This is a genomic window from Marinobacter sp. (assembly GCF_041690455.1).
Classification (GTDB): domain Bacteria; phylum Pseudomonadota; class Gammaproteobacteria; order Pseudomonadales; family Oleiphilaceae; genus Marinobacter.
The window spans coordinates 1-54,928 of sequence record NZ_JAWLHI010000021.1; the positions used below are offsets into that span (position 1 = coordinate 1).

At 61.4% G+C, this 54,928-nt stretch carries 52 protein-coding genes; 27 read left to right on the plus strand and 25 right to left on the minus strand.

All coding sequences use genetic code 11. The features are described from left to right. Nucleotides 1–560: sulfite exporter TauE/SafE family protein (locus ACESMW_RS06820; protein ID WP_372986306.1), on the minus strand; the 560-nt coding region annotated here is incomplete at its 3' end. Between the two features lie 70 nt (nt 561–630). On the opposite strand from ACESMW_RS06820, the gene ACESMW_RS06825 reads away from it, so the two are divergent. From ACESMW_RS06825 to ACESMW_RS06835, 3 genes are all read left to right on the plus strand, one after another. Then, nucleotides 631–1,086 (plus strand): YchJ family protein, encoded by a 456-nt coding sequence (locus ACESMW_RS06825; protein ID WP_372986307.1) that lies wholly within the window; start codon nt 631–633, stop codon nt 1,084–1,086. A gap of 67 nt (nt 1,087–1,153) precedes the next feature. Then, nucleotides 1,154–2,044 (plus strand): EamA family transporter RarD, encoded by an 891-nt coding sequence (gene rarD, locus ACESMW_RS06830; protein WP_372986308.1) that lies wholly within the window; start codon nt 1,154–1,156, stop codon nt 2,042–2,044. Beyond that, the gene (locus ACESMW_RS06835) at nt 2,041–2,250 is read left to right on the plus strand and encodes a DUF3565 domain-containing protein (RefSeq protein WP_372986309.1); all 210 of its coding nucleotides are present in this window, start codon (nt 2,041–2,043) and stop codon (nt 2,248–2,250) included. The genes rarD and ACESMW_RS06835 overlap by 4 nt, the downstream gene beginning before the upstream one ends. A 39-nt stretch (nt 2,251–2,289) precedes the next feature. Here ACESMW_RS06835 and ACESMW_RS06840 read toward each other — a convergent pair whose 3' ends face one another. Continuing rightward, the gene (locus tag ACESMW_RS06840; RefSeq protein WP_372986310.1) at nt 2,290–3,645 is read right to left on the minus strand and encodes a CHAD domain-containing protein; all 1,356 of its coding nucleotides are present in this window, start codon (nt 3,643–3,645) and stop codon (nt 2,290–2,292) included. A 170-nt stretch (nt 3,646–3,815) separates the two neighbouring features. Between ACESMW_RS06840 and ACESMW_RS06845 the strand changes: the two genes are divergently transcribed. The 9 genes from ACESMW_RS06845 (at nt 3,816) to ACESMW_RS06885 (ending at nt 12,840) form a co-directional block, all read left to right on the plus strand. Beyond that, nucleotides 3,816–4,886 (plus strand): TRAP transporter substrate-binding protein, encoded by a 1,071-nt coding sequence (locus tag ACESMW_RS06845; protein ID WP_372986311.1) that lies wholly within the window; start codon nt 3,816–3,818, stop codon nt 4,884–4,886. A 121-nt stretch (nt 4,887–5,007) separates the two neighbouring features. After that, on the plus strand, nt 5,008–6,129 hold the full coding sequence (potA, locus tag ACESMW_RS06850; protein ID WP_372986312.1) for a spermidine/putrescine ABC transporter ATP-binding protein PotA: 1,122 nt from the start codon (nt 5,008–5,010) through the stop codon (nt 6,127–6,129). Then, the gene (gene potB, locus ACESMW_RS06855; RefSeq protein ID WP_372986313.1) at nt 6,122–6,979 is read left to right on the plus strand and encodes a spermidine/putrescine ABC transporter permease PotB; all 858 of its coding nucleotides are present in this window, start codon (nt 6,122–6,124) and stop codon (nt 6,977–6,979) included. The genes potA and potB overlap by 8 nt, the downstream gene beginning before the upstream one ends. Continuing rightward, on the plus strand, nt 6,979–7,749 hold the full coding sequence (gene potC, locus ACESMW_RS06860; protein WP_372986314.1) for a spermidine/putrescine ABC transporter permease PotC: 771 nt from the start codon (nt 6,979–6,981) through the stop codon (nt 7,747–7,749). The genes potB and potC overlap by 1 nt, the downstream gene beginning before the upstream one ends. Then, on the plus strand, nt 7,746–8,786 hold the full coding sequence (locus ACESMW_RS06865; protein WP_372986315.1) for an extracellular solute-binding protein: 1,041 nt from the start codon (nt 7,746–7,748) through the stop codon (nt 8,784–8,786). Before potC ends, ACESMW_RS06865 begins: the two co-directional genes overlap by 4 nt. A gap of 155 nt (nt 8,787–8,941) precedes the next feature. Beyond that, the gene (locus ACESMW_RS06870; protein ID WP_372986316.1) at nt 8,942–10,021 is read left to right on the plus strand and encodes an extracellular solute-binding protein; all 1,080 of its coding nucleotides are present in this window, start codon (nt 8,942–8,944) and stop codon (nt 10,019–10,021) included. Nucleotides 10,022–10,026: 5 nt separating this feature from the next. After that, entirely contained in the window at nt 10,027–11,121 is a 1,095-nt protein-coding gene (locus tag ACESMW_RS06875; protein ID WP_372986317.1) for an ABC transporter ATP-binding protein, read from the plus strand. After that, on the plus strand, nt 11,118–11,978 hold the full coding sequence (locus tag ACESMW_RS06880; protein ID WP_372986318.1) for an ABC transporter permease: 861 nt from the start codon (nt 11,118–11,120) through the stop codon (nt 11,976–11,978). Before ACESMW_RS06875 ends, ACESMW_RS06880 begins: the two co-directional genes overlap by 4 nt. Nucleotides 11,979–11,982: 4 nt before the next feature. After that, entirely contained in the window at nt 11,983–12,840 is an 858-nt protein-coding gene (locus ACESMW_RS06885; RefSeq protein ID WP_372986319.1) for an ABC transporter permease, read from the plus strand. A 27-nt stretch (nt 12,841–12,867) separates the two neighbouring features. Here the strand turns inward: ACESMW_RS06885 and ACESMW_RS06890 are convergent, their stop codons facing one another. The 7 genes from ACESMW_RS06890 to ACESMW_RS06920 all read right to left on the minus strand — a co-directional run bounded on the left by ACESMW_RS06890 (nt 12,868) and on the right by ACESMW_RS06920 (nt 18,766). Then, complete coding sequence (locus ACESMW_RS06890) at nt 12,868–13,311, minus strand: universal stress protein (RefSeq protein WP_372986320.1); 444 nt, start codon at nt 13,309–13,311, stop codon at nt 12,868–12,870. A 33-nt stretch (nt 13,312–13,344) separates the two neighbouring features. Further along, on the minus strand, nt 13,345–14,631 hold the full coding sequence (locus ACESMW_RS06895) for a TRAP transporter large permease (RefSeq protein ID WP_372986321.1): 1,287 nt from the start codon (nt 14,629–14,631) through the stop codon (nt 13,345–13,347). Nucleotides 14,632–14,666: 35 nt separating this feature from the next. After that, nucleotides 14,667–15,260, minus strand: a complete 594-nt coding sequence (locus ACESMW_RS06900; RefSeq protein ID WP_372986322.1) for a TRAP transporter small permease — start codon at nt 15,258–15,260, stop codon at nt 14,667–14,669. A gap of 108 nt (nt 15,261–15,368) precedes the next feature. Beyond that, entirely contained in the window at nt 15,369–16,397 is a 1,029-nt protein-coding gene (dctP, locus tag ACESMW_RS06905; protein WP_372986323.1) for a TRAP transporter substrate-binding protein DctP, read from the minus strand. 141 nt (nt 16,398–16,538) lie between these two features. After that, nucleotides 16,539–17,078: a YqiA/YcfP family alpha/beta fold hydrolase gene (locus ACESMW_RS06910; protein ID WP_372986324.1), complete on the minus strand. Its 540-nt coding sequence runs from the start codon at nt 17,076–17,078 to the stop codon at nt 16,539–16,541. Between the two features lie 30 nt (nt 17,079–17,108). Then, entirely contained in the window at nt 17,109–18,128 is a 1,020-nt protein-coding gene (locus ACESMW_RS06915; protein WP_372986325.1) for an LLM class flavin-dependent oxidoreductase, read from the minus strand. Nucleotides 18,129–18,136: 8 nt separating this feature from the next. Beyond that, nucleotides 18,137–18,766: a metallophosphatase domain-containing protein gene (locus tag ACESMW_RS06920; protein WP_372986326.1), complete on the minus strand. Its 630-nt coding sequence runs from the start codon at nt 18,764–18,766 to the stop codon at nt 18,137–18,139. Nucleotides 18,767–18,860: 94 nt separating this feature from the next. Between ACESMW_RS06920 and ACESMW_RS06925 the strand changes: the two genes are divergently transcribed. From ACESMW_RS06925 to ACESMW_RS06935, 3 genes are read left to right on the plus strand one after another with little or no spacing between them, the layout of a single operon-like run. Next, the gene (locus ACESMW_RS06925; RefSeq protein ID WP_372986327.1) at nt 18,861–19,745 is read left to right on the plus strand and encodes a hypothetical protein; all 885 of its coding nucleotides are present in this window, start codon (nt 18,861–18,863) and stop codon (nt 19,743–19,745) included. Further along, nucleotides 19,738–20,883: a mechanosensitive ion channel family protein gene (locus ACESMW_RS06930; protein ID WP_372986328.1), complete on the plus strand. Its 1,146-nt coding sequence runs from the start codon at nt 19,738–19,740 to the stop codon at nt 20,881–20,883. Before ACESMW_RS06925 ends, ACESMW_RS06930 begins: the two co-directional genes overlap by 8 nt. Before the next feature lie 46 nt (nt 20,884–20,929). After that, nucleotides 20,930–21,682: a putative 4-mercaptohistidine N1-methyltransferase gene (locus ACESMW_RS06935; RefSeq protein ID WP_372986329.1), complete on the plus strand. Its 753-nt coding sequence runs from the start codon at nt 20,930–20,932 to the stop codon at nt 21,680–21,682. Between the two features lie 3 nt (nt 21,683–21,685). Here ACESMW_RS06935 and ACESMW_RS06940 read toward each other — a convergent pair whose 3' ends face one another. Continuing rightward, nucleotides 21,686–22,462, minus strand: coding sequence for a GntR family transcriptional regulator (locus tag ACESMW_RS06940; protein WP_372986330.1), 777 nt, complete (start codon nt 22,460–22,462; stop codon nt 21,686–21,688). Nucleotides 22,463–22,691: 229 nt separating this feature from the next. On the opposite strand from ACESMW_RS06940, the gene ACESMW_RS06945 reads away from it, so the two are divergent. From ACESMW_RS06945 to ACESMW_RS06960, 4 genes are read left to right on the plus strand one after another with little or no spacing between them, the layout of a single operon-like run. After that, entirely contained in the window at nt 22,692–24,380 is a 1,689-nt protein-coding gene (locus ACESMW_RS06945; RefSeq protein ID WP_372986331.1) for an L-lactate permease, read from the plus strand. 40 nt (nt 24,381–24,420) lie between these two features. Next, a complete protein-coding gene (locus tag ACESMW_RS06950; RefSeq protein ID WP_372986332.1) occupies nt 24,421–25,248 on the plus strand; it encodes a (Fe-S)-binding protein in 828 nt (275 codons plus the stop codon). Then, on the plus strand, nt 25,245–26,690 hold the full coding sequence (locus tag ACESMW_RS06955; protein ID WP_372986333.1) for a LutB/LldF family L-lactate oxidation iron-sulfur protein: 1,446 nt from the start codon (nt 25,245–25,247) through the stop codon (nt 26,688–26,690). The genes ACESMW_RS06950 and ACESMW_RS06955 overlap by 4 nt, the downstream gene beginning before the upstream one ends. 1 nt (nt 26,691) lies before the next feature. Then, a complete protein-coding gene (locus tag ACESMW_RS06960; RefSeq protein ID WP_372986334.1) occupies nt 26,692–27,363 on the plus strand; it encodes a lactate utilization protein C in 672 nt (223 codons plus the stop codon). Between the two features lie 11 nt (nt 27,364–27,374). Here the strand turns inward: ACESMW_RS06960 and nfsA are convergent, their stop codons facing one another. Beyond that, the gene (gene nfsA / locus ACESMW_RS06965) at nt 27,375–28,112 is read right to left on the minus strand and encodes an oxygen-insensitive NADPH nitroreductase (protein ID WP_372986335.1); all 738 of its coding nucleotides are present in this window, start codon (nt 28,110–28,112) and stop codon (nt 27,375–27,377) included. Nucleotides 28,113–28,223: 111 nt separating this feature from the next. Here nfsA and ACESMW_RS06970 point away from each other — a divergent pair, with 111 nt between their 5' ends. Continuing rightward, nucleotides 28,224–29,408 carry an MFS transporter gene (locus tag ACESMW_RS06970; RefSeq protein WP_372986336.1) on the plus strand — a complete coding sequence of 395 codons (1,185 nt, stop codon included), beginning with the start codon at nt 28,224–28,226 and terminating at the stop codon, nt 29,406–29,408. Nucleotides 29,409–29,456: 48 nt separating this feature from the next. Beyond that, nucleotides 29,457–30,422 carry a ketopantoate reductase family protein gene (locus tag ACESMW_RS06975; RefSeq protein WP_372986337.1) on the plus strand — a complete coding sequence of 322 codons (966 nt, stop codon included), beginning with the start codon at nt 29,457–29,459 and terminating at the stop codon, nt 30,420–30,422. Here the strand turns inward: ACESMW_RS06975 and ACESMW_RS06980 are convergent. The 14 genes from ACESMW_RS06980 to ACESMW_RS07045 form a co-directional block, all read right to left on the minus strand. Further along, nucleotides 30,407–30,739 (minus strand): hypothetical protein, encoded by a 333-nt coding sequence (locus ACESMW_RS06980; RefSeq protein ID WP_343814057.1) that lies wholly within the window; start codon nt 30,737–30,739, stop codon nt 30,407–30,409. The two genes, ACESMW_RS06975 and ACESMW_RS06980, sit on opposite strands and share 16 nt — an antisense overlap. Before the next feature lie 142 nt (nt 30,740–30,881). Beyond that, complete coding sequence (locus ACESMW_RS06985; RefSeq protein ID WP_372986338.1) at nt 30,882–32,270, minus strand: phosphomannomutase; 1,389 nt, start codon at nt 32,268–32,270, stop codon at nt 30,882–30,884. Between the two features lie 60 nt (nt 32,271–32,330). Beyond that, nucleotides 32,331–33,809, minus strand: coding sequence for a mannose-1-phosphate guanylyltransferase/mannose-6-phosphate isomerase (locus ACESMW_RS06990; protein ID WP_372986339.1), 1,479 nt, complete (start codon nt 33,807–33,809; stop codon nt 32,331–32,333). A gap of 77 nt (nt 33,810–33,886) precedes the next feature. After that, nucleotides 33,887–35,083 (minus strand): alginate lyase family protein, encoded by a 1,197-nt coding sequence (locus tag ACESMW_RS06995; protein ID WP_372986340.1) that lies wholly within the window; start codon nt 35,081–35,083, stop codon nt 33,887–33,889. A 33-nt stretch (nt 35,084–35,116) separates the two neighbouring features. After that, complete coding sequence (locus ACESMW_RS07000) at nt 35,117–36,586, minus strand: alginate O-acetyltransferase AlgX-related protein (RefSeq protein WP_372986341.1); 1,470 nt, start codon at nt 36,584–36,586, stop codon at nt 35,117–35,119. A gap of 26 nt (nt 36,587–36,612) precedes the next feature. Then, nucleotides 36,613–37,260 carry an alginate O-acetyltransferase AlgF gene (locus tag ACESMW_RS07005; protein ID WP_372986342.1) on the minus strand — a complete coding sequence of 216 codons (648 nt, stop codon included), beginning with the start codon at nt 37,258–37,260 and terminating at the stop codon, nt 36,613–36,615. Nucleotide 37,261: 1 nt separating this feature from the next. Beyond that, nucleotides 37,262–38,419 (minus strand): alginate O-acetyltransferase, encoded by a 1,158-nt coding sequence (locus tag ACESMW_RS07010; RefSeq protein WP_372986343.1) that lies wholly within the window; start codon nt 38,417–38,419, stop codon nt 37,262–37,264. A 9-nt stretch (nt 38,420–38,428) separates the two neighbouring features. Further along, nucleotides 38,429–39,847, minus strand: coding sequence for an MBOAT family O-acyltransferase (locus tag ACESMW_RS07015; RefSeq protein ID WP_372986344.1), 1,419 nt, complete (start codon nt 39,845–39,847; stop codon nt 38,429–38,431). Nucleotides 39,848–39,849: 2 nt separating this feature from the next. Beyond that, a complete protein-coding gene (locus tag ACESMW_RS07020) occupies nt 39,850–41,427 on the minus strand; it encodes a right-handed parallel beta-helix repeat-containing protein (protein ID WP_372986345.1) in 1,578 nt (525 codons plus the stop codon). 10 nt (nt 41,428–41,437) lie between these two features. Beyond that, nucleotides 41,438–42,862, minus strand: a complete 1,425-nt coding sequence (locus tag ACESMW_RS07025) for an alginate export family protein (protein ID WP_372986346.1) — start codon at nt 42,860–42,862, stop codon at nt 41,438–41,440. 5 nt (nt 42,863–42,867) lie between these two features. Beyond that, nucleotides 42,868–44,238 (minus strand): tetratricopeptide repeat protein, encoded by a 1,371-nt coding sequence (locus tag ACESMW_RS07030; RefSeq protein WP_372986347.1) that lies wholly within the window; start codon nt 44,236–44,238, stop codon nt 42,868–42,870. Between the two features lie 14 nt (nt 44,239–44,252). Continuing rightward, nucleotides 44,253–45,422, minus strand: coding sequence for a PilZ domain-containing protein (locus ACESMW_RS07035; RefSeq protein WP_372986348.1), 1,170 nt, complete (start codon nt 45,420–45,422; stop codon nt 44,253–44,255). A 62-nt stretch (nt 45,423–45,484) separates the two neighbouring features. After that, on the minus strand, nt 45,485–46,963 hold the full coding sequence (locus tag ACESMW_RS07040; protein ID WP_372986356.1) for a glycosyltransferase family 2 protein: 1,479 nt from the start codon (nt 46,961–46,963) through the stop codon (nt 45,485–45,487). An 84-nt stretch (nt 46,964–47,047) separates the two neighbouring features. Continuing rightward, nucleotides 47,048–48,358 carry a nucleotide sugar dehydrogenase gene (locus ACESMW_RS07045; protein ID WP_372986349.1) on the minus strand — a complete coding sequence of 437 codons (1,311 nt, stop codon included), beginning with the start codon at nt 48,356–48,358 and terminating at the stop codon, nt 47,048–47,050. Nucleotides 48,359–49,035: 677 nt separating this feature from the next. Here ACESMW_RS07045 and ACESMW_RS07050 point away from each other — a divergent pair. The 6 genes from ACESMW_RS07050 to ACESMW_RS07075 form a co-directional block, all read left to right on the plus strand. Continuing rightward, nucleotides 49,036–49,836: an SDR family NAD(P)-dependent oxidoreductase gene (locus ACESMW_RS07050; protein WP_372986350.1), complete on the plus strand. Its 801-nt coding sequence runs from the start codon at nt 49,036–49,038 to the stop codon at nt 49,834–49,836. A gap of 10 nt (nt 49,837–49,846) precedes the next feature. Continuing rightward, a complete protein-coding gene (locus ACESMW_RS07055; RefSeq protein ID WP_372986351.1) occupies nt 49,847–51,052 on the plus strand; it encodes an acyl-CoA dehydrogenase family protein in 1,206 nt (401 codons plus the stop codon). Next, on the plus strand, nt 51,052–52,077 hold the full coding sequence (locus ACESMW_RS07060) for a phosphotransferase family protein (RefSeq protein WP_372986352.1): 1,026 nt from the start codon (nt 51,052–51,054) through the stop codon (nt 52,075–52,077). The genes ACESMW_RS07055 and ACESMW_RS07060 overlap by 1 nt, the downstream gene beginning before the upstream one ends. Beyond that, nucleotides 52,074–52,436, plus strand: coding sequence for a DUF6285 domain-containing protein (locus tag ACESMW_RS07065; RefSeq protein ID WP_372986353.1), 363 nt, complete (start codon nt 52,074–52,076; stop codon nt 52,434–52,436). Before ACESMW_RS07060 ends, ACESMW_RS07065 begins: the two co-directional genes overlap by 4 nt. A gap of 25 nt (nt 52,437–52,461) precedes the next feature. Then, complete coding sequence (locus tag ACESMW_RS07070; RefSeq protein ID WP_372986354.1) at nt 52,462–54,075, plus strand: long-chain-fatty-acid--CoA ligase; 1,614 nt, start codon at nt 52,462–52,464, stop codon at nt 54,073–54,075. A 130-nt stretch (nt 54,076–54,205) separates the two neighbouring features. Next, nucleotides 54,206–54,928: ABC transporter substrate-binding protein (locus tag ACESMW_RS07075; protein WP_372986355.1), on the plus strand; the 723-nt coding region annotated here is incomplete at its 3' end.

The following is a 54,928-nucleotide window of genomic DNA, read 5'->3' on the forward strand; positions in this document are numbered from 1 at the left end:
CCCAGATAACCGGACAGTGCCAGGGCGGTCAGACTGAAGAAACTGGCGACAAGAAAGAACGCGGACATATTCGCGCGCACCAGTGGGCCTTTTTCATTCTGGTAGATCAGGGCAATCGGTGGCCCGCCGACGGCAGTGATGGTGCCCATATAGGTAGAAGCGGCACCGGCGATGGCGCTGTTGCGGGCGTTGAGACCGGGTTTGAGACCGCCCACGCTCAGGGCAACGCCGGCCAGGATCAGGATGCCGAACATCAGTTCAAACCCTTTCGGGGAGATCAGTGCCAGGGTAACGCCGGCGAGAATCATGCCGATAAACCCGCCACCGATGGCAAAGCGCACCTGCCGGATTTCCAGGGCGCCGCGATTGCGGATCAGCATTAGAATGGTAAGCAGAGTGGCGTTCAACACCAGGGGAGCCGGCAACAGTGTCGGGCTGATCAGGAACAGCAGGGGCGCGGACAGGGTGCCGATACCATAGCCGGCAACCCCCTGAAGGCAGGCACCGGCGATAATGGCCAGGTTGGCCAGGAGGAGCTGTGCCACGGAAAGGTCAAACAAGCCTTTTCATCCTTCTGAACTTGATACACTTTGGTGCTCCACAACCAAACCGGAGCAAACCCACGAAATGATGCCCGACCAGTCAAACAGCCTCTGCCCATGCGGCTCGGGCAAGACCTATGAACAATGCTGCGGCCCGTGGCACCGGGGTGAACCGGCGCCGTCGCCGGAGGCGCTGATGCGGTCACGGTATACGGCATTTGTCCAGGGGCGGGCGGATTATCTGCTTGCGACCTGGCATCCCGATACCCGTCCTCCGGAACTGGGCCTGGAAGGGTCGCCGGACTGGGTGAATCTTCAGATCCTCGATAGCACGGAACAGGGTAGCAGGGGCAGGGTCCATTTTCGCGCTGTTTATCGTGCCGGTGACGGCTGGGGCTATCTGGAGGAAAACTCTGACTTTGTCCGGGAGGATGGCCGCTGGTATTACCTTTCCGGTCAGACCGAGGAAGGTAAGCTCAAACCCGGTCGAAACGAACCATGCCCCTGCGGCAGCGGGAAAAAATTCAAGGCCTGTTGCCGGTAAGCCGTTAGTTCAAGGGCGCTCATCATCCGCCTTGTGGTAGATTGACCGGCTGGATAATGAGGAACCTATGAAAGCAGCCACACCCGAGACGACCAAGGGCGTTCTCTACGGCCTCGCGGCCTATACCATCTGGGGGAGTTTTCCCCTGTATTTCGCCCTGTTCGAGGGGGTGCCGGCCTGGGAGGTCCTGATCCACCGGGTGATCTGGTCCTGCCTGTTCCTCGCCATCGTGATCACGCTCATGCAGCGCTGGCAACCGGTCAGATCGGCCCTGGCCAGGCCCCGCAAGCTGGGCTTCGTGCTCGGCTGCGCCGTGTTCATTGCCCTGAACTGGGGCGTGTATATCTACGCGGTGGAAACCCGCCATGTCCTCCAGGCCAGCCTTGGCTACTTCCTGACGCCCCTGGTAAACGTTGCCATGGGCATGCTGATTCTCCGGGAGACCATTACCCGCCTGCAGGCCATCGCGGTGGTGCTGGCCACCGTGGCCATCCTGTACCAGTTGTTCCTGTTGGGCATCGTGCCCTGGATCACCCTGATTCTGGCCTTCAGTTTCGGCACCTATGGCCTGTTGCGGAAGAAAGTGGAACTGGATGGGCTCTCCGGCCTCTTTGTGGAAACGCTCCTGCTGCTGCCTGTTAGCCTGCTGACCTGGGCCTGGCTTGGTAGTGAGGGTGTATCCCACTTCTCCGACAGCACCGGCATGATGCTGTTGTTGCTGTCTTCCGGTATCGTCACTGCCATCCCGCTGCTGGCGTTCGCCGGTGCTGCCCGCCGCTTGCGGCTGGCGACGGTGGGATTCCTCATGTACATCAACCCGACCATCCAGTTCCTCATTGCCCTGTTTGTGTTCGAGGAGCCCCTCAGTGGTGAGAAGCTGGCCAGTTTTGTCATGATCTGGTTGGCGCTGGCCATCTATTCCTGGTCGGCCTGGAATGGAAGGAAAGCACCGCAATGAAACAGCCCATCACCGGTTATCACCGGGACGAAGAGAACCACTGGGTCGCCCAGCTTGCCTGCGGCCATAACCAGCATGTGCGCCATGATCCGCCCTGGGTGAACCGTCCCTGGGTCACCACCGAAGAGGGCCGTCGGTCCATGCTGGGCTTTGAGCTGGAGTGCAAGAAATGCGATCAGGGCGCGCCGCCGGACGAGCAACCCTGATGCCGGACGCTTGGCAGCCAGCGTTCATCGCAGACAGTGTCATACTGGGGCTCCATCGAGTCCTCCTAGTGCGAGTATCTGGCGTCTGGCGTCCGCTTTCTGCTGTTCCAGTCTCTCCTTCAGACCATCGACGGCCCCCGGCAGCGTTTCCGGTGCGCGCGTTCTGAAGGCCTTGACCAGCTCGACCTGCACGTGCAGGTCCTGGAACCGGCCATAGAGCTCCTGCCGGTATTTCAGGGTCTTGAGTGATTGTTTCCAGCCCTTGGCATCCAGCTCCATCAGGTAGCGGATACGCTTGAGCAGCTTCCTGAGCCGGTGAATGTCGTCGTCCGGTGAGTTGTGGAGCAACTCGGCGGTACGCCTGTTGAACTCCCCTATACGGTTCTCTACCGCTTTCCGGATGTCTTTTGGCGTCAGCCGGCTGGCCAGTTTCCGGAACTGGCGGGAATGAATCTGATTATCCCAGCGGTGCATGGCGTCCCGGTAGCGCTTGCTCCCGAGCCGTTTGACGAGGGCGTGGTGCTCCTGGTCTGCCTCGGTTTCTGCCCAGGTGCCGAGGGCGGTTTGCAGCTCGCTGTTGTGTTCACAGAGTGCCGGCAGATCCTGCAGGAACACGTGCAGGTCCCGGAGCCTGCTGGTGGCGCGTGCGTTGCGCTTGAGTTGCCTGATCGATTGGTCCAGGGATTTGTCTCCGGTGACTTCCTCCACCGATTCGACAATGGCCCGGCTGCGCCGGATGGCAATCCGGAACTGGTGCAGGAACTCATCATCCAGCCCTACCTTGACCCCCGGTTCCAGTTCCCGCATGCGCTGAAGCTGATGTGACAGGGCCTCGGGAATGTCGCGGCCGGGCTCGTCGCCGGTGGTCCGGGCCCGTTTTTTCCGTTTGCGGTCGAACTGCTGGTAGCTGAATTCCCTGGGCGTGAGGAAGGCTTCGAGCCGACCTTTGCCGGCCGCCATCTTGCGCCAGGGCTTGTCCGGTAACCGTATATGAACAAAGCCGGCGGTGGGCAGGTTTGCGGGGGGATGCTTGAGCAGGTGCTCGGCCAGTTCCAGCAGGGCGGGGTTATGGCCGATGATGGTGACGGTCTCTTCCCCGTCGTCCAGGGCTTTGAGCCAGTGCAGGAGCCGTCGGTAGTCGAAGGTGTAAAGCTCGGGGGTGATGTGAATTCGGTTGTCGGGAAATCCCTCCGGAACAACGCCCGCGAGGGTCTGCTGTGCCCTGACTGCATCGCTGGCATGGATGGTGCCACCGAAGGCACCGCTGCGGACCAGTGCCCGGCCAAGCGGAGCGAGCTGGCTTTCGCCACGGCTGTTGAGCGGGCGCTGGTGATCGCTGAGGGCTTCATCCGCCCAACTGGACTTGGCATGACGGACGAGAAACAGGTGCTTCATGGAAAAGTCCGAATCAAGAGGGTTCGATAATAGCCTAGTGCCTGTGTGGCATGATGTCGCAGGGCCTGCCGTTGATTTATGACAAAGATTGGCTCAAGGCCGTTAGCAGGCTATGATGGAGATGGACCCGAAATACCTTTTCATACTTATAAAAAACGGAAGCCAACACCATGAATTTACGCAAGTCTTTCTTTGCCGCTGTGGCTGTTGCGGCGTCGGCGTTCAGCGCGTCCGCGCTGGCCCAGGAAACCTATACCCTGAGCCTGGCTCAGACCTGGGGACCGAATTCGCCAATCCTGGGGGAAACCACCGAGCACTTCGCTGACATGGTCGAAGCCATGTCCGATGGCCGGCTGAAAGTCCGGGTGGATGCCGCCAACAAGCACAAGGCGCCTTTCGGCATTTTCGACCTGGTGCGCACCGGCCAGTACGACATGGGCCACACCGCCTCGTACTACTACAAGGGCACCATCCCCAATGCCATGTACTTCACCACCATTCCGTTCGGCCTGATTGCCCCGGAAATGTACGCCTGGTTCTACCACGGTGGTGGCATGGAACTCATGCAGAAGGTCTATGAGCCCCACGGTCTGCTGTCCTTCCCGGGCGGTAATACCGGCAACCAGATGGGTGGCTGGTTCCGCAAGGAAATCAACTCCGTGGAGGATCTCCAGGGCCTGAAGATGCGTACCCCGGGCTTTGCCGGCGAAGTTATGTCCGAGCTGGGTGTGGCGGTCACCAACCTGCCGCCGGGCGAGCTGTATACCGCTCTTGAACGTGGCACCATTGACGCCCTTGAGTGGGTGGGCCCGGCCCTCGATTTCCCCATGGGCTTCCACCAGATCGCCAAGTATTACTACTCTGGCTGGCAGGAGCCGGGTGCCGAGGTGCAGTTCCTGATCAACAACAAGACCTGGGAAAAACTTCCTGCCGACCTGCAGAACATTCTGACGGTCGCCATGCGTACCGCAGCGTATGACATGTACATTCAGAGTGTGCATGAGAGCGGTATTGCCTGGGACAAGATGAAAGAGGATTATCCGGATGTGACCCACAAGGTGTTCCCGCCGGAGGTTATCGAGGCACTGCGCGAAACCACTGACCGTCTGCTCGCAGAAGCGGCGGAAAAGGACCCGCTGGCCAAGGAAATCATCACCTCCCAGCGTGACTACCTGAAGCAGGTACGTCCCTGGATCAACATTTCGGACAAGGCCTACCTGAACAGTGTTGCCGGCGAGTGATCGCCCAAAACGCTTAAGGTCCTGAAAACAAGGGGCGTCGGGGTTTCGGATTACCCCGACGCCCCTTTTTGTTTGCTACGCTTTCTGGAAAAATAGCGGGCTCACTTTCCGGGCAGGGCCGATGAAAAAGACACTGCTTTCTCTGAGTAACCTCACCAAACAGTTCGACGGCAAAACCGTTCTGGATTCCCTGAACCTGGACATCTACGACGGGGAATTCATTACCCTGCTTGGGCCGTCAGGCTGTGGTAAAACCACCTTGCTGCGCCTGATGGCGGGCTTCGAACGTCCCGATGCCGGCACCATTACCCTGTCCGGGGATGACCTGACCGGTACCCCGCCGGAACACCGGCCCCTGAACACCGTATTCCAGCACTACGCGCTGTTTCCGCACATGTCGGTGTTCGACAACGTCGCTTACGGCCTGAAAATGGAGAAGCGGCCCAAGGAAGAGATTCGTGAGCGCGTCGAGGAAGCGCTGGCGATGGTGCAGCTGCAGGATTACATGCGCCGCAAGCCCCATCAGCTGTCCGGTGGCCAGCAGCAGCGCGTGGCCATTGCCCGGGCGGTGGTCAAGCGCCCGCGATTGTTGCTGCTGGATGAACCGCTTTCGGCCCTGGATTACAAGCTGCGGCGGACCATGCAGGTGGAGCTGAAGCGGTTGCAGCGGGAGCTGGGCATCACCTTCGTGTTTGTCACCCATGACCAGGAAGAAGCCCTGTCCATGTCCGACCGGGTGGTGGTGCTCAAGGATGGGCTGGTCCAGCAACTGGGCACGCCCAGGGAAGTATACGAGCGCCCGGCCAACCTGTTTACCGCGCGCTTCGTCGGTGAAACCAATTTCTTTCCGGGCGAAGTGGAGTCGATCCATGACGGCTCCATCACGGTGGATGTGTTCGGCCTGAAACGGACCCTGCGCCGCCCGGATTTCCCGGTACGGGAAGGGCAGCCATTGCACGTGCTTTTGCGCCCCGAGGACATCCGGGTGCTCGATCCGGCCGATGAGCAGGGCGTGGCCGGCAAGATCGTCGAGCGCAACTACAAGGGCAGTACCCTGGACTCGGTGATCCACCTGGAAGACGGCACCGAAGTACTGGCCAGCGAGTTTTTTGATGAGGATGATCCCGCCTTCGATTACCGGTTGGGTGAACCGGTGAAGGTGAGCTGGGTCGATGGCTGGGAGTGGTTGCTCCCGGAGGAGGCGGATGAATCTGTCCATGAGGATGCACTGACCGATGCCTAGCATTACCCGGCAACCGTTCAGGACGGCGGTGCTGGTGCTGGTGTGGGGCTGGTTGCTGTTCCTGGTGCTGGCGCCGAACCTGCTGGTGGTGGGTGCCAGCGTGATGACGCGGGATCCGGGTACGTTCATCTCATTGCCCCTGAACCTGGATGCCTATCGGCAGCTGTTCGACCCGCTGTACCTCGAGGTCTTCCTGCATTCCCTTTACATGGCGGCGATGACGACCCTGGTCTGTCTGCTGATCGGCTATCCCTTTGCCTGGGCTCTGTCGAAACTGGGCAAACAGCATCAGCTGCTGCTGATCTTCCTGCTGATCGTGCCGTTCTGGACCAACTCGCTGGTGCGTACCTACGCCCTCAAGATGCTGCTGGCCACCAATGGCCTGATCAACAGTTCCCTGATGGGCCTGGGCTGGATCGATGAGCCGATCCAGATGCTCTACACCGAGGGCGCGGTGATCATCGGCCTGGTCTATCTGCTGCTCCCGTTCATGATCCTGCCGCTGTATTCGGTGTTTGACGACCTGCGCCAGGAACTGCTGCTGGCCTCCCATGACCTGGGTGCCGGCCGCTTCGCCACCTTTATCCACGTGATCGTGCCGCTGACCCTGCCGGGGGTTCTGGCGGGCGTTATGCTCGTGCTGTTGCCCGCCATGGGTCTGTTCTTCGTGCCTGACATCCTTGGCGGTTCCCGCAATCTGCTGGTGGGTAACGTCATCAAGAACCAGTTCCTGGATGCCCGGAACTGGCCGTTCGGTGCGGCTGCCAGCATTGTCCTGACCATCACCATGGCCATCCTGATGCTGGCCCACCGCCTGAGCAAGCAACGCATCGGTGAGGAGGGCGCGTGATGACCCGGTGGTTGCCAAGAGCCTATCTGGTTCTGGTCTATCTGCTGCTGTACATCCCGATCGGTGTGCTGGTGGTGTTCTCTTTCAATGATTCCCGTAGCGGCTATACCTGGGGCGGCCTCAGTCTGCGCTGGTACCAGTCCCTGTTCAACAACAACGCCATGGTGGAGGCGATGTGGAACTCGCTTTGGCTGGCGCTATCAGCCGCCACTGTGTCCACCATTATCGGGGCACTGACGGCGCTGGCCCTGCACCGGTACCGGTTCCGGGGCAAGAAAGTGCTCAACGGGATGCTGTTCGTGGTGATGATGTCGCCGGAGATTGTGCTGGCGATTTCGCTGCTGGCGCTGTTCCTGCTGGTGGGCATCCAGCTCGGTTATGTCTCCCTGCTGCTGGCTCATGTCACCTTCTGTCTGCCGTTCGTAGTGATTACCGTCATGGCCCGGCTGAGCGGCTTTGACGAGAGTCTGCCCGAGGCGGCCCGGGATCTCGGTGCCTCCGATTTCACCATGACCCGGACGGTACTGATCCCGGTCATCATGCCGGCATTACTGGCAGGCTGGCTGCTGGGGTTTACACTGTCACTGGACGATGTGGTGGTCAGCACCTTTGTCAGTGGCCCCAGTTATGAAATTCTGCCCCTGCGCATCTACTCCATGGTGCGGGTGGGGCTCAAGCCCGAGGTGAACGCCCTGGGTACGCTGTTGCTGGTGTTTTCACTGGTTATGCTGATGTTGTCGCAATGGATTCTTACAAGGAGCAAACGATGAAGAAACTCGCACTGGCCGGCCTGCTGGCTGTAGGCCTGACTGGCTGCAGTTCCGAGGAGCCGAAGGTTCTCAACCTGTATAACTGGTCCGAATACATGCCGCAGGAAGTGCTGACGCGCTTCGAGGAAGAGACCGGCATCCAGGTGGTCTACACCACCTACGACAGCAACGAAGCCATGTATGCCAAGCTCAAGCTGCTGGATGAAAGCGCTGCCTATGACCTGGCCGTGCCCTCCACCTACTACGTGAGCAAGATGCGCCAGGAAGGCCTGCTAATGCCCATCGACCGCAGCAAGATCGAAGGCTTCGACAAGCTCGATCCGGAGCTGGTCAACCTCGACATCGACCCGGACAACAAATTCAGTATTCCCTACCTGTGGGGCACCACTGGTCTGGCCGTGGACACCGACGATGTTGAAGGCGAGCCAGTGACCGCCTGGGCCGACCTGTGGGATGAGCGTTTTGAAGGCCGGGTGATGCTCACCAACGACATGCGGGAAGTCTTCCACGTTGGCCTGCGGGTGCTGGGCTACTCCGGTAACAGCACCGATCCGCAGCAGATCGAGGAAGCCTACGAGAAGCTCACTGAGCTGATGCCGTCCGTGCGTACCTTCAATTCCGATGCTCCCCGGGTGCCCTACCTGGAAGGCGAGACCGATGTCGGCATGATCTGGAACGGCGAAGCGGTGATGGCCGAGGAAACCATGCCGTCACTGGAATACGTCTATCCGGAAGAGGGCATTATTGCCTGGCTGGACAGCTTCGTGATTCCCAAGAACGCCAAGAACCCGGAAGCCGCCCACCAGTTCATCAGCTTCGTGCTGCAGCCGGAAATCTCAGCACTGATCAGCGAGGAGATCGGCTACGCCACCCCGAACCTGGCCGCCCGTGAAATGCTGCCGGATGACGTGGCCAACAACCGCGCCAGCTACCCGACGCCTGAGGACATGACCAATGCCGAGTTCCAGGTGGATATCGGAGACGAGGCGCTGCAGGTCTACGCCAAGTACTGGGAGATGCTCAAGTCCGGGCGGTGATGTCAGCCCGGTGCACAAGTGAATCCGGAACGGAGGCCTCGGCCTCCGTTTTTTGTGAATGGGGTTTCACAAAACTGACATACATGGTCTATACCTTCCTGATAACAACTGGTTAGCAAACTTGTTACCTACCGTTATCAGGAGATACAAAGATCATGGGATCGCGCACCGCAAGGACATCCGCACTGCTTGGCTCCACCTTCCTCGCCGCTGTCACCTTTTCCGGCAGCCTGTATGCTGAAGAGCTGCGACTGATTACCTGGGGCGGCTATGCCCCGGATGATGTGGTGGCCCAGTTTGAAGAAGAGACCGGTATCGATGTGAAGGTCACTCTCTCCAACAATGAGGACATGATCTCCAAACTCCGGGCCACTGGCGGTGCCGGCTTCGATCTGGCCCAGCCCAGCCAGGACCGGATTATCGGCGTTCAGCGCCAGTTCAATATCTACAAGCCCATCGATTTCAGCCGGGTCGACACCGATCAGCTGCAGCCGTCCATGGTCAAGGCAACCCAGGATTCCACCGAGCTTGATGGCGAGTTCTACGGCGTGCCTTCGGTCTGGGGCACCAGCGGCCTGATCGTCCACCGCTCGGTGGCGGATACGGTTAGCGACTACACCGACCTGTGCGACCCGGCGGTGGCCGGCAAGGTCAGTTACCGTCTCAAGCGCCCGACCCTGATCGGATTTGCCTTTGCCATGGGTATGGATCCCTTTGCGGCCTATAACGACCGTGACGAGTACGAGTCGATCCTGGCGAAAGTGGAAGACAAGCTGATCGACTGCAAGAGTAATGTGAAGACCTACTGGACCGGTGGAGACCAGCTGCTGGCATTGCTGCGCACCGGTGAAGTAACCGCGGCCATGGCCTGGGATGCCGGCGGCTGGAAACTGAACGCCGAGAACCCGAAGATCCGTTTCGTTGCTCCGGACTCCGGTGCCCTGGGCTGGATCGATACCTTTGCGATTCCGCGCCGCAGCGAAAACGAGGAAGCCGCCTACAAGTGGATCAATTTCGTGATGCAGCCGGAGATTGCCGCCCGGATCACCAATGCCTCGGGTAACTTCACTGCTTCCAAAGGCGCGGACGAGTTTGTCCGGGCGGAGCTGCGGGATGCCTACCGGGCCAGCTTCAATGACCAGGCGATCAACAACATCAAGTGGTATCCGCCGGTACCTCCCGGACTGGAGACCCTGGAAGGGCAGGTGCTGGACCGCGTCCAGGCAGCGAACTGATCTCCATGGGGATCGAGTCCGACCTGTTCTGCTCGAACCTGGTCCGCCGCTTCGGTAGCAATGCCGCGGTGGACCATGTCTCCCTCGACGTGCCTGCGGGCACGTTTTTCTCGATTCTGGGCCCCTCGGGCTGCGGCAAGACCACCCTGCTGCGGTTGCTGGCGGGTTTTGACCGGCCTGATGAAGGGGATATCCACATTCGCGGCGCCCGCATGAACGATGTGCCGCCGAACCGGCGCCCGGTCAACATGGTATTCCAGCACCTGGCCCTGTTCCCGACTATGTCGGTGGGAGACAACATTGGTTATGGCCTGAAGCGTCAGAAAGTACCGGCCGCCGAGCGCCGTACCCGGATCGCGCGGGTGCTGGAGCAGGTGGGGCTGCCTGGCATGGAAAACAGGAATCCCGGCGAGCTCTCCGGGGGCCAGCGCCAGCGTGTGGCCCTGGCCCGCTGCCTGGTGCTGGAGCCGACCCTGTTGTTGCTGGATGAACCCCTGGGGGCCCTGGATCTGAAACTGCGGGAGCAGATGAAGATCGAACTGAAACATCTTCAGAAGGCATTCGGCACCACCTTCGTGTACATCACCCACGACCAGTCCGAGGCCATGGTGATGTCAGATCAGGTTGCGGTGATGAAGGATGGTCGGTTTGAGCAGGTGGCTCCGCCGGAAGAACTGTACCGGGAGCCGGCCACCCCGTTTGTAGCTGGATTTGTCGGCGATAACAATCGCCTCGCTGGCGAGCTGATGGCCGTGCAGGACGGGCTGGCGGAACTCCGGCTGGATGATGGCAGCCAGGTTCGCGGCCGACTCGGCCAGACCGCGCCGCCAATCGGTGAGCGGGCAGACCTGTTCATTCGCCCGGAATCCCTGGTATTGGGGGGAGAGGCCCTCAGGCCTGAATACTCGGCTCTCAGAGCATCGGTGACCGCTACCCTGTTTGATGGCGCCAATAGTCGTCTTGAGGCCGAAAGCTCCGGCCAGACCCTGTATGCCCGTCTGCCCCAGGACGGCTCGGCACCCCGGTTGCGCGAGGGTGCCAGTGTCCAGCTGGCCTGGGACCCGATGCTGGCACGGGTGTTTGCCGCGGGGGCCGCATGAACGCCGGTGCCGGTCGACTTTCCCTTTGGCTTCTACTCACCCCCTTCCTGCTGTGGATTGTGTTGCTGGTGCTGTTGCCCCATCTGCAGATGCTGAGGGTCTCGTTTCAGGTCCGGGAGAGTTGGGACACCCTGGCGTGGGGGCTTGAGCAGTATCAGAACTTCTTTACCGAGTCCTATTACTGGCGCACTTTTGTCCGAACCGGGGTGATGTCGCTGTTCACCACGTTTCTCACCCTGCTGATTGCTTTTCCCATTGCCTGGTACATCGCGAGGCTGGCGCGCGGCCGTGCCAGGGGGTTGTTGTTTCTGGCGTGTCTGGTGCCCTTCTGGGCCAGTGAGCTGGTACGCACCTATGGCTGGATGATCCTGCTGCGGGAGAGTGGCCTGTTCAGTTCCTGGCTGCAGGCCCTGGGCTGGGCTGATGGCCCGGTGGAAATGCTCTACAACGATGTGGCCGTGATCATCGGCCTGGTCTACAACGGCCTGCTGTTCATGGTGGTGCCCCTGGTCACCACCCTGGACGGGATGGACGAGAATCTGGTGGAAGCCGGTTACGACCTCGGGGGCAACCACCTGACCGTGCTGCGTGAGGTAGTGGTGCCCTGGGCAATGCCGGGCATTGTCTCCGGCTGCATCGTGGTGTTCATGCTGACCCTCGGCAGCTACCTCACCCCCATTCTCATGGGTGGCAAGGACAGCGCCTGGTTCACCGAGCAGATCTTTACCCAGTTCATCACCCGGTTTAACTGGGAGCAGGGCGCGGCTCTCGGTGTTTTGCTGCTGGTATTGTCGTCGATCATCGTCTGGCTGGGTCTGAAACTCTCCGGCCAGTCCCTGCGCAAGGTCATGGGGTGACGGCATGATCCGGTCCGTTCCCCGCTCCCGCTGGTTTGATGGCCTCTACCTGGCCTACCTGGTGGCGTTTTTCGTCTACCTGGCCTTGCCGCTGACGGTGACGGCGGTGTTTGCATTTAATGATGCTCCGTTTCCGTCTCTTCCATGGAAAGGCTTTACTCTCGATTGGTACCTGGCGGATGGTTCGGCGGGTCGTACCGGGCTGTTTCATGATGACAGTCTGCTCTCGGCGCTTTGGGTCAGTACCAGGATCGCCTTCTGGGTCACTGTGGCCAGTGTTGCCCTGGGGTGCGTCAATGCGGTGCTGTTCGAGCGCCTGGAATTCCGCGGGAAGGAGTTCCTGTACCTGCTGATGCTGCTGCCGCTGGTGATTCCGGGGGTGATTCTGGGGGTGTCGATCCTGGTGTTCTATAGCGGCATGGCCAATGATGCCTCCCGGCTGTGGGGTGTCGAGCTGGATGTTTTCCGGCCGGGGATGACGCTGGTGGTAATGGGGCAGGTGACCTTCATCGCCACGCTTGCCACCCTGGTGATCGCCGCCCGCCTGCGCAAGTTTGATCCGCAACTGGAAGAGGCGGCGCTGAACCTGGGTGCCACACCCGTGGTGGCCTGGTTTACGGTAACGCTGCCCTGGCTGATGCCGTCGATCCTCGGGGCAGCGGCGATGGCGTTCCTGATGTCCTTCGAGAACTTTAACACCACGGTGATGCTCACCGGCAGCGATACGCCGCTGACGGTGGCGTTGTTCAATCGTTTGCGGGAAGGGTCCACACCGGTACTGAATGCGGTGGCGCTGTTGCTGATGGTGGGTTCTGCGTTGCTGGCGGTCGTGGCCATGGGACGATCCCGGGATAACGCCTGACGGCGCTATCCCGGACGGGATGGAGTGTCAGACCACCAGAACCGGACACTTGGCGTGGGACGCCACCCGGTGGGACACGCTGCCCAGGAACATGCCGTCCTTGTCGCTGTTGGTGCCCTTGGTACCGACCACGATCAGGTCCGCTTCCTTGTCCTGGGCGAACTTGATGATCACCCGTGAAGGCCGTCCGGCCTTCACAAAGCCCCGCACCTTGGTGGCACCATGCTCCTTCGCCAGTTCCTTGGCATGGTTTACCACTCCCTTTGCATACTCCGAAAGTACTTTGTCCGGGATGTCCATGTCGGCCGGGCGGCCGATCGACAATGAGGCCTCGAACAGGCTGTGGTGTTTGTACACGCAGAGGATGTAAATCTCGGCCTCGGGAATCAGTCTCTGGAGATCGATGGCCTTGTCCAGCGCCTTCAGTGAGGTCTTGGAACCATCCACCGCGACCAGGATTCTTTTGAACATGAGTTTCTCCTTAAGGACCCTAGAGTCTCTCCATTAATCCCTGAACGCCACGTCCCGCAGGAACAGGGCAATATCCGGGAACGCGATAATCAGGCCCGCGGCCGTGACCAACATGACGATGAATGGCGGTGTTCCGCGAATCACCTCAAGGTAGGGCCGTTTGAAGATCGCGATGGCGGTGAATATGTCGCAGCCAAAGGGCGGTGTGGCGGAACCGATGGCTACCTGCAACGTGATCAGTACACCCACCAGAACCGGATCCAGACCGGTGGACTGGATCGCCGGGGCAAAGATCGGAGTCAGCACCAGGATCACCACAATGGGGTCCACGAACATACAGGCAATGAAGAACGCCACGCAGATGGCAATCAGCACGCCCACCGGACCGGCTTCATTGACGCCGACGGCTTCCAGAATGGTTTGTGGAATCTGGGCAAAGGAGATGATCCAGGAGAAGCCGTTACCGACCGCAACCAGAATGAACACCACGGCGGTGATCAGACCGGTCGACTTGGCGATCTTGTAGATGTCATTCAGCTTCAGTGACCGGAAGACCATGAACTCCAGCAGGAAGGCATAGAGTACGCATACCGCGGCTGCTTCGGTCGGGCTGAAAATCCCGCCATAGATACCGCCGACAATGATCACGGGGAACATCAGGGGCCAGGAAGCGTCTCGTACAGACAATGCCCGCTGTTTCCAGGTTGCTCTTTCTTCCGTCGGCACATTGTTCTTGTAGGCGTAGATCAGGCAATAGATCGAGAACATGAACAGGATCAGAATGCCCGGTCCGATACCCGCTATGAACAGCTCGGCGATAGAGGTTTCGGAGATAACCCCGTAAATGATCATCCCGATGCTCGGGGGAATCAGGAACGCGATGTCACTGGCGTTGATGATCAGGGCGAGGGTAAACGGGTCGGAGTAACCGGCCTTGAGCATCTTCGGTCGCAGGGGTGAACCCACGGCCACCACGGTCGCCTGGGTTGAGCCGGAGACCGCGCCGAACAGTGTGCAGGAAGTTGCGGTACTGATCGCAAGGCCGCCCTTCACATGGCCGATAAATGCCATGACCATGTTAATCAGCCGGTCGGCCGACTGGCCCCGGGTCATGATATCGGCGGCCAGGATGAACATCGGTACCGCAATCAACGACGCCGGCCGGATGCCGCCCATCATCTGCTGTATGAAGGTCTGCATCTGGCCGAAGCCGTCAAACATCATTACAAAGCCGACCACCGCGCCGGTAATCAGCGGAACCATCATCGGGAAGCCAAGCAGCAGCAACCCGATCATGATCACCATCATTATAGTTGCCATGATTTTTTGTCCTTACCTGAGTTCAGCTGCGGGGTTCATACTTCCGATTCGGTGTCGGCGTAACCATCAACAACGCCAGTGGATAGATAGACATCCTTGCTGGTGAAGTTCTTGATGGCGGTGAGGAAATACTGGATGCCGGTGATGGCAAAACCTATCGGAGCCCAGATGTAGATCCACCAGATCTCAAATCCCAGAGCCGGCAGGATCCGGCCACGGCTATAAAGCGTCTCGATGTAACCGTAGGAGTGGTAGCAGAGGAAAAACATCACCACCGAGGTGAACAGGGCAATGAAGATCATCAGCACCTTGCGCCCCTTGGTGGGAATCGCGTCGTAGACAGCCGACATGCGGATATGGCGACCGTGCCTTGCGGCGTAACCTATCCCTGCAAAGGTGATCAGGATGATGAGGATCCGGTTGATCTCACCGCTGAAGAAAAGGCCTTCACCGAAGACAAACCGTGCAATGACGTTCACGCAGGTATTGACGGCCATCAGGATGACGCCCAGGGCCAGCATTACGGCCTCGATCTTGGAAATCCAGACATCGATGGTGCCAAGAAAGCCGGGCAATCCGGATTCATAGGTGCCGGTATCGTCTTCGATCTCCGGGGAATTCTCGGACATGGATTCTGCTCCAGAGCATGTCGCTCCCGGCGGGAAGGATCCCCGGCGGGGCGGGGGTTAAGCCGGGCCACTGCCGGGGAAAGCCCGGCAGTGGCCGTTCCTTCAGGTTCAGTCGTTCTGAACTTCTTTCAGGTCTTCCTTGAACTGGTTCAGCAGCTCTTTGCCGCGCTCGCCAGTCATCTCGATGAACTTCTCTTCAACCTGCGGCGCGCGCGCCTTGAAGGCTTCGATCTGTTCGTCGGTCAGGCGGGTAACGGTGACTTCGTCGCTCTTGGACGTGATCTTCTCCAGAGCTTCGTCGGCCAGACCATCGATGTGCACGATGATCTCTTCGAAAGCATAGTCAGCCGCATCCTGGACCAGTTTCTTGTCTTCGTCAGACAGGCCGTTATAGAAGTTCTGGTTCGCCATCATGGCCGTAGTGAACCAGCCATGGCCGGTGAAGACCAGGTTGGGGGAGACTTCATACAGACCGCCGGACTCGATCCAGAAGATCGGGTTCTCCTGACCCTGGATCATGTTGGTCTGCAGGGCACCGTAAACCTCACCCCAGGGCAGCGGGGTCGGAGTCGCACCGAAGGCGGAATAGGTTTCGGACAGAAGCGGGTTGGTCATGACCCGGATCTTCTTGTTGTTGAAGTCCGCAGGCTTGGTAACGGGCTCGTCGACAGTGACGACCATCTCGCCTTCCGGGTACATCTTCAGCAGTTCCAGGCCTTTCTCGGAGTAAAGCTCCGGGAAGTCCTCGTTGATCGCTTCACTCTCACGGAAGAACTCGATCACGGTATCCATGTCGGTGGGCATGAGATACGGGATGAAGAAGATCTGGGCTTCCGGGATAAGAGAGCCGGTGAAACCGGGGGACTGGTTTACGAAGTTCAGGATACCGGCCTGGGTCTGCTCCATGATGTCGTCAGACTCGCCCAGCTCGCCGAAGCGATAAACCTGCAGGGTATGGTCCGAGTTTTCTTCGATGTATTCCTTGAACTTGTAAGCGAATACGTCCTGAACGTCGCCTTCGTATTCTTCATGGGCATAGCGCCAGTTGGCGGCGTTTACGGCATTTGCCGCGGTCAGGCCGGCGAACGCCAGCGCTGAAATACCAGCCAGTTTCCTGAATTTACTCTTGCTGCTCATCGGGTTGTCTCCGCTCGTTATTTTAGGTTAATCCATTGTTACGTTTATAAAGACTGGCAAAACAAAGCCGTTTTCGCAAGAAAATGGCGGAAATAAGCCAACACCGGATACAGGTTTTAGCCGGATCGCAAGTACATGAATTCAGGATGGATTCAGTTCTGAAAGGCAGGTTTCAACGAAGAAGGTGAATTCCCGCACCACGGTCTCGACACTGTTCTCGAGCCGGTGACCGTCCGGCAGGACCAGGGTTGGGAGCCGTTGCTCACGGGCCAGTTCCAGAACCGGCATTACCGGTACCACAACGTCATCCCAGCCGTGGATGATCCGGGTGTGTCTGGCCTGAATAACGGGGCTGGACTGGGGGTAGCGGGGCAGTGCCAATGCCGGTGCCAGCAGAAAGCAGCCCAGCACCGGGATGAGGGCACTAGTCCGGGCGCAGACCCAGCCGCCCATGCTGGAGCCGGCCAGGATCGTGCGCGCCGGATCTGCACCAGCGCGGTCCATGGCCGCCTTCATCTGTTGCAGGCGTACATCCGGATCCTTGCTGCTACGATGGTCAATGGCCTCGGCACGAATACCAGGGAAAGCTTCCGCCGCCTGTTTCATGGCCTGGATCTTGGTGCTGCCGGGCCCGCTTTCCAGGCCGTGAGACAGGAACAGGTGGATGGTCTCTCGGGGCATTCGGTTGTCCTCCATGGGGTGTCGGGATCCTCAGTTGACTGAGGTGGCGGATTCAGTGCGCTCGTCTCGGGTAGCCGCCAGGATGTCCAGGGCGTGGCGGCGCTTTGCAGGGTTGTAGATGTCCACCGTAAACATCAGCTCGTCCACCTCGACCGTCGCCAGCAGCTCGTCCAGCTGCTGGCGAATGGCGGTGGTATCCCCCAGTAATTGCAGCCCGAGGAAATCCCGGACACTGGCTTCTTCACCGGCATTCCACAGGCCTTCCATGGTTTCCACCGGAGGTTTCATCCACAGCGGCTGGCCCCGGAACAGCGCCAGGATTCTCTGGTAGCTGGTGGTCGCCAGGAAGCGCGCTTCTTCCATGGAATCCGCGGGTACCGCGGGTACCGCGAGCATGGCATAGGGCTCGGCCAGCTGATCCGAAGGCTGGAAATTGTCCCGGTAGACCCTGAGTGCTTCCCGGAACAGGCGCGGTGCGAAGTGGCCGGCAAAGGCATAGGGCAGCCCGCGCATGGCCGCGAGTTGGGCGCTGTACAGGCTGGAGCCCAGCAGCCAGATCGGCACATTGGTGCCTGCGCCGGGAATCGCCTTCACCGGTTGGCCCGCCTCCAACGGTCCCAGCAGGGATTGCAGCCGGGCGACGTCTTCCGGGAACTGTTCGGCGCCCAGGCCGTCCCGGCGCAGAGCCCGGGCCGTTACCGGATCGGTGCCGGGAGCCCGGCCCAGGCCCAGATCGATCCGGCCCGGATAAAGCGATTCCAGGGTTCCGAACTGCTCGGCAATCACCAGAGGTGGGTGGTTGGGCAGCATCACACCGCCGGAGCCCACGCGGATGGTGGAGGTCTTGCCGGCAATATGGCCGATCAGTACCGAGGTCGCCGAGCTGGAGATGCCTTCCATGTTGTGGTGCTCCGCCAGCCAGAACCGTCTGAATCCGAGTTTTTCGGCGTGTTGGGCATAGGCGACGCTGTTCGCCAGCGTAGTACCCACGGAGTCGCCTTCGCGGACCGAGGCGAGCTCCAGCAGGGAATAGTCAGGTTGGTTGGACATGGTGCTCCTCAAAGGTCGAGAACGACAGGCAGGTTTAACGGCTTGTAGCTACCGGTGCAGGTGCTGGCGTTCACGTGCAGGCAATTACCGACCTGTTTCTGGCCATAGCTTTCATGGATGTGCCCGAAAATGTGGAGCCGGGGCGGCCGGGATTCAAGCACCCGGGCCAGTTCTTCGCAACCGACAGAGATGTCGCCGGTGCCACTGGGCACGGTGTCCAGGATGCCGGCGGCTGGCCCATGGGTGATCAGTACATCCAGGTTGTCGGGAATTCGCTCCCAGCATTCGGCCAGTTCCGGTCCCCGTTCCAGGTTGAATGCCCAGTTGAAGAATACCGGAGTCCAGGGGCTGCCCCAGAACTTCAGTCCTTCCAGCTCCAGGCCGCTGTCCTGCAGGTAATGGGCATGGGTCAGCAGAACGCGGGACTCTTCCGGTTCGTCCTGGAAACACCAGTCATGATTGCCGGCAATCAGGATCTTGTGCCGGTGGGGCAGGCTGCCGAACCAGTCGTTCAGGTCCTCAAGATCATCCAGCGTGCCCTGGCCCAGACAGTCGCCGGCGTGGATCAACAGGTCGCCGTCGGGCACTTTTACCTGGCGATGCATGCCGTGGGTGTCGGAAATACAGACAATTTTCATGGTGGTCTCCCATTAGCGGCCTGTCGGGGCGCATTGGACAACAATCTACGATAGCATTTTCCTCTGCCCAAACCCCATTGATCCAGGAGTGCGCGTGCGACTGATCCTGAGCCGGAAAGGCTTTGATTCCTCTGCCGGGGGCTGTCCCAGCCCGGTGTTGCCCGATGGTTCCCTCTGTGTCCTGCCGATTCCCGATCCGCTGTCGCAAATCCGTTATGACGACGTGTCTTTCGGGCCGCGCCGTCTGGGAAAGATTGCCCGGGACCTTTCCGGTGGACGGGTGCGGGGTGGTTCCGGGGCGCACCTGGATCCGGATCTGGTGGCCGGAGCCCTTCCGCGACAGCCAGGCTGGCGGCCCCTGCTTGGCCAGACGGGTTCGGCCCAGGGGCATCTGGGCAATCAGGGTGTGGGTGAGGGCGATCTGTTTCTGTTCTTTGGCGTATTCCGGAGGGCTGAGATGGTGCGCCGGCGGTGGCGCTTTGTACCCGGAACCCGGCCCTTCCATGCCATCTGGGGCTGGTTGCACGTGGGCCAGACGCTGACTGTGGACGACCTGGCGCCGGAGGCCTTGCCCTGGGCCAGGTACCACCCGCACTTTTACCGCGGACCGGATCCGGGCAATACCCTGTACCTGGCGTCGGACGGCTGGCGATTGCCGGAACATGGCTCCCTGGTGCAGGGAAGTGGCGTGTTCCCGCGGCTTGAGGAGCAGTTGTTGCTGACTGACCCACAGGCCCGGCTGGCCACGCGATGGCGCCTGCCCGGGGAATTTTTTCCTGTCGGGGGCAAACCGGCGCTAAGCTATCATTCAAACCCGGATCGCTGGCGCCGGGATCCACCCTGGTGTTATTTGACCAGTGCAGCGCGGGGGCAGGAGTTCGTGCTGGACCTGGATGCCTACCCCGAAGTGGTGCCGTGGCTGGCCCGGTTGATCGGAACAGGCGCCGGAACTGATAACAAGGAAGCGGGCAATGGCTGAGACTTTTATCGGGGCTGTGGTCGAGCAGCTCAAGAAAAACCTCGGGGATACCGTCAATGCGCTTGGTGGCGGGGAGCTGGACTGGGGAGCATTTGCGATCCATGCCTTCAGCCAGTTGCTGATATCGGTGTTCTATGTCGCCCTGTTCGTTGGCGCGTACCTGATTGTGATCGGCCTGGTCCGGCTGGTGGTTGGCAAGCGCCGGGCTGCCCATCCGTTGTTCGGTCATGTGCGTATCGGCGTGCGGTACCTCATGGGCCTAGGCGCGTTACTGGTGATTCTGGCCCAGTTCGGAGCGGGGGCCGCGTTCCTGGCGGCGATGGCAAAGGCCGGGTTGATGGCGCTCGGCTTCTTCGTGGCCTGGCTGGTCCTTGGTCGGCTGATCCGTGAGACGATGACCCGCTACCGGATGGATCCCTCGATCCGGCAGCTGGTAGAAAACCTGTTCTCGGTGCTGGCGGTCACTTTCGCGGTGGTCACGGTCGTTGCCCTGTTCGGGTTCGACGTGGTCTCGATCGTGGCCGGGCTGGGTATCGTCGGTATCGCGGTGGGTTTTGCCGCCCAGTCCACGCTTTCCAACTTTATCGCCGGTATCACCCTGCTGATCGAGCGGCCTTTTCGCATCGGGGACTGGGTGACGATCAACGGCCAGGATGGCAAGGTGGTGAAGATCGCTCTGCGCACCACCTGGCTGCGGACCCGGGATAACATCTTCACCATGATTCCCAACGACAGCGTGGCGTCCTCCGATATCATCAATTACAGCGCCGAGGGCGCGACACGACTGAACATTCCGGTGGGCATCGCCTACAAAGAGTCGGCAAAAGCGGCCCGGGAAGTCATCATGCCGGTCTTGCACGCCCACCCGGAAGCATTGCAGTCGGCGGGCATGGAGCCCAGGGTGCTGATGGAGAGTCTGGGGGATTCCTCGGTCAATCTGAAAGCGCAGGTGTGGATCACGCCCGACAACCTGGATGTGCAGCCGAGGATCATGGCCGAGATCCTCGAACAGATCAAAGAGACGCTGGATGCCGCCGGTATCGAGATACCTTTCCCGCATCTGCAATTGTTTATCGACGACGCCAAGGGGCTGAAACCGGTGGTGGAGCCCCTTTACCCGAAACTGGCGGGCGACTGATTCGTTGTCTTCACGGCAGGATCGGCCCTGGAACGAGGATATGCACGTGAACGAGCCCAGCGGCTATTACGAGAGCGACACCACACTGGCGCAGTACCTGGAGTTCCACTTTGGTGAATCCTGGCACGGCGAGCCGAACTTCCCCCAGGAGCTGGCGCGGCTGTGTTTCGACGCGATGAACGGTCGGGATCACGGCAAGGCGCTGGATCTGGGCTGTGCCTGCGGCCGGGCCACCTTTGAGCTGGCCACCCGCTTTGACCACGTCGATGGTGTCGACTTTTCAGAAAACTTCGTCAGATCAGCGGCGGACATGGCGAAGCAGAAGCAGGTGCGCTATGCCCGGCCGGAAGAGGGCGAACTGGTGAGTTACCAGGAGCGGACCCTGGCGTCCCTGGGGCTTGAGGATACGGTTGGCAGGGTGGCGTTCCATCAGGGGGATGCCTGTGATCTCAGCCCACGGTTCACCGGCTACGACCTGGTGCTGGCGGCCAACCTGATCGATCGCCTGTACCAGCCGTCAAAGTTCCTCACCACGATCCACGAGCGCATCACCGAGAACGGCCTGCTGGTCATTGCCTCCCCGTACACCTGGCTGGAGGAATACACGCCCCGGGAGGCCTGGATCGGTGGCTTCCGCAAGGACGGCGAGGACTACACCACCTTTGACGGCCTGCAGGATATGCTGGCGCCCCATTTCCGGTTGCTGGTGGATCCCCACAGTGTGCCGTTCGTCATCCGGGAGACCCGGAACAAGTTCCAGCACAGTTTCTCGGAAGTGACGGTCTGGGAGAAACTCTGAACGTCAGGTTCGGGTCAGGCTGTCCCGGCGAATGGCCCGCTCCAGGCGCCGGTGGTTTTCGGTGCGCTCGGAAAGCACCTGCTGCACGTATTGTATGTGGGTGCCGGCAATCTCCCGGGCGTCATCCGCCCGCCCTTCCATGATGGCGCTGAACAGCAGCCGGTGCTGCTGCTTCAGGCCTTCCCGGGTTTCCGCTTCTCTCGCGTACATGCCGCCGATGTTGGTTACCACGCTGCTCTTGAGCATGTTGAACAGGGTGCGGATGGTGTGCAGCAGAATGACGTTGTGACTGGCTTCGGCGATGGCCAGGTGGAAGCGGGCGTCGGCCGCGCCTTCGGCTTCCACATCCCGCTCGGAATCTTTCTCGTAGCAAGCCTGGAGTTCGTCGTAGGCGGCCTGGAGATGTTCCCTGTCCACTTCGGTAGCTCGCAGGGCTGCGTAATAGGCGCAGTCCGCCTCCAGGGTACGGCGGAATTCCAGCAGGTCGCGCTGGGCCTCGGGGCGGTCTTCCAGCAGCGAGATCAGCGGGTCACTGAAACTGGAGCCGAGATTTTCGGTGACAAAATTGCCGCCGCCCTGACGGCTGGTCAGCAGCCCTTTGGCGGCCAGTTTCTGCACCGCTTCCCGAAGCGACGGGCGTGACACCCCGAACTGCTCGGCCAGCACCCGTTCCGGCGGCAGCCGCTCGCCCGGCTGCAGGGTTCCTTCCAGAATCATGGTTTCCAGCTGCTCGACGATGGTGTCGGCCAGGCGCCGGGGGGCAATGTGTCCGATGGCCATTGGGTGCACTACCTGAGGATTTCGATGAATTTCAGATTGGTCTTACCAAAACAGCATACCCCGATTACCGGTTGATTTGACAGCAATCACCAAACGCAATTGGACCAATGTCGAGGGTGGTCGTTTTGACAGCACTCTGCCCCTTCCCCTAACGTAAGCGCCTGCCTATTGTAAATTGGTAATACCAATTATCCGATAAAGATTCCAAAAACAAGATTTGGAGATTTGTATGTCGTCCGGATTGCTCGCCCTCTTGGCGTTTACGCCCATCCTCCTGGCCGGGATTCTTCTGCTCGGCCTGCGCTGGCCGGCTCGCCGTGCCATGCCGCTGGTGTTCCTGGTAACAGCGCTGATTGCCTACTCCGGCTGGGACATGAGTTTCAACCGCATTCTCGCGTCTTCGCTGCAGGGGCTGGTGATCACCCTTGGCCTGCTGTGGATCATCTTCGGCGCCATCCTGCTGCTGAACACCCTGAAACATTCCGGGGCCATCACTGCCATCCGAGCAGGCTTCACCAACATCAGCCCGGACCGTCGCGTGCAGGCGATCATCATTGTCTGGCTGTTCGGCTCGTTCATTGAGGGCGCGTCCGGCTTCGGCACCCCGGCGGCTATCGCCGCGCCTTTGCTGGTGGCCGTCGGCTTCCCGGCCATGGCGGCGGTCATGCTGGGCATGATGGTGCAGAGTACACCGGTGTCCTTCGGGGCGGTTGGTACACCGATCATTGTTGGTGTGACCACCGGCCTGGACCGCAACACCATCAGCGGTCGGCTGGAGCAACTGGGTTCCAACTGGGATCAGTACCTGCAATTGATCACCTCCGAGGTGGCGATTACCCACACCATCGTGGGCGTGCTCATGCCGCTGTTCATGGTCATGATGATGACTCGCTTCTTCGGCAAGAACAAAAGCTGGCGCGAAGGCCTTGAGGTGCTGCCCTTTGCCCTGTTTGCCGGCATTTCCTTTGTCGTGCCTTATGCCCTGACCGGCGTGATACTCGGCCCCGAGTTCCCGTCGTTGCTGGGTGGCCTGATCGGTCTGGCCATTGTCACCACGGCCGCCCGCAAGGGCTTCCTGCTGCCGAAAACCGCCTGGGATTTTGCGCCCCGTGACCAGTGGCCGTCCGAGTGGTTCGGTCGTATCGAGATGAAGCTGGAAGATCTCGCCGCCAAGCCCATGAGTGGCTTCCGTGCCTGGCTGCCCTACGTGCTGGTGGGCGTGGTGCTGGTGATCAGCCGGGTGATCCCGGAGGTCAAGGCGGCGTTCACCTCCGTTGGCGTGGGTTTCTCCAACATCCTGGGCGAGACGGGCATCAACGCCGGCGTGCAGCCGCTGTACTTGCCCGGCGGTATCCTGGTGATGGTGGTGATTGCCACCTTCTTTATCCATCGCATGCAGGTGCGGGAACTGACCGCCGCCGTGAAGGAATCCGGCAGCGTGCTGCTGAGCGCCGGTTTCGTGCTGCTGTTCACCGTGCCCATGGTGCGGATCCTGATCAACTCCGGCGTCAACCTGTCTGACCTGCCGAGCATGCCCATTGCCATGGCGACCTGGGTGGCCGATACCGTCGGCGGCATCTATCCGCTGCTGGCGCCTGCCGTTGGTGCCATGGGCGCGTTCCTCGCCGGCTCCAATACCGTCTCCAACATGATGTTCAGCCAGTTCCAGTTCGGCGTTGCCGAGAGCCTGGGGCTGTCCACCGCCCTGATCGTGGCAGTGCAGGCGGTGGGCGCGGCTGCCGGCAACATGGTGGCAATCCACAACGTGGTGGCCGCATCTGCCACGGTCGGCCTGCTTGGCCGTGAGGGCCAGACCCTGCGCAAGACCGTCTGGCCGACCCTGTACTACCTGTTGATGACCGGCCTGATTGCCCTGATCGCTGCCTACGGGCTAGGCATCGTGGATCCGTTGGTCTGACTGTAAGCGCGCGAGCGCCGTTTCCGTGAAGGAGCCGATCATGAACGAACTGTTTTACGACGCTGCCCCGAATGCCACCCGGGTTGCCCCGGAGCGACCCGGACCGCGGCAGTATCCGGCCAAGCCCCGGGAAGTGATCCTGTTCGGGACCTGCGTGGTGGATCTGTTCTTTCCGGAAGCGGGGCTCGATGCCATTCGTCTGCTTGAGCGCGAGGGCATCCGGGTGCACTTCCCGGAAGGCCAAAGCTGCTGTGGTCAACCGGCCTGGACCTCAGGCTACGCTGCCGAGGCCCGTGAGGTGGCCCGGGCGCAGCTGGCCATTCTTGATGCTGGAATGCCGGTGGTGGTGCCCTCAGGGTCCTGTGCCGGCATGTTCCGCCAGCATTACCGGGAACTGTTCGCCGAAGAGCCCGACACCCTCAAGCGGGTGGAGTCGCTGGCCGAGTGCACCTTCGAGCTGACCGAGTTCCTGCTCAATGTCTGCCAGGTTGAGTGGCAGGATCTGGGTGAACCCACCCGGATCGCCCTGCATACCTCCTGTTCCGCCCGCCGTGAGATGAACACCCACCTCCATGCCCGGGAACTGCTGGGCAAGCTGTCCAACGTGGAGCGGGTGGACCATGACCACGAGAGTGAATGCTGTGGCTTTGGCGGTACCTTCTCGGTAAGGATGCCGGAAGTCTCCGGCGCCATGGTAACGGACAAGACCCAATCCCTGATGGCCTCCGGCGCCGAGGAAATGGTTACCGCCGACGGGGGCTGCCTGATGAACATCAATGGCTCTCTCGACAAACAGCAGCAGACGTTCCGGGGCAGGCACCTGGCCAGTTTCCTCTGGGAACGGGTGAGCGGGGAGGGCCGGGCATGAGCCAGCGGATTCCTGTTACCGAACTGACCAGTGGTTTCCGGGACCGGGCGGAAGTCGCGTTGGCGGACGGCCAGCTGCGGACCAACTTCCGCACCGCCATGGATTCGCTGATGAAAAAGCGGGCCGATGCCTTCCCCGATGAGGAGGAGCGCGAGGGCCTGCGGGAGCTGGGCAACCGGATCAAGGCCCGGGCCCTGTCCCGGCTGCCGGACCTGCTCGAGCAGCTGGAAACGAAGCTGACCGACAACGGCGTGAAGGTGCACTGGGCGGAAACCACCGAACAGGCCAACGAGATTGTCCATGGCATTATCCAGGCCCGCCAGGGTTCGCAGGTGGTGAAGGGCAAGTCCATGGTCAGCGAGGAAATGGGGATGAACGACTACCTCGCCGAGCGCGGGGTAGAGTGCCTGGAGTCGGACATGGGCGAGTACATCGTCCAACTCGACGGTGAGAAACCCTCCCACATCATCATGCCGGCGATCCACAAGAACCGGCACCAGGTGGCCCGTCTGTTCCACGACAAGCTGGGCGTGGAGGAAACCGACGACGTCAACGAGCTGATCCAGATCGGCCGCCGGACCCTGCGCCGCAAGTTCATGGAGGCGGATGTCGGGGTTTCCGGCGTGAACTTCGCGATCGCCGAGACCGGCACCCTGCTGCTGGTGGAGAATGAGGGCAACGGCCGGATGAGCACCACGGCACCCCCGGTCCACATCGCCGTGACCGGTATCGAGAAGGTGGTGGAGAACCTGCGGGACGTGGTGCCGCTGCTGTCCCTGCTGACCCGTTCCGCCCTGGGTCAGCCGATCACCACCTACGTGAACATGATCTCCGGCCCGCGCAAGGCCGACGAGCTGGACGGGCCGGAGGAAGTGCATCTGGTGTTGCTGGATAACGGCCGCAGCGGCGCCTTCGCCGATGCCCAGATGCGCCAGACCCTCAACTGCATTCGCTGCGGCGCCTGCATGAACCATTGCCCGGTATACACCCGGGTGGGTGGCCACACCTATGGTGAGGTCTACCCCGGTCCGATCGGCAAGATCGTGACGCCGCACATGGTCGGTTTGCACCAGGTACCGGACCATCCCAGTGCGTCTTCACTCTGCGGCGCCTGTGGCGAGGTGTGCCCGGTAAAGATCCCGATCCCGGAGCTGCTCCAGCGCTTGCGCCAGGAAAATGTGAAAAGCCCGGCGGAAGGGCCGAAGGTGAAAGATGGGGGTGCCAAGTATTCCCGGAAGGAACGTCTGGTCTGGCGGTTCTGGCGGACCCTCAATGCCAGCCCGGGCCTGTACCGGCTGTTTCTGTGGAGCGCCACCCGGTTCCGCAAACTGACACCGAAAAACGTCGGTCCCTGGACCGAAAACCACACCGCGCCGGTTCCGGCGAAACGTTCCCTGCACGACCTGGCCCGGGAGCATCTGGCCCGTAACGGAGGGCAGTAACATGAGCGCCCGCAGCAATATCCTCAACAAGCTTCGAACCGGCCTGGCCGGCTCCATTCCTCGCCCGGACGACTTCGACGAGCGTCTGGTGACCGAGCCCTGGCAGTACGCGCCGGAGGACCGGGTCACCCGGCTGCGCAACCTGATGGAAGCGGTGCACACCGAGATCCATCAGGTCAGCAGTGACAACTGGCCGGAAAAAGTGGCCGCGATACTGGCCGAGCGGGACCTCGGCAATCTGCTCCATGCCCCGGCAACCGCCCATGGCCAGCAACTCGCGGAGTACTGGCAGCGGTCAGGCCCGTCCGTGCAACTGCTGGCGTATGACCGGCCGGTAGAAGAATGGAAAGAGGAACTGTTCTGGCAGGTCGACGCGAGCATTACCGGTACCGTTGGTGCCATTGCCGCCACCGGCTCGCTGGTGCTCTGGCCGGACCGGCACGAGCCGAGGCTGATGAGCCTGCTGCCGCCGCTGCACATCGCCCTGCTCAAGGCCAGCGAGATCGAGGACAACCTCTATGCCATGATGCAGCGCCAGAACTGGTCGGCGGGTTTGCCCACCAATCTGTTGCTGGTGTCCGGCCCGTCCAAGACCGCTGATATCGAGCAGGTCCTGGCCTACGGCGCCCATGGGCCGAAGGAGCTGGTGGTCCTCATCCTTGAGGACGCCTGAGCCAGTCGGGGTTATTTGACCCCGAACCCGCGCTTGTTGAGGAATTCCTTCATGTGCGGGCGCAGCTTGGTGGTGAACAGCGGCTTCAGCTCCTTCGACCAGTTGGAATCCTTGTTGCCACCGGTGCGGTCCAGGTAGTACTGGTGCATGGTGTCGTCGAATGCGGCGACCTGCTCCTCGTCCTTGCTGTCGTCGTAATAGTCTTCCTTGAGGATGGTCTCCAGCGGCAGCCGGGGCTTCACTTCCGGATCCTGGTCCGGGTAGCCGAGGCTCATGCCGAATACCGGGTAGACATGCTCCGGCAGCTTCAGAATCTCGGCCACCTGGGCCGGATCATTCCGAATCCCGCCCACGTAACACAGCCCCAGGCCCTCGGATTCGGCGGCAACTGCCACGTTCTGGGCCATCAGGGCGGCATCCACACTGGCCACCACCAGTTGCTCGGTCATACCCCGGACCACGTCGGCGCCCGCTCGCTCCGCGGCCTCGGTGGAGCGTTTCATGTCGGCGCAGAACACCAGGAAATCCGAAGCTTCCACCACATGGGCCTGGCCACCGGCCAGCTCGGAAATCTTCCGGCGGTTCTCCGGATTGACCACGTGAATGATGGAATACGCCTGCACATGATTTGAGGTGGCGGCGCACTGGCCGGCGCGAACCAGCTCTTCCAGCCGTTCATGGGGGATCTTCTGATCCTTGAACTTGCGGATGGAGCGGTGGGATTTCAGGAGTTCAATGGTCGGATTCATGGGTTCTCTCTGGTACATGGCTTTCAGGTAGCATACGAAACAAGTCACAATAATCGGTTCAATGCCCGCAAGGCAAACCACCGACAAACCCTTTCCCTGGAGATTACGCTGTTGTCTGCTGACGAGACCAAACGAAACTTCGTGTCCGTCTGCGTATCGCTGACGTTCTGTTTCGTTGTCTACTCGATGTTGCTGGTGACGGTTCCGGTCTATGGCCTGGAGTTGGGTGCCAGCCCGCTGATGCTGGGCGTGGTGCTGAGTTCCCAGTACCTGCTCCCGTTTCTGCTGGCCATTCCCCTGGGCGGTGTGGTCACCCGGCATGGGGGACGGGTGACTCTGGTGGCGGGGGCGCTGGTCATGGTGGTGGGGCTGGTGCTGATGCAAGTGGTGCCGGGTTTCTATGGCCTGATTGCCGGCCAGCTGTTGGTCGGGCTGGCCCATCTGCAGATGGTGCTCTCGGCGCAGACCGTGATCTCGTCACTGGCGACGGGGCCCAGGTTGGAAGGTTATTTCGGGTGGTATGCGACCTGGCTGTCCGGCGGTCAGGTGATTGGGCCGCTGATTGCCGGCGGCTGGATCGAAGTGACAGGAGGCGTTGGCAACCTTTTCCTGGTGATGGCCGCAATCGCCCTGACAGGTGGAATCACCGGCCTGCTTCTGACCGGCGAGGCGAACCGGGGCGAGTGGGTAGCCCGGTCGCAGACCGGATTCCGGGCCCAGGCTCGGCTGATGCGGGAGAATACTGGCGTGCAGGTTTCCGTGCTGATCACCGTCGCCGGCATGTTCGCGCTGGGCGTCTACGGTAGTTACCTCCCGGTGTACCTCGACAGCCTGGAAATGAGCGCCGCGGTAATCGGGGTGCTGGTCAGCCTGCGGGCGGGCGTTTCCATGGTCGCCCGCCCATTCATCCCGAGAATCATTGCCAGCGTGGGCGGCCGGGAAAACGCCACCTACCTGTCCCTCGGTACGCTCTCACTCGGCCTGGGGTGCCTCGGGTTTGCCGGTAATGCGCCCCTCGTGGCGATTATGTCCGTCCTGGTGGGGCTGGGCGCCGGCCTGTGCCAACCCTTGTCGATGGTGGTGCTGGCGGAAAATGTCGAGAAAACCCAGCGGGCCGGCGCGCTCGGTATGCGGCTGATGGCCAACCGGGCGATTCATTTCCTGGCGCCGTTACTGTTCGGTGCGGTTCTGGAAGCGGGCGGTTTTGGCGTGTCGTTTGCGCTGTCAGGGATTGTGGTGGCGGTGGTGGCCGGGGTGCTGTACCGATTCGGGATGTCTCGGTCGGATTTACGGTAGTTGTGAATGTAGTAAAGTGACGGCCATTCAACAGCAGGATCTCATACCATGTCCCTGAAAGTTTTGATGATCGGTGCCGGCGGGATCGGCGCCTATTACGCGGCCCGGCTTGCCAGGGCGGGCCACCCGGTAGTGCTCACCGCCCGGGGCGAACACCTGAAAGCGCTGCAAAGCGCGGGGCTTCGGGTCGATTACGAGGGCGAGAGGCTCGACTGCCAGTTGCCGGCGGTGGATCACGCAGCACTGGTTCGGGATTATCAGCCGGATAACTTTGATCTGGTTGCGGTTGCGTTGAAGTCCACTGCGACCGGACCGGTGATGGAGGAGCTTGGTGACTGGCTGCGGGCCGGGTCCGTTCCGGTACTGTCACTGCAAAATGGTGTGGACAATGAACCGTTGATTGCCGATGTGGTCGGGGAGAGCCGCGTGCTGGGTGGCCTGGCCGTGCGCATTGGGGGACATATCATCGAGCCCGGCAAGGTCTTTGCCGAGGGCGTGGCCCAGATCGTGATGGGGGCCTGGCCGAAAGTAAACGAACCGGATGATGCCCGGTTGCCTCTGCTCGACCGCCTCGAGCGCGCCTTCAACGAAGCCGGTATTCCCACCACCGTTACCGACAGTATCCGCTACGAACTCTGGCGAAAGCTGGTCATCAACAACGGGGTTAATCCACTCTCGGCGCTGACCGCCCTGGATACCCGCAGCCTCACTCACCATGCCGAGTTCAGCAAGATTGTCTACGGCATGATGGCGGAGACGGTGGAGGCTTCAAAGGCGGATGGGGTAAACCTCGGCCGGAAGGATCTGGAAGAGATGTTTGACCTGATCAGCAACTTCAACGCCATCAAGACGTCCATGCTGGTGGACAAGGAAAAGGGCCGGCCGCTGGAGCTGGACAGCATCGCCGGGGCCGTGCTCCGGCGATGCGAACGTCTGGGCATTCCGGCTCCCTACACCCAGACCGTCAACGCCTTGCTGCAATTCCAGGAGAGTGGGGATCACTCGGTACCGTAACGGTCCTCGGACCAGGCCATCAGACTGCGCTTCTGCAGTTGCGTCAGCAGGCTGTTGATGCCGGCGAGCATCAGGAACACGAAAATGCCGAAAGGCACCACGGCGTGAATCTCGGGGTTTGGTGCCGCGGTAGCGGGCACCAGGATCAGGCCGATGCCGTTACGCAGCAGCCGGACACCGAGGATGCTGTAATGAAATCCCGGCTGAAGGGTGTTGGCCGGTCCCGTCAGAGTGCGTCCCAGCACGGGTAACAGGTGTACTGTGTTCAGAAGCAGAACGATAAAGATAAGTGTCTGGGCTACTTGTAAAATTGTCATGGTACTGGGCGGAAAAGTAAAAACAGCGGGTTAAAAAACGGATTGTGATTATCCCCGATTGGCGCTTTTTTATCCAGTGTCTGACGCATCGGGCGGGGAGGGTAACCTGGCACCCCGTTGGTGAGGGCCAGGTTATCCAGTCTCAGAGGGCGACGCTGAGTTGGGGATCGCGAAGGCTCTGGCCATCAAGTTCCTCGATATCATCGAGCAGGGAGCGGGTAAACGATTTCATCAGTTCGATATCACCCCGGCTCTCCAGGTTCAGCCGGATTACCGGTTCGGTGTTGGACATGCGCAGGTTGAAGCGCCAGCGCTGGAACTCCATGCTCAGGCCATCGGTGTGCGTTACCGACAGGGCCTCCTCCAGATACCGGCGCTCGATGCCTTGAAGAATGCGCTCCGGGTCTTTCACCGTCCGGTTGATTTCACCGCTGGCGGGGAAGGCCTCAATTCTGGCGTCGATCAATGACGACAGCGACACCCCCGACTGGCACAGCCGCTCGGCCACCAACAGCCAGGGGATCATGCCACTGTCGCAATAAGCGAAGTCCCGAAAATAATGATGGGCGCTCATCTCGCCACCGTAGATGGCGTCCTCGTCCCGCATGCGCTGCTTGATGAACGCATGGCCGGTCTTGCTTTCAATGGGCTCGCCGCCCGCATCCTTTACCAGCTCGCGGGTATTCCAGGTCAGGCGGGGGTCATGGATTACCTTGCCACCGCCGGTCTTGCGCAGGAACTGGTCTGCGAGCAGTCCGACGATGTAATAGCCCTCGATGAACCGGCCTTTCTCGTCAAAGAAGAAACAGCGGTCAAAGTCTCCGTCCCAGGCGATGCCCATGGCGGCATTGCTGGCAGTGACCGCCATGGACGTAGGCGTCCGGTTTTCCGGAAGCAGCGGGTTGGGAACGCCGTTGGGAAAGTTGCCGTCGGGTGCGTGGTGAACACGATGAAACTCGAACGGCAGATACGGTTCGAGGGCATCGATCACCTCGCCGGCACCGCCGTTGCCAGGATTCACCACGATGCTCAGGGGTGTCAGGGTATCCCGGTCGATGTAGCCCAGTAGGTGCTCGATATAGGGCTTCATGGCATCGATGTGAAAAAACTCGCCTGGCTGGCGGGCATTGCCCAGGGGTTCCCGGCAACCCTCCCGGATGGCGAGCAGGCCGTTGGTGGAACTGATCGGGCGGGCGTCCGGGCCGACCATCTTCATGCCGTTGTAGTCTCTGGGGTTGTGGCTGGCGGTTACCATGATGCCGCCATCCATGCCGAAATGGCTGGTTGCGAAATACACCTGCTCGGTGCCGCACTGGCCGATATCGAACACATTGGCACCGGCCGTGCGTAGTCCTTCGCTGAGTGCTGCCGCAATCTCGGGGCTGGACAGCCGGATATCGTAGCCGACGATCACCTTGCGGGCGCCGGTGACCTCCACATAGGACCGGCCGATGCGCTCGGCCAGTTCGGGATTGAGTTGGTCCGGTACCTTGCCCCGGATGTCATAGGCTTTAAAGCAGTCAAGATCCATGGTCAGTCTCCTCTGAATCGCTGGGAAACAGGCCCGTGCCCCGGAGGCCGGGCCCTGGTTTCAGGCCCGGGTCATCATCACCGGGATGGCTTCTTCTTCCACTTCGCCGTAGCCGGACTCCGTTTCCTGGGGCGTGCGGCCGTACTGGTCATCCAGTCGCTCGATGTCGTCCTCGCCGAGGTAGGCGCCGGACTGGACCTCGATCAGTTCCAGGGGAATCTTGCCGGGATTGAACAGGCGATGGACTGAACCGATAGGGATGAAGGTGGACTCGTTCTCCGAGAGCAGGAAAGTTTCCTCATCCCGGGTCACTTCGGCGGTGCCACGCACGATGATCCAGTGTTCGGCCCGGTGGTGGTGCTTCTGCAGCGAGAGCTTCTCGCCGGGTTTGACGGTGATCCGTTTGACCTGGAACCGGTTTCCGTTGTCGATGCTGTCGTAGCTGCCCCAGGGCCGGAACACTTCCCGGTGCACTTCGGTTTCCGGCCTGGCCTGTGACTTGAGCTCGTTGACGACGTACTTGACGTCCTGGACGCAATCCCGGCGGGCCACCATCAGCGCGTCCTTGGTATCGACGACAACCAGATCCTCCACGCCGACCATGGCCACGAGTTTGTCCGGTGCATGGACCAGGCAGCCGGAGGTCTCCCTCAGGCAGGCGTCGCTGTATATCGCATTGCGCCGCTCATCCTTGTTGCTGATGTCCCAGATGGAAGACCAGGCGCCGACATCGTTCCAGCCGGCATCCAGGGGCACCAGCGTGGCGCGGGTGGTTTTCTCCATCACCGCATAGTCGATGGAGTCCTCGGGGCAGTGCGCGAAGATTTCGGCCGGAATCCGCTTGAAGCCCATGTCCTGCTCCAGGGAGCGGGCGGCGAGCATGACGGTGTCATAGACATCGCGGCTGTGTTTTTTCAGCTCTGCGAGATAGACGTCGGCCCGGAACATGAACATGCCGCTGTTCCAGTAGTAGCCACCTTCCTCGAGCAGTGCCAACGCTGTGGCCGAATCCGGCTTCTCGATAAACCGCCGGACCGGGCGCGGCTCGTTGGGTTCAAGCTCCGGATTGCCGGCGGCGACATAGCCGTAACCGGTCTCCGGCCGGTCCGGGGTAATGCCGAACAGGACCAGGTTACCGTCCCTGGCAACCTTTATCCCTTCTGCGATGGCCTTGTGGAAGGGCTCGGTCTGATCAATGGCATGGTCCGCCGGCAGCACCAGCATGATGGCCCTGGGGTCCTGCCGGGCCAACTCGATGGCGGCCAGAGCCACGGCGGGTGCGGTGTTGCGCCCGAACGGTTCCAGCAGGATGGATTGTGGTGCTTTGCCAATGGCGCTGAGCTGTTCCTGAACCAGGAACCGGTGGTCCTCGTTGGCCACAATTACGGGTGCCTCAACCTCCGTTTCGGGCAGGCGGGCCAGAGTCTGCTGGAACATGCTTTGTTCGTTCAGCAGGGGAAGAAACTGCTTGGGGTAGGCACGGCGCGATAATGGCCAAAGCCGGGAGCCTGTGCCACCTGAGAGTATCACTGGAATCATAGTCCTGCTCCTTTCCTTGCTTCTTGAGGGCCCGGTGTCAGATCCGGGCGGTTTTCTGACCTCGGCAGTGCCGTTGGTCAGCCGTTGGTTGTGTGTCCGTTGATGCGCAGGTCCGTCGGGGGGAAGGGATCCGTCCCGCCGGGCCAGAGCGGCTCGATGCCATACAGAAACTCGATGTCGCCACCGAGGCGGGTGCTCTTCATCGGGCCATACTCCTCCAGGAAGGAGGCCATGCCCGGCAGGCCACTCCAGGTTTCGGTCCAGGGGCGCATCCAGGCCAGGCCCCAGCCGGTATAGAGCCCCTTGGTGATCTGCTCGTGGCCATTGATGGCGGCTATCCGGTCGGGCTCTTCCAGGCCATCCACCACGTTCTGGGCCAGCTTGACGAACCGCTCCCGGTTACCGTCGTAGGCCGGTGTGTCATTCACCTTGGCAAACACGGCAAGGAGCGTCAGTGGCTGCATGGCGTAGTTCAGGTACTCCAGGGCGCGGTCCTCGCGGCTGAGCTCCTTGGGCAGGTAGCCGTCGGAGGTGATCTGGCCCATGGCCTCGTCAAACTTGGAAAGGGACCAGGACCAGTCCTCACAGTCACCGGTCGCCACGGACGCGGACATGACCGCCCAGGCGGCCCAGTAGTCGTGATTGTTCACCTTCCTGGGCTCGCGATCGGTGTAGTACTCGCGCACGCCACCGACCACCCGGGAGAGCCAGTCCTCGATGCGGTCCATCCGCTCCGGTTCCAGGGCGGTTTCGCTGGAGGACAGCTTCACCCGCAGGTAGGCGTTGGCCGATGCCGCCAGTGCCCATTTGCGCACCGCCTGGCCAACATGATTGATGTTCTCCGGCAACAGGGCGTCGGCGCTGGCCCACTGTTCCAGGTTGTCCAGCACGCAGTCCCGGGCGGCGGGGCCGTCCCCATCCACCTGGTAGTCGTCGGCCGCGGCAATGACCGCTTTCTCGAAACCGCGGATGTTTTCCGATGCCTTCAGGTATTCCTGGTAGGCGGCCTCGTTGAGTTCGTTGCGGGCGCCGTCGCTGCCCTCGTACTTGCTGGTGAAGTCCATGTCACCGGTGTGCGGTGGCACCATCTCACAGTCGTAGTTGCCGGCATCCTCCCGGGCCTCGGGGATCTGGTAGTAGCCGAGCGGCGCCCTCAGGCCCTCGGTCGGGCATTCTGCGGCGTTGAGAACGGGCGTGGCGGCCAGGCTCAGCGCCGTGGCTGGGAGCAGGGCGCGCCAGGCTCCCGGTATTCGTCTCGGATCTTCCGTGCTCATAAGGCAACTCTCCTTTCAGAGTTGATGAATTGCTCAGATGTCCTGACGGCGGCAGACTTTGGCCGTGACCGTCAGGCCTTCGGTGACCTGTTCCGGTTCCAGCGCCAGGTCGAGGGACATGAACAGCTCGTCGTTCCAGCTCTCGCCGGTGGGCAGCTCGAACATGAAGCGTCCGGAGGTCTCGACCCGGGAGCCGTACTCGAGATCGATCCGGTCCTTCCGGCCGAAGACGAACCAGATGAACGCATCCAGTTCCTTCACGCCCGGATCGCTGAACTGGAGCTCGATCAGGTACTCATTACTCGGCAATTCCAGGAATTCACCACCACCGTTGAACAGCACTTCCGTGGTGCCGGCAGAGACCTTGGCGGTGTTCTGAAGCACCGGCTCACTGCCGTTGCAGCCGTCGGTCACCATCGGGACGACCTGGCGGTAGAACTCCACGCTGTCCAGGGTGTGATAGGCCGGCACTTCCCAGATCAGGATCTTTGGCGGCGACTGCCGGAAGTTGTCGGACATCAGGTATTCGAAGACGGAGCCGTTGTAGCTGCCCCCGGCGACGGCGAAGTTGAGAATCTCCACGCCGAGAAACTCCTGCAGGTAGCCGACAAAGTTGTAGTCCTGGGCGCCCTTGCTGTTGCTGGTGCCCATCAGGGTGATGGGAGGCAGCGAGTCATCACCGAACAGGGCGCTGGCCTCGGACGATTCCAGGGTGCCGGCGGCCTGGGTGCGGAAATCGTCCACATACTGGGTGGGCCAGGTCTGGCCGCAGATCCTGCGGGCGGCATCCTGCAGCGAGCCGTCCTTGCGGATCAGGCCGGTGCGCCGGGTCTCGAAGTTCTGTTTGGGCAGGGACTGGTAGGCCGGCATCTGCTTGATCCGGTCGGCCACCAGCTGCGCCGTGCGTTTGGCGCCAAAGGGGGTCCAGTGGTGGTCACGCTTGAAGTAGTAGGCGTCCTCCCGTTCCTGCTCTCTGAGCAGTGGGCTGAGGTCAGGCACGACCAGCCCGGCTGAGCGGAAACGTTCCAGCGCAGCGACATAATTGGTCCGGGCAAAGGGCCAGGAGTAGGACACCGGCAGGTACTCCGGTAGCTTGTCCGGATGTACCAGGCCCTTGGTTGGCTGGAATGCCAGGACCAGTTCCGTGCCGGTGGTCTGTTTCAGGTGCCGGGCAAACCGCCTGAGATGGGGAAGGCCCTCGGCGCTGGGACCGAATTGCTCGGGCAGTTCGGCTTCTGACCGGAACAGCCAGCCGTCCTTGCCATCGACGAGAACATTGAAGTTCTTCAGATAACTGGTGTCATAGGACTCGATCCGGGAAGCTGCCGGGCAGAGGTCGCAGCAGGGCTCGACCTCGTACTCCGGGAACTCCACCGCCGATGCGTCCGGCAGGCCGAGCGCAACCCCGGCCAGAGCCGCCGCCAGAAACCGCCCCGGCCACGGGGCGAGGCGGAGTGCACGCTTGCTGATGCGGTGCATGAATACCGTCTCCAGTTGTTTCACGGAATATCTCTTTGCCCTGTCACGGCTCAAATCGAGGTGTCCACCTTGTTCTCGCTCACGATCAGCCGTGGTGAGCCTTCCACCTCGAGGATGAAGAAGCTGAAGACTTTGCCGCGCTGAAGGTTGACCGGCGGAGTCGTGGCCAGCGCCTGGCCGTCGTCGAAGGCGCCCAGTGATACCTTGACCGCATTGATCTCGCGGTTGGCCACGTCCATGGAATCCAGGCCCTTGATGACGTCGACCTTCCCGTCGGCGGTCTTCAGTGAAATGGGCGCGTCAGGCGTCAGGTTGTAGAAGGAAATCAATGCCTTGCGAGGATTGTTGAAAGCTTCGTCCTCGAGGATCATCACCTCTCCGGAATCCATCACCACGGCGGTGTAGAACTGGTTCTTTTCCATGCTTACCTGTGCCGAGCGGCCGGCGACCGATAGCTGATAACCACCCTCCGGCAGGTAGATGTAGGGGCTCGCCTGCAGGGGCTCGATGTCCTTGAGGGATTTGCCGCCAATGGAGGCTTCGGGCACCGTGCCTTTTATGTCGGCGTTGACGACCCGGATGAACGCGGCACCATCCGGTGCTTCGGCGGCATACAGGGCGTCCTCGCCCGCCTGGGCGGCCAGAGGGGTGAGCAGAAATACCAGTAGCAGAGTCAGGGCCTTGAGTGATGAATGCATGTCAGTGCTCCTCGGGGTTTGATGGGTTGTGGTTGATGGCAGTTGCCAGTTGCTGATTGGCTTGGCCGAACCAGGCCACGGCCTGTTCGGATTCGATGGGCTGGGCCAGGTATCGCTCCGGGAACTCCCAGAGCACCAGGCTCGGCCGGTTGGTCCGGAACTCCTCGGACTGGAGGTATTCCGTCATGGGTTCGAACGGGCCTTGTCCCTCTTCGGCCAGGTTGATCAGGTCCTTTCCCAGGTAGCGGCGCAGGGCGCCCGGAAAGTCCCACAGGGGATTGGCGCTGTAGCTGGTGCCGACCAGCACCAGGTCGGTCTGCTGTTCCGAAAACAGCAGGTCAGTGGCGCTCTCTTCGCTTTTGGCCTTCACCGTTTCGCGCGTGTTGAAACGGTCCGGGCGGGGAGCCAGGTGCTCGAACAGCGGGTCCAGGGGCAGGTAGTTGAGCAGGTCGCCCTCATGCCGGATCGGTTCGCCCAGCGTGGTCACAAACGTCTGCTCTCCCCATGGCTGCTCGTCCAGGCTATGGCGGATGAAGCCCGAGGCATGGCGCGCGAAGACATCCGCGCCTGCAGGCGACCAATGGGTGTCGGTCCGGAGAAAGACCTGCGTTCCTTCCACCTGCGCCCGCTGCAGTTCGTCCAGCAGATCCGGCCCGGTGATGCCTTCCGATTCCAGGCGCTTAAGGAACCGGGGGTACAGCGCCTGCATTTCGGGGGCGGGGCGGGTATCGCCGAGTTTTTCGGTATAGACGCGGGCTTTGCTGGGTACCACCAGCACCACCAGGGGAATGTCCCGGGCGCGCAGGAACCGGTTGACCTCGACCACCCGTTGGAGGTTGGTGTCGATCAGTTCGGGATTGTCGGTGGCCGGGAACAGTTCCTCATCGGTGAACAGCCAGTTCTCACGCCCGATGGTTACGCCGGGACGCCCCTCGTCGAACACCAGGTAATTGATCGCGGCCCAGATGTTGGTCCCGAGGTCGCGGACCGGAAACCTTTCGTCATAGTGGTTCTCCAGGTGCCGGGCCAGCTCGCCGCTAATGGGATCGAGCTTTTCGGCTCCCCCGTAATTGGCGAGCGAGCGCAGGGACAGGCCGCCCAGGGTCAGGACGGTGACGATGAAGAGTCCGGCGGTCAGTTTTTTCGAAGTCCTGGTCATGGCATCACCTCAGAACTGGAAGTAGAGGAACGGCGAGAAGCTTTCCGCGGAGAGCTTGAGCACCGCCATCAGGAACACGGGAAGCAGCAGGGTAGGCAGCACCACCCGCAGCGGCGTGGCACGGACCCCGTCGAGGCTCCAGGAGAAACGATCCCTCATACCCATGACCACAACGATCAGGTAGGCCAGTACCAGGATCGCCAAGTTGAGGCCGCGGATGTCCTTCAGGTAGGCGCCGCTCAGCTCAAAGCCGGAGAAACTGAACATGGCGCTGTAGAACTCGAACGCCGATCCGATGGTCGAGGCCCGGAAGGTCACCCAGCCGACCATCACGAACAGGAAGGTCATGAGCCAGCGGCTGATCCGGAAACTCCGGGGTGCACCGGACACACCCAGGGCCCGCTCGATCGCCAGCAACCCGCCGTGCCAGGCGCCCCAGAGCAGGAACGTCCAGTTGGCGCCGTGCCAGAGACCACCGAGCAGCATGGTCAGCAGCAGGTTGCGATAGGTGCTGACAACGCCGCCCCGGTTACCCCCGAGCGGAATGTACAGGTAGTCACGCAGCCAGCTGGACAGGCTGATGTGCCAGCGCCGCCAGAACTCGGTGATGCTCTGGCTGATGTAGGGCTGGTTGAAGTTCTCGACAAAACGGAAGCCCATCATCAGGCCCAGCCCGATGGCCATGTCCGAGTAGCCGGAAAAGTCGAAGTACAGCTGGGCGGTGTAGGCCAGGATGCCCAGCCAGGCGTCCGCCGTGCTCGGATCGGACAGGGCAAAGGCGCTGTCCGCCAGCGGCGCGATTGAGTCGGCGATGAACACCTTCTTACTGAAACCCTGCATGAAGCGGATGGCGCCTTCGCCGAACTTCTCCAGGGTATGGGTGCGGTAGGCGAACTGGTCCGCCAGGTCCTTGTAGCGCAGGACCGGACCGGCAATCAGTTGCGGGAACAGGGCGATGAACGCGGCGAAGTCGACAAAGCGCCGGGTCGGCTCGGTGTCGCCACGGTAGACATCCACCACATAGGAAATGGCCTGGAAGATGTAGAAGGAGATGCCGATGGGCAGGATGATGTGGGCCAGTTCCAGCGGCTGATAGCCCAGGGACACGAACAGGCTGTTCAGGCTGTCCACGCCGAAATTGGCGTACTTGAAATAGCCCAGAGTGGCCAGATCCCCGGTGATACCCACGGCGACCCATTTCCGGGCCCTGGCCGTGCCGATGCCGCTGCGGTGGATGCCGAGGCCGATCACATAGTTCCACAGTGTGACCGCGACAAACAGCAGCAGGAAATCCACCCGCCACCAGGCGTAGAAGGCGTAACTGCCCAGCAGGATGACCCAGGACCGGTGCCGGAACGGCGTCAGGTAATACAGGCCCAGGAACGCCGGCAGGAACAGGAACAGGAAGATATTGGATGAGAAAACCATGGTCAGCCTCCGGCGTTACCGTTGTTGGAAACGGAGTTCGGCGTCAGACGTACGGCATGGCGCCCGTTCAGGAGGGCATCGAAGATCTCGGTCTGATAGGTGCCCAGCAGGCCCTCGAAGTGGATGCCCACGTCCGAGCGCGGAAAGCGCATGTTGACGTCATAGAGTTCTAGGTACTGCGGGTTGTCCGAGGCCAGGGGACCGCTGGCGTTGGCGGCCAGGTTGCCGCCAACGATGGTCATCGACACGGCCTGGTGGTAGAAGTCCTCCTCGAAGTTCCGGTCGGTGGCGCTCAGGTCCTTGACCTGACCGAGCACGCCGTAGGTGCCGTTGAGGGCGGCGACGTTGTTGTAGACCCGGACATTGGTGCTGTTGCGCACGCGGATGCCATTGCGCAGATTGTTCATCAACCGGTTTTCCCACAGCAGGTTGTCCGGTGACTCGTACAGGCCGATACCGTCGCCCTGGTTGTCATGAACCAGGTTCCTGGCGACCACGTTACGGCGACTTTGCCGGTCCAGCACGATGCCCGACAGGCCGTTCTCGTAGCTGTGGTTATTGATGATCCAGCTGTCGTTTACCTCCCGGGAGATGATGATGCCGTGCTTCTCCCTGGTGCCGTAGACCTCGTTGCCGGCGATCAGCAGATGGCTGGAGTAGTCGTGCGGGTCGATGCCGTAAACGATATTGTCGTGGTAGACATTGTTCACGATGGCCACGTTCTCGGCTTCGTAGCAGTAAAAGCCGTAATAGATGTCGGAGAAGGTGGACTCGACCAGCCAGGCTTCCGGCGCCGACCGTTGCAGACGTTTGTTGTCGTACTCCGAGTACTGGGCGACGGTGAAGCCGTAAGACTTACTCTGGTTGTAACCGAGATGCTGGAAGGTGGAGCCGAGTACAAAGGTCTCGCTGCCGCCCCAGCTGACGAAGAACGGTCGGAACTCGGACTTCCTGATGAAGGTGGCTGGCCCGTTCCCCTTCTCCCGCCAGCCGGTGATGGTGCTGTCGATCACGAACAGCCAGCCGTCATTGGCCATGAAGGCACCCCGTTCCTCGGACAGGCGCAGGGTCTCCTCCCGGATCACCAGGGTCGCTTCCGGCTGCACCACCAGGGGTAGACGTACCGTGTAGGAGCCGTCGTCGTTGCGCTCCATGTAACGGGGATTGCCGACCTGCTCGTACACGTCATCGAGCGTTGCCCGGCCGGCATCCACCAGGATCGCCTTGGGGTGGGAATACTGGCGGATTACCCATTCCCGGGCCCGGCCCTGATCGACGAAGTCCCCCAGGGCGGGAATATCACCGATGCGCTGTACGGATACCCGTGGAGCACCCTCCGGCCGTTGAGCCAGCTGCTGCTCCACCGCATCGCGGCTGTATTGCGATACGTCCGGCAGTTCCGGAAGCTCGGTGGCCACCTCCTCGCCCGGTACTACCTGCAGCCGATAGTCCTCCAGCTCGTACTGGGGCGCGGATTCCGATGGCTCCAGCCGGGTTTCCAGATTCGCCGCAGCCGCCACGGGTATCAGCAGGACGCAGGTATAAAGAGGCAGCAGGCGCGACAGTTGATGGTGTTTCATGGCCGTTTCCCTAGAATCGCTTCGCTACGTCGAGCACGACACGATGACGGGCGTCGTCCGCGTCCGGACCATAGGCGTCGCCCGGGAAGAAAACGCCGCCGCGCAGTCGCACGTCAAAGGTGTTCCAGGCAGCGCCGTCATCACCGTAGTAACCCAGTACCAGATCGACGGACTCGCCCAGGTCGTCACTGGTGCCGGTGAATCCCGGCTCGATCAGGTCGGAGGTCACGGTGCCGGCCTGGTCTGCCAGCCAGTAGCGGTGGTAGATGAGGTTGGCTGCCCAGTCGTCCCGGTTGGTGAGGGCGGTGTAGGCCGTGATGGTCTTCAGGTTGCTCCACTCGGGCTGGAAGGCCTCCCCGAACCGGGCGACCTGGGATCGGGTACCGGTGTACCGGGACCGGTTGCTTTCCAGACCGGTCTGGCGGAAGGCGTCGGATTCGTCGGCGTTGTCACCGCCGGAGGCGATGGCACCGTGGACGCCCGCGGTCCAGCGTGGGCTGTCCACAAGCTGGGCACGCAGGCCGATATCGGCAGCCCAGCCGCTGACATCCTGCTCCTGGCGGGACAGCAATCCGGTCTCGGTGGTAGTCAGGCGGGACTGGGCACCGGTCACGGCGGCGACTGACGCCAGGTACTGGAGCCGGCTGTGGGAGTGCCAGTCGAAGTAGGCGTTATCCGCCCGGGCACTGGCCCAGGTCAGTGAGTCGGTCACCCGCCCGGGCAAGCCATTGTCGGTCTCGGCTGCCAGGTCGCGATCATTGCTGTAGCGCTCGGCATGGGTCACAAGGAACGTGAGGTAGTGACCCTTGTGCCATTGCCACCGGGTCTGACCAAAGGCCCGGGCAATGTCCTGTTCCTCGACCGGCAGCTCGCTGACATCCGTGCGTGCCTCGGAAACCTTGTTGGCAATACCTGCGGTGGCGTCCAGCAGCGTGGTATCGAAAATCCAGCGGGTCAGGGTGATGTCATCGTCCCACCACATACCGGTGTCCTCCTTCAGTCGCTCACGACCGAAGCGGATGGATTCCCCGGGGTAGTCGGTAAGGCCGTTGTAGTCGAACCAGAATTCCCTGAGCGCAAAGAAGGCGTCGGTTTCGGTGCCGCCGATTTCATCACTGACGTCCACCTTGCCGGTGGCCCCGAACGCCTGCAGGCGGAGCTTGGAGCGCCAGTGCTGTGACAGCTGCCAGACCCACTCGGGCTTGAGGTCCAATGCCACTTCGTCCGACTTGGTGCTGGAGCCGGGCGTGGTGCCGAGCCTGCGGTCGCCTTCGCTGATCAGGCTGAGCTTGGCCCGGGTGTTGTAATCCAGAAGCCTCGGATAGGACACGTCGGTTTCGCTGTCCCGGGTTTCCTGTGCCCAGCTGGCTGTTGTGCCCAGGCAGCCGAGTACCATCATCAGTCCGGCCATTCCGGTGGTTCCGTTCGTTGCCATGTGGGTTAGCCCCCCTGACGTTGTCTGTTTGTTTGGTCTGAAGCGCCGGTCCCCTGGCGGCGTGCTGCCAGCTCCCGGTTCGCCAGTGTTTCAGCCGCCTGCTCCAGGGCCCTGGGCATCTGGGGCACCATTTCCACCAGAAGCTCTCTTGCCCGTGGCAAACCGGCATCGGTGGCGAGCAGGGCAAAGGACCAGGCGTACAGCCTGTTCACTTCGATGCCCTTGCCCTCCCAGAACATTTCGGCCAGCAGGTAATCCGCCTTGGCGTAGCCGCGCCGGGCGGCTTTGAGCAAATGGTCCCGGGCCTTTTGCGGTTCCGGCTCGCCCAGGTACCCCCGTTTGTAGATCCGGCCCAGCAGGTAGTCCGCCGAGGGGTAGCGCTCGCTTGCCTCGCGGGCGTACTCGATGGCCTTGCGGGCATCGATCGGGACAATTCGTCCCCGCTCATACAGCCGGGCGAGTGTCAGCGAGGCCTTCAGGTCCCCCTGGCTGCGGGACGTCTCCAGCAGGCGGATCACTTCTTCGGCGTCCGCCAGGTAGGTGTTGTCCATGATCAGGCGGGCCCGCCCGGTGATGGCGGGTACGTAGTCCGGAATCAGCAGCTGGTAAAGTTCGTTGGTTACAGCGACCTGCTTGGCGGGTGATTCGTCGTCGGACAGCCAGCGGGCGAACACATACAGATCGCGATCGTCGATCTTGCCCTGCTCCCAGGCCTTGCGGGCCCTGGCCACCAGTGCGTTGAAACGGTTGGTGTGTCCGTCCGCCAGGTAGACCCGGGCAAGGATCACCAGGCAGTCCGGATGGGACACCGCGATCGGCTCGCACAAGGACACGATTTCACCGGCCCGGGCCTGTAGCTGACCGTTCAGGATGTAATAGCGCGCCAGGGCAAGATCACCGGAGGGGTCGCTTTTCTGCCGTGCCCGCTGGATCCACTGCACCGGGTCGGCCTTGGGGAACTCCTGCGGGTGATCCAGGTAGAGCTCGATCAGCGGCATCAGCGCACTGTCATCGCCCGCCGCCATGGCTTTTTTCAGGTAGAACTCGCCTTTGGCTCGCTGGCTGACGCTTTTGCCCTCGCGGGCGTACAGCTTGCCCAGCCGGCTCAGGGCCCGGTCGCTGCCTTGCTCGGCCGCAGCCTGGTACCAGTGCAATGCCTTGCCGAAGGCCGCTTCGGATTCCTCGTCGGAGTACAGGTCGCCGAGCTCCACCTGGGCGTCGGCAAGCCCGAACTTTGCGAGTTTGGTCAGCTCCGCCCGGGCCGCGCCGACGTTGCCGGCGGCGGCCTCCTGCTCGGCGCGCTGCATGTCCGGGAGGCCGCTGCAACCGGCGATTCCCATCAGCAGGAGCATGGCTGTGGATGCCTTTTGGATCATGGCCTGGGCTCCAATCAGTTGCCGGATACTCGGTCGACGATGCCGTCCAGGGCGGACAGCTGGATGACATCAACGGTCACGCCGATGGGGCGGCCCACCGATTCAAGCGGCATGGGTTCCTCCGCCTGGATCAGGGCGTTGATGGCGGTGCCCGGCTGGTTGGGGGTCTCGGCGTCGACATAGAGTGATTCGATGGCGCCTGCGCGGGTCTCACCGCCGGCCAGGTGCAGGGTGACACTCTGACCCTCCTGCAGGTTTTCCCCCTCGGTGAAATTGAACCGGGCGATGATGTGGGCGGAGGCGTCGGTCGGGACCAGCACCGCGATCTGTTCACCCTTGCTCATGTACTGGTCCTTGGCGGGCAGCAGGTTGAGCACCTTGCAGTCACACGGACTGGTCAGGGTGCCCCGGACGCTCTGGCCCAGGAGTTCCTCGATCTGCTCGACGGTGTAATTGCCGTTGCCCACCAGTTCGTTGACGTACGCAAGCATGGGCGCATCGAAGGTGGCGATCGGCTGTCCCGCTTCGACCTGGTCACCGGGCTTGACCAGGGTGGTGACCTTGCCGTCCTTGGGCAGGCTGACCGGGATGTCCTCGGAGGCCACCATGGCGGTCTCTGCCTTGGTGACGAAGTAGATCTGCCAGAGCTGGTATCCGATGAAGGTAACGGCGATCAGGCCAATCCCCATCACCACCAGGCTCACAACCATCGCCCGGGCGCTGGCGAAGAACCCGAGTGCCTGGCTGGACTTGCTCTTGCGCGCCTTGGTGAAGTTCTCCCGGGACAGGGTGTTGAGGACATCTCCGGCGGAGACCAGCTCGCCACTGAGGAACGAGGTGATCAGGTAACGCAGGACCGAGACCTCGCGCTGGCCCAGGTTCTGGAATTCACAGCCGCAGCGGTCACTGTCGTGCCCCAGGTTCCTGGGCACGAATTCCACTTCCACCGCCATGTCCATGCCGTCCACCTTGAACACCAGCCGGCCGTTATAGACCTTCCCGCGGCGCAGGGACTCATTGCCCAGACGGATGCAAAAACCACCGGCAGACAGATCTTCCAGTGGAAAGCGCACGGGGGCGCCGTCGAGTTTCACGAAGAGTGTCGCCGGCATCCGGACCCTGGCGAACTGCCTCTGTGCTTCGGATTCGTGTACAAACTGCGGTGCTATCGCTGCCGTGTTCATTACTTTGACCCTTGAATGTTGGCTGTTTTGTTAATGCTTGATTCCCCGTGGCGCGGTTGGCGTCACACGATGAACATGACGGTTGCCAGGAAGACGCTTGAGGCAGAGAACGTCATGATCCGGGATGACCAGCGGTTCATGCGCTGCTGGAACGAGGCCGAATCCGTGCTGTAACTGGTCTTCTGGCGTGTCCAGGACTGCCGGTCGAGCCGGAAGAACACATAGATCTTCATCAACGACCCGAAGATCTGGTTGAAGTACAGGATCAGCGGGTAGGCCGGTCCGACCGGGTGCCCCGTGGCCACCAGCATGGCGCTCAGCACCAGGCGGGTAAGGCCGATCCAGAGCAGGTAGGCGATCAGGATCACGCCGGAGTACTTGATCGCTGCCACGATCGCGGCGGTCAGCCCCAGGATGCTGGTCCACATGGAGATCCTCTGATCCCAGAGCACGTACCAGGTGAACCACCCCAGGCGGCCCGGCCCCAGCTTGGTGGCCCGGCTGTTCTGGCGCAGGTTGTTGCCATACCACCGGAACATGAGCTGCCTGGCCGAGCGGATGAAACTAGGATCGGGTGGATGCTCGACGGTGTGGATGGACGCATCGGGCACGTAGAAGGTGTCGTAGCCCAGGCGCATCATGCTGTACCAGCTGGACTTGTCGTCGCCGGTCAGGAACCGGAACTGGCCCAGCCGCCAGTGTTTGAGGGAGTCGTACTCCACGTCGGAGATGAACTCCGGACGGGTCACCACGCTGGCGCGGAAGACCGACATCCGGCCGGTCAGCGTCAGCACGCGCCGGGACAGCCCCATGGAGCACATGTTGATGTGCCGCTGGGCGAAGCGCAGCTTGTGCCACTCGGACATCAGGTAGCTGCCCTTCACTTCGCAGAATTCGTTGGTGGTCAGAGCACCCACCCGTGGCATCAGCTTGAAATAGGGGGCGGTCTTGCGCACCACGCCGGGATCCAGGACGGTGTCGCCGTCGACCACCGCAACTATGGCGTTGTCATCGGGAATGGCGCGGGAAATGGCCCGGAAACCATAAGCGAGGCCGTCACGTTTACCGGTGCCGGGAATGCGGACCAGGTTCAGCTGGACCCGCTCCGGTGGGTTGAGCTTGCGCCAGAGCGAGCGCATCAGCATTTCATCGGACAGTTCGACGATGGAGGCGACCACGGTGGTGGGCCAGCCGCAGTCGATGGCCTCCCGGATGATGGACTTGTAGACCTGCGCGGTGGTGGCGGCGTCGATCCGGAAGCTGGTCACCATCAGGAAGACATGGGATGGCGCTCCCTCATCCCCCAGTTTCCGGGCCTTGTGGCGCAGGATCGGGTAGGCGTGATGCAGGAAGTACATGCCCCGGACAAAATGGGTGATGCCCACGGAGTAACGCCAGAGGCCGATGCCGCCAATCAGCAGGATGAAGTGCGCACCTCCCGGGACAATGAACTCCCTGGGCAGGGCGACCGCTAGCGATCCCAATGCCGCCAGGTACAGGCACCAGCCACCGGCACGAGAGAATGGGTTGTCCGGAATCATCGACATGGCCGAGGTTCTCCAGGGTTCATCAGTAAGGTCTGCTCATAAGGAGCCCCGGCGCACTGGGGTGCCGGGGCGCGGGTGTTACCAACAGATGCCTTCGAGCACACCGTTGGTGGTGGTTTTCATGAAACCCACCAGGTCCACGACCCGTTTGCCTTCGGGCACTTCCGCGATGACGGTTTCAAACAACTCGTCGTTGTTGCCGACCACCAGTACATCCCCATGGTCGACCACGCCGCGCAGATCGCTGTCCATCAGGTTGGAGAGATGGGGAATCTTCTGGTTGATGTATTCCCGGTTGGCTCCGTGGGTGCGGGCGTAATCCACGTTGCGGTCGAAGATCCGGAGGTCATAGCCCTTGCCGATAAGCAGCTCGGCCAGCTCCACCAGGGGGCTTTCCCTGAGGTCGTCGGTGTTGGCCTTGAAACTCAGGCCCAGCATGCTGATCTTGCGGCGGCCGTAACCGGTCACGATGTTGAAGGCCTTGGCCACCTGCTCGTTGTTGCTGCTCATGATGGAGCTGAGCAGGGGATGTTTGACGTCCATCTGGTTGGCCCGGTAGGTGAGGGCGCGAACATCCTTGGGCAGGCAGGAGCCGCCGAAGGCGAAGCCGGGGCGCATGTAATAGCGGGAGATGTTCAGCTTGTTGTCGAGGCACATCACGTCCATGACGTCCCGGCCGTCCACGCCCATGGACTTGGCGATGTTGCCGATCTCGTTGGCAAAGCTGACCTTGGTGGCGTGCCAGACGTTGCAGGTGTACTTGATCATTTCCGCCACCTCGATGGGCTTGCGGATCAGCGGCGCATCCAGATCGCCATAGAGTTCGGCAAGCAGTTCACCGGAGCGGTCATCCAGCTGCCCGATCACGGTCATGGGCGGGTGGTCGTAGTCCTTGATAGCCGTGCTTTCCCGGAGGAATTCCGGGTTCACGCAAACACCGAAATCCTGCCCGGCGATCTTGCCCGAGGCTTCCTGCAGGATCGGGATGACCACATCCCGCACGGTGCCCGGCAGCACGGTGCTGCGAACCACCACCAGGTGCCAGTCGTCCTTCTCGCGCAACGCCGTGCCGATGTCCCGGGAAACCTTCTCAACGAAAGTCAGATCCAGGTCGCCATTGGGCTTGCTCGGTGTGCCGACACAGATCATGGACATCTCGCTTTCCAGTACAGCGGCCATTCCCTCGGTTGTACCCTTGATACGGTGGGCGCGAACGCCGTCCCCCAGCAACTCTTCAAGGTCCGGCTCAACGATCGGCGATTTGCCGCTGTTCACCAGCTCGATCTTGACCGGGGAAACGTCCACCCCGACCACCTCATGACCGCGACGGGCCAGACTCGCCGCACAAACGGCACCCACATAACCCAGACCAAATATGCTTACACGCATGGTTTCCGCTCCCTTGTTGTTCCGGAAAGATGTCCCGGTGTTACCGGTTTCGGTGTTGCTTTCCGAAAAACGTCAAAAAAATTGTGTTTCTGAGGCTGTCTGCCAAGGCCGTTCTGTCCTGGCTTCGTGACTGCAAAAAAATGGTCCTTCACCGCGTTGTGAATCGGTGCGAACACGACCGGTTTTTTGCAGCCCTTTTTCCTGTTTCGGGCTTAGGAAAAATTTCCTCCGCTGGCCCTGAAACAGTTTTAAAGCGTACCGAAACAAATAATTAAATGCCTGTTACACAATGATAATTTTGATTTGTCGGCTTGATTTACATGTAGGAAATTTGGTGTGAATCCGGGATGGACAGGTGTGTGTCAACTGCTTGATTTTCAGTGGGAGCACCAGGCAGATCTGTCGTTTACACAGGCAGGAATGGGCGCCAATAATTTGACGAAAGCGGTTTTGTAAATTCGGTTTATCTATTTTGGGGAGGAAAACTATTTCGAAAACGTCTTAAAAATAGTTCTTGTTACGGGAACTTTCTGAACAATGTCCCGATTGTCATTTCCTGAATGGATCTTTTCTGCAAGTTCGTCGTGTTCGCCCGCCCTGGTTGAAATTGCGGTATTGAATATAGGGCTTGAATATTTCGAGCGCTCGTTCTATTTTTGGGTTCCGGAGGTCGAGATATGAACAATTCCAATAACACGAACCTTGGCAATACAGACTGGTCCCTGCACGTTGGCGGCAAGACCGCACTGGTCACCGGCGCCGCTGGTGGCCTGGGCCACAGCTTTACCCACTGCCTGCTCGAGGCTGGCGCCACGGTCATCGTCAGTGGCCGCCGCCGCGAGGCGCTGGAGTCTCTCAAGAGCGAATTCCCTGACCATGCTGACCGGATCCATGTGGTCACCATGGATGTCACCGACGAGGTCAGTGTCACCGAAGCCTTCGATACCATGGCCGATGACGTCGGCATTCCGGATGTGGTGGTTTCCAATGCCGGTGTCGCTACCAGTAAAAAGGCGCTGGACCTGACCGGCTCGGACTGGGACCAGGTGGTCGATACCAACCTCAAGGGCTGCTGGCTGGTAGCCAACGAGGCCGCCCGTCGTCTCTCTGCCATCAACCGGGGCGGCAGCATCATCATGATTACTTCCATCCTGGGTCATCGCGTGGCCGGCAACGTGGCGCCCTACGCGGCAGCCAAGGCCGGGGTCGAGCAGCTGACCCGGGCACTGGCACTGGAATGGGCCCGTTATGGTATTCGCGTCAATGCCTTGGCTCCGGGCTACATCGAAACCGATCTGAACCGTGATTTCTTCGCGACCGAGCCCGGCCAGAAAATGATTCGCCGTATCCCCCAGCGCCGCCTCGGCCAGGCGGGGGATCTGAGCGGGCCATTGCTGCTGCTGGCCTCGGACCTTTCCGACTACATGACCGGCAGCACCCTCGTGGTGGATGGCGGCCATCTTCAATCCTCGCTGTAAGGAGCAGGCTGTGGACTTCAATCTGAACCCCAGGAACGAGTCGTACCGGAAACGCATCCGGGACTTTGTGGAGCAGGAACTGTTGCCGCTGGAGCAGAACCCGGACGCCTATGACGAGCATGAGAACATTGCGCCGGAATATCTGGAGCAGATGCGCGCCAAAGCCAGACAGCAGGGCCTGTGGTGCCTGCAGATTCCCGAGCATCTCGGCGGCCAGGGCCTGGATATCTCCGGCATGGCGGCCTGCTACGAGGAAATGAACCGGTCCATCTTCGGGCCGGTGGTGTTCAACTCCGCAGCGCCCGATGACGGCAACATGATCGTATTGGCCAAGGTGGCCACCAAGGCCCAGCAGGAGCGTTGGCTCAAGCCCATTGTGGAGGGCCGGGTCCGGTCGTCCTTCGCCATGACTGAGCCACCTCCCGGCTGTGGCTCGGACCCCGGCATGATGCAGACTACCGCCACTCGCAAGGGCGACAGCTGGGTGATCCATGGTCACAAGCATTACATCACCGGGGCCGGGGAAGCGTCCCATTTCATTTTGATTGCCCGCACCTCCGACGATACCCGCAAGGGGCTCAGTGCCTTTATGTTCCATAAGGACGATCCGGGCTGGGAAGTGGTCCGGCGTATTCCGATCATGGGGCCGGAAGAGCACGGTGGCCATTGCGAGATCCGCTTCGATGGCCTGGAAATTCCCGACGAGAACCGGCTGATGGAAGTCGGCGACGGCCTCAAGGTGACCCAAATCCGTCTGGGCACGGCCCGCTTGACCCACTGCATGCGATGGCTGGGACTGGCCCGTCGTTCCCTGGAAATCGCCACAGACTATGTCGAGAAGCGTGAATCCTTCGGCCAGACCCTGGCCCAGCGTGAAGGTGTCCAGTGGCTGCTGGGCGAGGCCGCCATGGAGATCCAGATCGGCCGGCTGCTGACCATGCACGCCGCCTGGAAGCTCGATCAGGGCGACTTTGCCCGCAAGGAAGTGTCCATGGCCAAGGTTGCGGTCGCGGATACCCTGCACAAAGCCGTCGATACGGCGATCCAGCTCTGTGGTGCCCGGGGTTATTCCAAGGATACACCGCTGGAGTGGATCTACCGCTATGCCCGCCAGGCCCGTCTGGTGGATGGTGCCTCGGAAGTGCACAAGATGGTGTTTTCGAAGCTGCTGTTGTCGGAGCGCACCGACTTCTGGCACTGGGGAGTGAAGCCCTGATGTCTGCGTTGGCCGACACCTTCAGTAATTTCATTGTCCGGCAGAGCGGTGCCCGCGGTGCGCGGGTCATCGAGTTCGACAAGCTCTCCGGGGGCGCCATCCAGGACAACTTCGGGTTAACCCTGGAGCTGGAGGGCGGTGATCGGCCGGGCCGGCAGGAATTCGTGGTCCGGCAGGACGCTCCCTCCGGGGTGGCCGAGAGCCTGTCCCGGCCGGAGGAATTCCGGGTGTTGCAGGCCGCATTCGGCGCCGGGGTTACCGCTCCGGAACCGCTCTGGCTGTGTGAGAATGCCGAAGTCAGTGGCCGTATCTTTTATGTCATGAGTCGGGCTTCCGGTACCGCCTCACCACGGAAACTGGTCAAGGGTGATCTCACCGACGATCAGCGTCGGCACCTCGTGCGCCGGCTCGGTGCCGAGCTGGCCCGGCTGCACACGGTGCGGCCGCCGATGGATTCGCTGGCTTTTCTCGAAATGCCGACAGGGAACAATCCGGCCCTGAGCCGGGTGGCGCTGTACCGCCGCTACCTGGAGGAAATCGCGGAACCGCATCCGGTGCTGGAATGGGCCCTGAACTGGCTCGAGGATCACGCCCCTGAACCCGGCCCCACGGTGCTGTGCCACTGTGATTTCCGGACCGGCAACTACATGGTGGACGGCGACGAGCTGACCGCGGTGCTGGACTGGGAATTTGCCGCCTGGAGTGATCCCTGCGAGGACCTGGGTTGGCTCTGCTGCCGCAGCTGGCGCTTCGGCGGTGATGACCGGGAAGTCGGTGGTGTTGGTGACAAGCAGGATCTACTGGCCAGTTACCGGGAAGTGAGCGGCGCCGACATCGATCCGGCCGTTGTCAGTTACTGGGAAGTCATGGCGTTGGTGCGCTGGGCGATGATCGCGTTGCAACAGGCACGCCGGCATATGTCCGGAGAACAGCGCTCGCTGGAGCTGGCCCTGACCGGGCGCATGGTGGCCCAGATGGAATACGACCTGCTGAACCAGATTCCGGAATTGGAGGAAGGGCAATGATCAACGAGCCGGATAGCCGCGATCTGCTGACCGAGGCCCGCCAGGTGTTACTGGATTCACTGGTGCCTGAGCTGGCGGGGGAACAGAAATACCAGGCCCTGATGATTGCCAACGCCATGGGCATGGCCATCCGGGAGATCGAGCAGCGGGAGCGGGGTGAGCCTGAAGCCACCGACCAGGTGCTGTCGAAATTCCTGGCCGGACACCAGCTGCAGGATGACCCTTTACAGGGTGAACAGACCCTCGCCCGGGCCCTCCTTGAACGCCGGCTCGATGGCGATGATCCGGAACTGAGATCGGTTCTGAAGGGCATGACGGAGGCCCGGTTGCGAATCAACAATCCGGGCTTTCTGAAGTAATCCGGACAGTCCAACACGGTGCGATATGAACAAGTACAAGAACCTGAACAAGACCGCCGCCAATCATTCCGCCCTGACGCCGCTGACTTTGCTGCAGCGGTCCGCGCGGGTCTACCCGGACAAGCAGGCGGTCGTCGACGATGACATGAGTCTGTCCTACCGGGACCTGTATCGCCGTTGCCGGCAGATGGCGGATGCCCTGCGCGCCCGCGACATTGCCCCCGGCGACACGGTAGCGATCCTGTGCCCCAACAGTCATGAGATGCTCGAGTCCCACTACTCGGTGCCCATGGCCGGTGCGGTACTCAATTCCATCAATATTCGTCTGGACGCGGGCACCCTGTCATTCATCCTGGCCCACGGTGAGGCCCGCGTTCTATTCTACGACACCCAGTGGGAAAACCAGGTCCGGGCGGCGATTGCCGAACTGGAGGTGCCGCCACTGCTGGTGGCCATCGAGCGAAAGGCCGGCGCCAGTGAAGGCCTCGCGGAACTGGACTATGAGTCCCTGCTCGCGGAGGGTGACCCGGAAGCCTCGTGGTCGCAGCCGGATGACGAGTGGGATGCCATCACCCTGAATTACACCTCCGGCACCACCGGTAATCCCAAGGGCGTGGTCTACCATCACCGGGGTGCTTACCTGGCTGCCATGTCGAACGCCATGGCCTTCGACATGACCGCCGAGACTGTCTACCTGTGGACCCTGCCGATGTTCCACTGCAACGGCTGGGCCTACACCTGGGCGATCACTGCCGTCGGCGGTACCCATATCTGCCTGCGGGAAGTGGATACCCGGGAGATCTATCGCCGAATCGAGGAATACGGCGTGACCCACATGTGTGGCGCCCCGGTGGTGATGAACATGCTGGTGCAGGATCTCGGTCGTGAGAACCTGACCCTCTCCCGGCGCGCGCGATTCGCCCTGGGTGGCGCCGCGCCCCCCAGCAGCGTGATCCGCAAGGCGGAGGAAATCGGTTTCGAGATCACCCATCTTTACGGCCTGACTGAAACCTTCGGCCCGTCCACCTTGTGCGTGCCACAGCCGGAATGGCAGGCGCTGCCCCTGGAAGAGAGGGCGGTGAAGATGTCCCGCCAGGGCGTGCCCACCCATGGCCTGGACGACGTGGACATCCTCGATATGGCCAGTGGCGAGCCGGTGCCAGCCGACGGCAGGACCATGGGCGAGATCTGTATCCGGGGCAATACCGTGATGAAGGGCTATCTCAAGAACCCGGACGCTACCGACAAGGCCTTCCGGGATGGCTGGTTCCACACCGGTGACCTGGCGGTCATGCACCCCGACCGCTACGTTGAAATCCGGGACCGGGCCAAGGACGTGATCATCTCCGGCGGTGAGAACATCTCCAGCCTGGAGGTGGAGGAAGTGCTCTACCGGCACCCGAAAGTCTCAGAAGCGGCGGTGGTGGCCATGCCCGACGAGAAGTGGGGCGAGGTGCCCTGTGCCTTCGTCAACCCCATCGAAGACGGTGACGAGCTGACTGCCGAGGACATCATTGCCTTTTGCCGGGACAACATGGCGCACTTCAAGGCGCCGAGGAAGGTGGTGCTGGGCGAGCTGCCCAAGACTGCCACCGGCAAGATCCGCAAGAACATTCTCCGGGACTCTCTGTCCCGATGATCGGGCTGACCATGGTCAGCAGGAGGTTGCGATAGCGCGAACAACGCATTCAGACCCACGAAAACCGGCCCCGATGTAACGGGCCTGACAGTTCCAGTGACAACAAAGACAAGAACACAGGAGCAATACCATGAAGAAAACAAGCATGAAGAAACTGCTGGTTGCGATGACCGCAGCCGCAACTCTCGGTACCGCCGGGACCAGCTATGCCGAGGATCCGATCCAGATTGGCGGGATCTACATTCTGTCCGGCAGTGCTGCCACTTACGGTGAGTTTGCCCAGAAGGGTATCAACCTGGCGGTGGATGAAATCAACGCCTCCGGCGGCATCCTGGGTCGCCAGGTGGAAATGGTTTATGAGGACAGCCAGGGCAAAGCCTCGGTGGCCATCCAGGCCGCCCGGAAACTGGTCTACTCCGAAGGCGCGGACGCCCTGGTGGGCCTGGACAGCTCGGGTGTGGCCCAGGGCATGGTGCCGACCATGCCGGAGCTGCAGAAGCCCCTGATCATCACCCACGCGGCCACGCCGGATGTCACCGGTAAGCTGTGTAACCCATTCACCTACCGCATCAGCGTCAACGTGGCCCAGAACATGAAGGCAGCGGCGATGGTGGCGGCGGAAACCGATGCCACCAACTGGACCACCATCGGTCCGGACTACGCCTTCGGTCACCAGTCCTGGGAGTTCTTCGGTAACTACCTCAAGGACATCAAACCGGACGTGAACCTGATGTCGGAGACCAACTTCCCGCGCGTCGGTGCCGAGGACTTCACCCCGTTCATTGACCGGGTGATGAACTCCGATGCCGAGGGTGTGCTGATCTCCGTCTGGGGTGGTGACCTGGTCAACTTC

Bases quoted from the DNA above. Each gene is read 5' to 3' on its own strand.
- ACESMW_RS07050 (WP_372986350.1), top strand. From the start codon at position 49,036: ATGAACAATTCCAATAACACGAACCTTGGCAATACAGACTGGTCCCTG.
- potC (WP_372986314.1), top strand. From the start codon at position 6,979: ATGACCCGGTGGTTGCCAAGAGCCTATCTGGTTCTGGTCTATCTGCTG.
- ACESMW_RS07010 (WP_372986343.1), bottom strand. From the start codon at position 38,419: ATGACCAGGACTTCGAAAAAACTGACCGCCGGACTCTTCATCGTCACC.
- ACESMW_RS07005 (WP_372986342.1), bottom strand. From the start codon at position 37,260: ATGCATTCATCACTCAAGGCCCTGACTCTGCTACTGGTATTTCTGCTC.
- ACESMW_RS06840 (WP_372986310.1), bottom strand. From the start codon at position 3,645: ATGAAGCACCTGTTTCTCGTCCGTCATGCCAAGTCCAGTTGGGCGGAT.
- nfsA (WP_372986335.1), bottom strand. From the start codon at position 28,112: ATGAATCCGACCATTGAACTCCTGAAATCCCACCGCTCCATCCGCAAG.
- ACESMW_RS07035 (WP_372986348.1), bottom strand. From the start codon at position 45,422: ATGAACACGGCAGCGATAGCACCGCAGTTTGTACACGAATCCGAAGCA.
- ACESMW_RS06890 (WP_372986320.1), bottom strand. From the start codon at position 13,311: ATGTTCAAAAGAATCCTGGTCGCGGTGGATGGTTCCAAGACCTCACTG.
- ACESMW_RS06980 (WP_343814057.1), bottom strand. From the start codon at position 30,739: ATGACAATTTTACAAGTAGCCCAGACACTTATCTTTATCGTTCTGCTT.
- ACESMW_RS06940 (WP_372986330.1), bottom strand. From the start codon at position 22,462: ATGGCCATCGGACACATTGCCCCCCGGCGCCTGGCCGACACCATCGTC.
- dctP (WP_372986323.1), bottom strand. From the start codon at position 16,397: ATGAGCAGCAAGAGTAAATTCAGGAAACTGGCTGGTATTTCAGCGCTG.
- ACESMW_RS07045 (WP_372986349.1), bottom strand. From the start codon at position 48,358: ATGCGTGTAAGCATATTTGGTCTGGGTTATGTGGGTGCCGTTTGTGCG.
- potA (WP_372986312.1), top strand. From the start codon at position 5,008: ATGAAAAAGACACTGCTTTCTCTGAGTAACCTCACCAAACAGTTCGAC.
- ACESMW_RS06945 (WP_372986331.1), top strand. From the start codon at position 22,692: ATGTCGTCCGGATTGCTCGCCCTCTTGGCGTTTACGCCCATCCTCCTG.
- ACESMW_RS06880 (WP_372986318.1), top strand. From the start codon at position 11,118: ATGAACGCCGGTGCCGGTCGACTTTCCCTTTGGCTTCTACTCACCCCC.
- ACESMW_RS06895 (WP_372986321.1), bottom strand. From the start codon at position 14,631: ATGGCAACTATAATGATGGTGATCATGATCGGGTTGCTGCTGCTTGGC.
- ACESMW_RS07070 (WP_372986354.1), top strand. From the start codon at position 52,462: ATGAACAAGTACAAGAACCTGAACAAGACCGCCGCCAATCATTCCGCC.
- ACESMW_RS06955 (WP_372986333.1), top strand. From the start codon at position 25,245: ATGAGCCAGCGGATTCCTGTTACCGAACTGACCAGTGGTTTCCGGGAC.
- ACESMW_RS06960 (WP_372986334.1), top strand. From the start codon at position 26,692: ATGAGCGCCCGCAGCAATATCCTCAACAAGCTTCGAACCGGCCTGGCC.
- ACESMW_RS06975 (WP_372986337.1), top strand. From the start codon at position 29,457: ATGTCCCTGAAAGTTTTGATGATCGGTGCCGGCGGGATCGGCGCCTAT.
- ACESMW_RS07065 (WP_372986353.1), top strand. From the start codon at position 52,074: ATGATCAACGAGCCGGATAGCCGCGATCTGCTGACCGAGGCCCGCCAG.
- ACESMW_RS06995 (WP_372986340.1), bottom strand. From the start codon at position 35,083: ATGAGCACGGAAGATCCGAGACGAATACCGGGAGCCTGGCGCGCCCTG.
- ACESMW_RS06915 (WP_372986325.1), bottom strand. From the start codon at position 18,128: ATGTCCAACCAACCTGACTATTCCCTGCTGGAGCTCGCCTCGGTCCGC.
- ACESMW_RS06990 (WP_372986339.1), bottom strand. From the start codon at position 33,809: ATGATTCCAGTGATACTCTCAGGTGGCACAGGCTCCCGGCTTTGGCCA.
- ACESMW_RS06900 (WP_372986322.1), bottom strand. From the start codon at position 15,260: ATGTCCGAGAATTCCCCGGAGATCGAAGACGATACCGGCACCTATGAA.
- ACESMW_RS06865 (WP_372986315.1), top strand. From the start codon at position 7,746: ATGAAGAAACTCGCACTGGCCGGCCTGCTGGCTGTAGGCCTGACTGGC.
- ACESMW_RS06910 (WP_372986324.1), bottom strand. From the start codon at position 17,078: ATGCCCCGAGAGACCATCCACCTGTTCCTGTCTCACGGCCTGGAAAGC.
- ACESMW_RS06930 (WP_372986328.1), top strand. From the start codon at position 19,738: ATGGCTGAGACTTTTATCGGGGCTGTGGTCGAGCAGCTCAAGAAAAAC.
- ACESMW_RS07015 (WP_372986344.1), bottom strand. From the start codon at position 39,847: ATGGTTTTCTCATCCAATATCTTCCTGTTCCTGTTCCTGCCGGCGTTC.
- ACESMW_RS06985 (WP_372986338.1), bottom strand. From the start codon at position 32,270: ATGGATCTTGACTGCTTTAAAGCCTATGACATCCGGGGCAAGGTACCG.
- rarD (WP_372986308.1), top strand. From the start codon at position 1,154: ATGAAAGCAGCCACACCCGAGACGACCAAGGGCGTTCTCTACGGCCTC.
- ACESMW_RS07020 (WP_372986345.1), bottom strand. From the start codon at position 41,427: ATGAAACACCATCAACTGTCGCGCCTGCTGCCTCTTTATACCTGCGTC.
- ACESMW_RS06950 (WP_372986332.1), top strand. From the start codon at position 24,421: ATGAACGAACTGTTTTACGACGCTGCCCCGAATGCCACCCGGGTTGCC.
- ACESMW_RS06875 (WP_372986317.1), top strand. From the start codon at position 10,027: ATGGGGATCGAGTCCGACCTGTTCTGCTCGAACCTGGTCCGCCGCTTC.
- ACESMW_RS07030 (WP_372986347.1), bottom strand. From the start codon at position 44,238: ATGATCCAAAAGGCATCCACAGCCATGCTCCTGCTGATGGGAATCGCC.
- ACESMW_RS06835 (WP_372986309.1), top strand. From the start codon at position 2,041: ATGAAACAGCCCATCACCGGTTATCACCGGGACGAAGAGAACCACTGG.
- ACESMW_RS06870 (WP_372986316.1), top strand. From the start codon at position 8,942: ATGGGATCGCGCACCGCAAGGACATCCGCACTGCTTGGCTCCACCTTC.
- ACESMW_RS07025 (WP_372986346.1), bottom strand. From the start codon at position 42,862: ATGGCAACGAACGGAACCACCGGAATGGCCGGACTGATGATGGTACTC.
- ACESMW_RS07040 (WP_372986356.1), bottom strand. From the start codon at position 46,963: ATGATTCCGGACAACCCATTCTCTCGTGCCGGTGGCTGGTGCCTGTAC.
- ACESMW_RS07060 (WP_372986352.1), top strand. From the start codon at position 51,052: ATGTCTGCGTTGGCCGACACCTTCAGTAATTTCATTGTCCGGCAGAGC.
- potB (WP_372986313.1), top strand. From the start codon at position 6,122: ATGCCTAGCATTACCCGGCAACCGTTCAGGACGGCGGTGCTGGTGCTG.
- ACESMW_RS06825 (WP_372986307.1), top strand. From the start codon at position 631: ATGCCCGACCAGTCAAACAGCCTCTGCCCATGCGGCTCGGGCAAGACC.
- ACESMW_RS06845 (WP_372986311.1), top strand. From the start codon at position 3,816: ATGAATTTACGCAAGTCTTTCTTTGCCGCTGTGGCTGTTGCGGCGTCG.
- ACESMW_RS06885 (WP_372986319.1), top strand. From the start codon at position 11,983: ATGATCCGGTCCGTTCCCCGCTCCCGCTGGTTTGATGGCCTCTACCTG.
- ACESMW_RS06920 (WP_372986326.1), bottom strand. From the start codon at position 18,766: ATGAAAATTGTCTGTATTTCCGACACCCACGGCATGCATCGCCAGGTA.